Below are 57,472 nucleotides of genomic sequence, written 5' to 3'. Positions count from 1 at the left end.
CCTGGCCGTGCTCGGCAATATTCACGACGTCGTCGCCCGCGACGATGTTGAATGAAATCTGCGGTACGGTGGTGTCGACCAGCACCGAGGAGCCCGCGCTGGCCGGGTTGCCAGCCTTATCGGACACGGTCACCGTGACCGCCGCGCTGCCGTCGGCGATGCCTGCCATATCCGCCGCAGGCACGTCCAGCGTCCAGCTGCCGTCCGCCTGCACCTGAGCGGTGTACTGATTGCCGTTGAAGGTCACGGTGACCGTCTGGCCTGCTTCGGCAGTCGAGGTGCCGCTCAGGGTCAGATCCTGCGCCGCCTCAGCCGCATTAAGCATGTTATCGCCGCTGATGGTGTTAATGGTCACCGTCGGCGCGGTGGTATCGACGCTGAATTCCTGAGCCGAAGACGCCGCGTTGCCGTTCACGTTGGTGACGGTTACCTGCACGCTGGCGTCACCGTCTTTCAGGCTGCTCAAATCGGCTGCCGGAACGGTCCAGGTCCAGTCGCCGTTGGCATCCACCGTCGTGGTATAGGTTTTACCCGCGAAGGTGATGGTCACGGTCTGACCCGCTTCAACGTTGGACGTGGTGCCGGAAAGCACCAGATCCTGGCCTTTTTCCGCCGCGTTGAGCACGTTATCGTCGGTCACGCTGCTGATGGTGATGGCGACAGGCGCGAGATCGACGTCCACGACGGTGCCGATAGCCACCGGGTTGCCGGAAGCATCCTGCGCGCTTGCCTTGATATCCAGCGAACCGTCCGTCCACTGGGACACATCAGCCGCCGGTACTGCCGCCTGCCAGGTACCGTCCGCCAGCACCGTTGCAGAATAGGCTTTACCGTTAATGGTCACGGTTACGGCGCTGCCCGCCGCCAGATCGGTGCTGGTACCGGACACAATCAGGTTCTGGGCGTGTTCGATCGCGTTAATGACGTTATCGCCCGCGACAGTATCAATGCGCAGCCCCGGGAGCTGGGCGTCGATGGTGAAGTCGAGAGAAGAAGAGCCGGTATTGCCGTGGCCGTTGGTCACGCTGGCGGATACGGTGAGGTCGCCGTTGCCGAGCGCGGTGAACTGGCTCTCGCTTAACGGCAGGCTCCAGGTGAGATCGTCCTGCACGGTAGCCGTGTACGTCTGGCCGCCAAGGATTATGGTGACAGTGTCACCTGCCGCCGCGTTCGTCACTTTACCGGTCAGGGTTTGCCCTGCCGCCACTTCCGCTGCGTTGACGATATTGTCGCCCGCCAGGGTGTCGATCGTTACTACCGGCAGCGAGCTGTCCACCAGCACATCGTGTGAGGTTGAAGCGCTGTTACCTACGTTATCTGTGACGCTCGCCGTCACGGTGTAATGGGCTTCTCCCAGCGCGCTGACGGCCGAGGCCGGTACGGTCACGCTCCAGTTACCGCTGGCGTCAGCGGTGGCGGTGTACTGAATCCCGTTCAGGGTCACCGTAATGGTCGTGCCTTCCGGCTGGTTGCTGGTGCCGGAGAGCAGCAGATCTTCGCCCTTCTCGGTCGCGTTGATCACGTCGTCCGCCGCCAGCGTGTTGATACCGATGACAGGCGTCACGGTATTCACCACCACATCCAGCGAATTGCTTCCGGTGTTGCCGGAACGGTCGGTCACGGAGACGTCGATAGTCCAGGTGCCGTCGGTCAGCCCCTGTACGACGGACGCCGGCAGGCCAAGGCTCCAGTTGCCGGATGCATCCACCACGGTGGTGTAGTCGACGCTGTTAATGGTGATGGTCACCAGGTCGCCCGCCGCCGCACCGGTGACGGAGCCGCTCAGGATCTGCGCCTGTGAATGGGCGAGCTGGTTAACGGTGTTGGTGTCGGTGACAAAGTCGTTGATGGTCACCTGCGGTACGGTCGCGTCCACCAGACCCACGCGATCGGCGCTGCTGGCGTTGCCCGCCACGTCGCTGACGGTGGCCGTCACGGTCACAAAGCCGTCCGTCAGGGCACCGACATCAGCCGCCGGGACGCTCAGCTGCCAGGTACCGTCCGTCTGGACCGTGGTCTGATACGTTTTGCCGTTCAGCGTCACGGTGACCGTCTGGCCGGGTTCCGCACTGCTGCTGCCGCTTAACAGTAAATCCTGCTGCGCTTCAGCGGCATTGATGATGTTGTCGGCGGTCAGGTTATCGAGCGTAATCGCCGGCGGCTGCGTATCCACCGTGACCACGCGCGCGGCGTCCGCGCTGTTGCCGCTGACGTTAGTGACGCTGACGCTCACCTGCGCGCGCCCGTCGATCAGGGTTTCCATGGCGCTGGCAGGCACGCTCAGGCTCCAGGAGCCATCCTGCTGCACCTGCGCGGTGAAGGTCTGGTCGGCGAATTTCACCACCACGGTCTGCCCCGCCTCCACGCCCTGCGTCTGGCCGGAAAGGGTTAAATCACTGCCTTTTTCTGCCGCATTCAGCAGGTCATCGCCGGAGACGGTATCAATGGTGACCGCCACGGCGTTCAGATCGAGTTCAATCGGGTGTTCAGCCGCAACCGGATTGCCCCAGGCATCTACCGCGCTGACGCTAACCGTCATGCCGCCCGCCGTCCAGGCCTGCAGGTCCGCCGCCGGAACGCCGATCTGCCAGTTGCCGCTGGCGTTCACCGCGGTAACGTACTCCACGTTGTTGATGGTGACGATAATCTGCGTGCCTGCGGCCAGATGGGTGCTGGAGCCGGTGACGCTCAGATCCTGCTGCTGTTCGATGGCGTTGATCACGTCATCGCCGGAAATGGTGTTCACGCGCAGACCCGGCAGCTCGGCGTTGATGTTGATATCACGCTCGCCGGTGCCGGTATTGCCGTGCCCGTTGGTGACGGACGCGGTGAAGGTTAAATCCCCGTCGCCGAACGCCTGAAGATCCGCTGACGGGATTTTCACGCTCCAGGTCAGATCGCTCCCAACCGTTGCGGTGTAGCTCTTGCCGCCGGCTGTGATGGAGACGGTATCGCCCGCCGCCGCGCCGGTAACGCGACCGCTGAGGGTTTGATCGACGCCCGCTTCGGCGTTATTGACCAGGTTGTCGCCCGCAAACGTATTGATAATGACCTGCGGAAGAACGGTATCTACCAGCAGATTCGCCTCGGCAGAACCGCTGTTACCTACGCTGTCGGTCCCGCTGACGCTGACGGTATAAAGCGTGTTCGCCAGATTCAGGACGTCGGAAACCGGCACCTGGACTGCCCAGATACCGTTTTCTACGGTGGCCTGATAGCTGACGTTGTTGAGCGTCACGGTGATGGCGCTGCCGTCCGGCAGATTGCTGGTGCCGGTCAGGCTCAGCGGCTGCATCGCCTCCTGGGCATTCAGCACGTTGTCCTGGCTGATGGCGTCAATCGTAAATTCAGGCGGGTGTCCGCTCAGCGTAATGCCGTGCGTGGCGCTGCCGGTGTTGCCTGCCGCGTCAGTAACGGAAACCGAAAGCGTGTGGTTGCCTTCACCCAGCGCGCCCAGCACGGACGCCGGAACGCCCACGCTCCAGCTGCCGTCCGCCAGCACCACGCCGGTGAAGGTCTGGCCGCCAAGGGTCAGGGTGACCACATCGCCCGCCGCCGCGCCGCTCGCCTGCCCGGAGATAATCTGCGCCTGGCCCTGCTCGCTGATATTGAGGGTATCGTCGCCCGCCACGGTATGGATGGTGACGACCGGCGCGGCGGTATCCACCGTGAAATCTGCCGTTACGGACGAGCCGTTGCCCGCTTTGTCGCTAACGTTAACCGTCAGGGTGTGATTACCCTCACTCAGCGCCTGCACGTCGTTCACATCAAGCGTGACGGACCAGGTGCCGTCGCTGCCCACCGTGGCGTTATAGTTTTTACCGTTCAGCGTGACCGTGACGATCTGACCGGCTTCCGCGTTCGTTTTACCGGTCAGGGTCAGAGGCTGGTTGTGCTCAGCCGCATTAATGATGTTGTCCTGCGCGAGGGTATCGACAGAGAGGGTTGGCGCAGTGGTATCCACGCCAATCGTCTGGCTTCCGCTGATGGTGTTACCCGCCGCGTCTTTGCCGCTGACGTTGACCGTCCAGGTACCATCGCCCAGCGCCTGCGCGTCTGCCGCAGGCACGTCAACGCGCCACGCGCCGTCTGCTCCCACTTCAGCCGTGTAGGTTTTGCCGTTCAGCGTCACGGTGAGTTCGGTACCCTGCGCCAGGTTTTTGCTGGCACCCGAAAGCGTAAAGCCCGCGGATTGCTCGCTGGCGTTCAGCACGTTATCGCCCGCCGTGGTGGCCAGCGTAATGGCGGCGTCGGCGGTAGAGACCGTCACGGTGATACTGCCCGCAGAGGTGGTTTTACTGCCGTCGATCTGCACGACTGACCAGGTGTGCTCCCCGTCCGTCTGGGTCGGTAACATTACCGTCCAGGTGCCGTCTTTACCGACCATGGTGCTGGCAATGGTGCTGCCGCTGCTGTCTTTGATCTGGATGGTCGCACCCGGCTGACCGGTGCCGCTAAAGGTTGGGTTGCTGTCGTCCGTGATCTCGTTTGCACTCAGCACGCCCTGCTTGTCACCCGCTTTATCCGAGAGCAAGAAGGTCGGCGTAGCGCTTTCAACCTCTTTCGTATTATCAATAACTTTCGTTTTAGTTTCGCCGTCACCGCCGTTTGCCAGCAGCGCCCCGATGGCACCGCCACCTAATGCCGCTCCCGCAATCCAGCCCCACGGGGCGTCGCTTAAGACGCTTTCCTGCTCGAGGAAAGGCTGAATGCTGCTAATCGGTGTGGCCTGCGCGGTTAACTCGGTCACCGCAGCACCCGATGCTTCCCCGGTATCGGCAAAAGAAATATGCGTCAGTTCCTGACGATCGTTGAATACCAGCTCTGACTGATTATGCGTTTCAGGATCTTCAACAAAATAGTTATTGCAGCGAATAACGCTGCCATCTTTCATATAAATGAGGAGATCTTTACCCTGGCGGACATAGCGCACCACATCCTGAGCAGAACCCTGGATTTCAATCACGCTCGGGGATGAAATAGAGACCGACAGATTTCCTTCGCCGGTTAATTTCGTTTTCTCCGCCGTTTTGCGAATGATGACATCAACAACTTTTACGTTACTCATATTCTTCTCCTTGCAGGTGTACGGATTCCTGTGGATATGTCCACCAGACGGATGTAGCTATCCCTGGGAAAAAACACCCATTATTGTCAGACTTATTTCGCGCAGAAAGGCGCGTCTTTTTTTAACTCAAATCGGGTAATTTTGCGGCTGCGTTTTTCTCTATTCCGATAAGCGGCATCAAATTATCAACCGCGGAAGCATAATTAATTGCCGAACTCCAGCCGTCATACTCGGCGATTATTTTCGCTGAGGTGGCCTGCCAGACATCCTGCTCAACGCTGAGCAGATCGTTAATGCTGCGCTTGCTCAGGGTGTATTCATTTTTATAAACATCGCGGGCCCGCAGGGCATTTTCCAGCTGCTGCTTTCCGGCCTCCATTCTTCCCCGTGCGCCGGTCCAGTCCGCCTGCGCGACGGAGGCTTTTTGCAGGACATCAAAACGCGCCTGATCGACCTGAGAAGAGGCCATGGCCCGTGCGCCTTCAGCCTGCCGAACGCGAGCGGAAACCGCGCCCCCCTGATAAAGCGGCGCGTCGATATTGAGCTGGATCTGGTCGTCCCAGTACGAACGGTTGTCCGATTCATAACGGGTGCGCCCACCCTTCAGGCTTAACGTCGGCCAGTGCTGGGACTTAGCCGTTTCCACGCCATACTGAGCCGAACGTTCCATGTTCTGCGCGGCCATCACCGCCGGTATCAGGGAATAATCGATGCGGTTGAGCGAGTCAGGCTCCACGGCAAGATTCGCGGGCACCGGCGAATAGGCCTCTGCCTGCATTCCGGTTAATACCGCAAGCCTGGCGCGCGCGCTGTTTAAGGCGGCGTGATACTGCGCGACCGTCGCCTGCATGCCGGCAATGCGCGTGCGGGTCTGAAGCTCATCGGAGGTGGAACTCACGCCCGCGTCTGCGCGCAGCTTTGCCAGCTGCTCGACGTTTTTGAGCGCCTGAACGTTATCAATTGCCGCCTGCAGCAGATCGGAATAGCGTTTGACCTCTACATAGCTCAGCGCCGTTTTCTCCGCCACGTCCGAAAGCGTGCCCATCAGCTGATAGCGGTAGCTATCGCGCTGGGCGGAGGACTGGCTGATGCTATTATTGGTTTTGCCAAAATCGTACAGCAGCTGCGTCAGGCTCAGCCCCCAGGCGGCTGAATTCTTCAGCGATCCGCTGGAATCGGTGGTCTGGCTGTGCCCTGTACTCCCGTTCAGCGATATTTGCGGCATCCAGCCGCTGCGCGCTTCATCTATTTGTGCCTGGCCAATACCTAATTGCGCGGCCTGTTGACTAATTGACGGATCGCGATCGATCGCAAAAAGAATACTTTCTTTTAAGGTTGTCGTGGCAACCGGGGCAATGCCCACCTGACTGCTATTGGCGTACGCCGTATTTATGGCTAATGAAATGAATGCCAGTGCTGCTGTAAATCGTCGTAACATAGGCTTTCGTAATATCGTCATGTTATCTCCCTGACTCTGAGTGTTACTCAAGCAAATACCCAAGAAGAGGTATAGATAATTAGACAAATATCTTATTTAGCTACCTTGCTGAATTTAAGGTAATACTCCCCACACCCATTTCCATTGGAGATGAGATCTGCCTGCGTCTAATTCCAATTAAGAATTTACTTATTTCTTAAAGTGGTTAGCAGCATAACAAAATGCGGTATAGCCCACTACACCCACAATGTTAATGCGGTGTTACAAATAAGAAAAAACATGGGGTTTCTGGACAAAACCCTGAAAATAGACTTTCAAATGAAACATATAAACCCACTGTTATTTAAGGAAAATTCCTAATTCGTAATATGCACATTTTTGCGTTAATTTCAGCGCGGGTCAGACACAAAGATTTTCAAAGAAGTGTCAGTTTAAGTAACCCGGCGGATTTGATTGAAATTAAAAACCATTAAATAACTAATGTAAGCAATTAAATGCCAATAATTAGGAATAAATCAGCTTTTTATTCCACCCAGAAGCAATGTACTGGTTGCATAATCCAAACCGTTAAATAAAACATAACAATAACATAGTGATTAACATTCAAAACGGCTTACTTATACCTGCTTAATAATATTTTAATAATCACGCATCTGAATCATCATGCCTCTGCACATCGTCCTAAGGACATTCCTCTTCTCTCTGCGGCTAAATGCTGTATTATGCAAACTATTGCAACATTTTGCAGGAATGCCCCCCATGCACAAAACCGCTCGTCAACGCTACGTCCTGGATTTACTCAGCGAGCAAGGCCAGGCCACCATCACCGAGCTGGCAGAAAAGCTGCAGGTATCAGCGGACACCATCCGTCGGGATCTGACCGACCTGGAAAACCAGGGCCTTGCGCAGAAGAACCACGGCGGAGCCATCGCGCTCAACCTTTCCGCTATGAATCGTCATGGACGCAACACGCTGCTGCCGGAGACCAAACAGCGCCTGGGTAAGTTGGTTGCAAAGCAGGTTCCACCGGGCTCCACCCTGTTTCTGGATGCCGGAAGCACGGTGATGGCCGTCGCCACCTTTCTTCAGGGGCCGCTCACCGTCATTACCACGTCGCTGGATATCGCCCAGCATTTTAGCGACCGGGAAGATATTGAGCTGATCCTGCTCGGCGGAAAATGGGACCACAAGCAGCGACTGTTTGCCGGAAGCGCCACGCTGTCTTTGCTGTCCCGGTATCGGGCAGATATCGCCATTCTTGGGGCGTGCGCCATTCATGCCGAACTCGGGTTGAGCGCCGGTAAAGAAGCGGATGCCGAGGTTAAACGCGCGATGCTCGACGCAAGCCATGCGCACTGGATTGTCGCCGACCACCTGAAAATTAACCGCTGCGAGCCGTATCTGGTTTCCGGGTTATCCAGCATCCAACAACTCTTTTTAGATCGTCCCTGGCCTGAGCTTGGGGACCATAGCGCACTGCAGGTTACGGTGTGCGCGAATTAACGTGGAGAAGGTCATGAGTAAAGTTCAAACAATCAACATTGCGCTGATCGGGTATGGATTTGTCGGTAAAACCTTCCATGCCCCGCTGATCCAGTCTGTGGACGGGATTAAGCTGGCCGTGGTCTCTTCTCGTGATGAAGAGAAGGTTAAACGCGATCTGCCGGACGTACAGGTGGTGGCAACACCGGAAGAGGCTATTCAGCATCCTGATATCGATCTGGTGGTGATTGCCTCCCCCAACGCCACGCACGCCCCGCTGGCGACGCTTGCCCTGAACTCGGGTAAACACGTGGTCGTGGATAAACCTTTTACCCTCGACATGCAGGAAGCCCGCGACCTGATTGCGCTGGCGGATGAAAAGCAGCTGCTGCTCTCGGTCTTCCACAACCGCCGCTGGGACAGCGATTTCCTCGGCATTAAGCAGATTATCGAGCAAGGCACGCTCGGCAAGGTTAAACACCTGGAATCGCACATCGACCGTTTCCGCCCGGAAGTTCGCGTACGCTGGCGCGAGCAGAACGTACCCGGGAGCGGTCTGTGGTTTGATCTGGGTCCTCATCTGATTGACCAGACGCTACAGCTTTTTGGCCTGCCGCAGTCGGTTCAGGGGAATATCGCGACGCTGCGCGACGGCGCAGAAATTAACGACTGGGCGCACGTGGTCTTAAACTACCCGGAGCATAAGGTCATTCTGCACGCCAGCATGCTGGTTGCTGGCGGTACGGCACGCTTTACCGTCCACGGGGACAAGGGCAGCGTGGTAAAAGCCAGAATCGATCAGCAGGAAGCGCAGTTGCTCTCAGGGGTAACTCCCGGCAGTGAAACCTGGGGCGAAGACAGCGACAGCATGGTGTTCTTTGGGGCCGACGGCGCACCGCAGACGATCCCTACCCCGAAAGGCGATCAGCGCCAGTATTACGTCAACGTACGTGATGCGCTGCTTGGGAAAATCACCAACCCTGTCCACCCTGTTGAGGCACTGGCGGTCATGGCCGTGCTGGAAGCGGCGGTGAAGTCGTCGGAGACGGGGTCAACGCAGCCGCTGGCGTTAACTGATGAAGAGCGTGCGCTACTGAGTTAAAAAACAAGCCGGGTGGCGCTGCGCCTACCCGGCCTGTTTTTCGCCTTTATTGACGCTTATTCGGCATCATGCGCAGGAGGGTATTATCTTTCCAGAAATAGTGGTGCATCAGCGCCGCCGCCGCGTGCAGGCCAATCACAAAATAGCCCAGGTTCGCCAGCGTCTCGTGCCACTCTTTCAGCACATCAACCAGGTCAAAATTGGACTCCGCCGCATGCGGCATCGCCAGGCCGAAAGCAAACCATTCGCTTCCCCGGTTATACATCATCACAATGCCAATCAGCGGCAGCGCAATAAACAGCAGATACACCACCAGGTGCCCCAGATGGGACATCCCCGTCACCATCGCTTTTGGCTTCGGCTGAATCGGTGGCGCGCGGAATTTCAGGCGAACCAGCAGACGCGTCACCATCAGCACCAGGATACTGATACCGCACGAGACGTGGATCATATTGATCGCTGGACGCGCGGTGCGAGGGAAGAAACCTTTGAACTCCATGGCGCAGTAGGCGACGATGATTAACAGAAACACCAGCCAGTGGATGCCGATTTGCAGGCTTGTATATTTAGTGCGCATGTCATTTCCCGATTAAAAACAGTTATCGCGCCAACATAATCCCCTTTCCTTAAAAATTCATTAACTTTTCTGTATGGTTTTTCAAATACTTCCTCCCGCATGAAGCATCTTCAATTGCCGCCCTGCCCGTGATGGTCTAAGCCTGGATGAGTTCAAACTGTCGTATCGACACGTTTACAGGAGAACACCATGAGTAAAATTGGCATTAACGGCTTTGGACGCATTGGGCGCCTAGTACTGCGTCGCCTTCTTGAAACCCAGGACAGCAATACCGTCGTCGCCATCAACGACCTCACCTCACCGAAAGTGCTGGCCTACCTGCTCAGGCATGATTCCAACTACGGTGGCTTCCCGTGGAGCGTCGATTTCACCGAGGATACGCTGATTGTGGACGGTAAAACCATTGCGGTGTACGCCGAAAAAGAGGCGAAGCACATTCCGTGGAAAGCCGCAGGCGTGGATATCGTCGTGGAGTGCACCGGCTTTTATACTTCAGAAGAAAAATCACGGGCGCACCTGGACGCCGGCGCGAAGAAAGTGCTGATCTCTGCACCAGCGGGTGAGATGAAAACCATCGTCTACAGCGTGAATGACGACACCATTGACGCCAGTGACACCATTATTTCCGTCGCATCCTGCACCACCAACTGCCTCGCCCCGCTGGCGAAAGCCCTGAACGATGCGTTTGAAATAAAAGTGGGCACCATGACCACCATTCATGCCTATACCGGTACGCAGGCGCTGGTGGATGGCCCGCGCGGGAAAGACCTTCGCGCTTCACGGGCGGCAGCAGAGAATATCATTCCCCACACCACCGGTGCGGCAAAGGCCATCGGTCTGGTGATCCCTGCGCTCAGCGGCAAGCTGAAAGGCCACGCGCAGCGCGTGCCGGTAAAAACGGGTTCGGTCACCGAGCTGGTGGCGATTCTCGGCAAGAAAGTGACCGTTGAGGAGATCAACGCCGCGCTGAAAAAGGCGACGCAGGGCAATAAATCGTTCGGGTATACCGACGAAGAGATTGTGTCGTCCGATGTGATTGGCTCGCATTACGGTTCGGTGTTTGACGCCACGCAGACGGAGGTGTCAGAAGCGGGAGAGCTGCAGCTGGTGAAAGCCGTCGCATGGTATGACAACGAGTACGGTTTTGTGACGCAGCTGGTGCGGACGCTGGATAAGTTTGCGGCGCTGTGATTCTATGCCTTTATTAAGGGCTAATATGAGCAGTGAAGCATCCCCTCTCCCTGTGGGAGAGGGTTAGGGTGAGGGGAACATACGGGTGTAGTGGTCATTCCGTTCACTTTATGTTCCTTGCTACTCTTTAACGACATAACCGGTGAACGTGCCAGGGTGGCTCAATCGCCACCACCCTGGCAACCCGGGCTCCCGGCGGTAAATCGCCGCTTCGCGGTCCCCTCAGCTTATTCCTTCAGGCTATCGGGTCGGGCATGAGCCTGCATCCCTGCAGGCCACGCCCTCTCGGCGCATCCCTGCGCCTCGCCCCGGCCTTACGGAAACGCTTCGGCGATATACAGCCGGACCAGGACATTGCTGTAAGCCAAAGGTTATTCTGAAGCGGTTGTTATCGCTTCTGATTACACCCTTAAATCGAGCGTCTGGCCAACGCATCCGCGAGGACCGGATCCTGCTGCAGCTGTTTCCACGCGGCAATCACCGCCTCTGGGAATTCAACATGCGCGATAAAATCCCGCCCGGCCGGACCATAGCCGTTAACGTCATCATACAAACGCGGCAGCTCACCCAGAACCAGTGAAATGTAGCGGTCAACGGGCCACAGTCCGCTATTGCCCGCGCTAAATTCCACGCCCTCTTTGCCATTGTGCAGCGTTGGCGTAAACCCGGGATGGCTTATCCACTGCGGTGATACGGGCTCATCCCGGCAAACGCGGGCAAACGTCGCCATCGTACGGCGCTGCATCGTCGGGTCCTGCACCACCAGCACCCGCCCGGTCACTCGCTGATGCTGTTTCAGCATATTCCAGCTAAAGCGCGCGTTTTCACCGCAGTTGGTGGATTGATCCTCAACCCACAGCTGCGCCTCGGGGATCTGCCAGAACGCCCGCGCAATGTCGGCAAGAATGCTCGCTTCGGCCCGCCCCGTGACCGGTACGGTGTGATAACGCGGATGACTGCCGATGGCGGCGTATAAAAAGGTGGTTGAATGCCCGATGCCGCCGCTAATCAGAAGCGGGATGTCTTTCTGAGAGGCAATCCGGCAGGCCGCGTCAATGGTTGGGATCACCGCGTTTCCTGCCAGGATGACCGCATCGACGTCCGGTTGCTGGCGGCTGCCGCTCAGGTCATCCTGCGCCAGCCATTCACCGACAGTATTGATGGCCGCCAGCGTGGCGTCCGGCAGGATGGGAAAATGGGGCTGTTCCATGATGAACTCCTTCTCTCTATTCCTTCAGGGTAGCGACTTCAGGTTCTCAACACAACGGCGACATCGGGCCGCTCTTTTTCCTTAAACTTCCCTTCTACATTTGATTAACATGCGTAAATCATATTCACTTGAATTATCATTTGCGGCAGACGTAGAATCGCTAGCCCGCTAATTATTCAATCATTTCTAAGGTAAACGACGTTATGCGCCTGCCCGAACGCGCCCCTTATGCTCCTCGCGAGTGGCAGCCACATGAGAAACCCGCCCTGCTGGGTTCCCCTTCCACGCCCGAGCACATTACGCCAAAACGCATTGCCTACGGCGTCGTTGGCCTGCTGGTGTGCCTGACGGGCGCGCTGGGGAATGCGGTGGTGACCGCCAACCTGCAAAACCTGCAGGGGACCTTCGGGGCCTGGTCGACCGAAATCGCCTGGCTTCCCGCGGTCTACGTCATGACCAACATCTCTATCAACCTGCTGCTGGTCAAGTTCCGCCAGCAGTACGGCCTGCGCGCCTTCACGGAAGGTTTTCTGGTGCTGTACGTGCTGGTGACCTTTTTCCACCTGTTCGTTAACGATCTCAGTTCGGCGCTGATGGTGCGCGCCGCGCACGGGATGGTGGCCGCCGCGCTCAGCTCGCTGGGGATTTACTATCAGATCCAGGCCTGGCCTGCGAAGCACCGCCTGAAGGCGCTCACCATCGGGATTACCGGGTCGTCGCTCGCCATTCCTCTGGCCCGTCTGTTTTCCACCGAACTGCTGCAGTTGGACGAATGGCGCGGGCTCTATTTCTTCGAGCTGGGGCTGGCGCTGATCTCCCTGGCCTGCGTGATAGCCTTAAAACTGCCCCCGGGTGACAGGCGCAAGGTCTTTGAGAAGAAAGACTTTATCACCTTCTTTTTAATGGCCCCCGGAATGGCCCTGCTCTGCGCCGTGCTCTCACTGGGCCGCCTAGACTGGTGGTTCGAGGCGCCGTGGATCGGCTGGTCGCTGGCGCTATCGCTGGTGCTGATTGTGGCCGCCATCGTCTTTGAACATAACCGCGCCAACCCGCTGCTTAACACCCGCTGGCTGTCGAGCGGCAGCATCGTCCGTCTGGGACTCATCATGCTGCTGATCCGTATCGTGCTGGCGGAGCAAAACACCGGCGTCATCGGCTGGCTGCAGTACGTGGGGTTACAGAATGAGCAGATGACGCACCTGGCGTGGTCTATTTTCGCCGGGATCGTCTGCGGGATTGTCACCAGCTGTCTTACCATCAAACCCACGAAACTTGCGTGGCCGATTATCACCTCCCTGGCGCTGATGATTGTTGCCTCGCTGCTGGACAGCCAGTCCAATAACCTGACCCGGCCGGATCAGCTGATGCTCAGCCAGTTCCTGCTGGGCTTCGGCAGCGCCTTCTTCCTGGCGCCCGCCATGCTGGCGGCCATTGGCGGGGTGATCGCCGACCCGCGCAACCTGGTCAGCTTCTCGGTGATGTTCGGCATGAGTCAGAACCTCGGCGGCCTGCTGGGCTCCGCGATCCTCGGAACCTTCCAGACCTGGCGCGAGAAGTACCATTCCAGCCTGCTGGCGGACCAGCTCACCACGCTCAATCCGCTGGTCAACGAGCGTATCCAGCTTTACACCCAGATGTACCGGAGCCTGATTGGCGACAGTTCGCTGCTGGGAACGCAGGCGATCACGCAGTTGCAAACGGTGACGACGCTTGAGGCGAATATTCTGGCTTACAACGATACTTATCTGCTGACGGCAGGCATCGCTGCCGCCACGCTGGTCTGGATTTTATGGCGCCTGTTGCGCCTGCGCATCACTGCCCGTATGGCGCTGAAGAACGCCACCGGCAATAAATAATCAAAATATTTCTGGAGAGTTTATGAGTCAGCAGGATGCCGCTAAAGAGCAGGCCAACACCCGCAAAAATGTGCGCATTGTTTCCGTTTTCACCGCCGCTGCCATCGGTATCGTCGGCGTGCTGGTGATCCTTTACGCGTGGCAGTTGCCGCCGTTCACCCGCCACGCGCAGTTTACCGACAACGCCTACGTGCGCGGCCAGACGACGTTCATCAGCCCCCAGGTGAATGGTTATATCACCGAGGTGAAGGTTCAAGACTTTGTGCAGGTCAAAAAAGGCGACCTGCTGCTGCAGATCGATGACCGTATCTATCGTCAGCGCGTGCATCAGGCCGAGGCGCAGCTGGCGATGAAAATTGCCGCGCTCAATAACAACCTGCAGCAGCGTAAAAGCGCCGAAGCGACGATCGCCAAAAACGACGCGGCGCTGAAAAATGCCCGCGCCCAGAGCCTCAAAACGCAGGCGGATTTAAAGCGCGTTAAGGATCTGGCGGCTGACGGTTCGCTTTCCGTACGCGAACGCGATGCGGCGCTGGCCAGCGCGGCCCAGGGCAGCGCCGATATCGAGCAGGCCAAAGCCTCGCTTGAGATGTCGCGTCAGGATCTGCAGACGGTGATTGTGAACCGCGGCGCGCTGGAGGCGGATGTCGAAAATGCGAAAGCGGCGCTGGAGCTGGCGCAAATTGACCTGCAAAACACCCGAATTACCGCCCCGCGCGACGGCCAGCTCGGCCAGATTGCCGTGCGTCTCGGGGCGTACGTGACCGCCGGGACCCACCTCACCACCCTGGTTCCGCCGCAGCACTGGGTTATCGCCAACATTAAAGAGACCCAGCTTGCGGAGCTGCGCGTTGGTCAGCCTGTCAAATTCACCGTTGATGCCCTGAACAACAAAGCGTATCAGGGCCGCGTGGAGAGCATCTCCCCGGCGACCGGCGTGGAGTTCAGCGCCATCACGCCGGACAACGCCACCGGCAACTTTGTCAAAATCGCCCAGCGTATTCCGGTGCGCATCGAGGTGCTCGGCAAGCCAGAGGACTCCGCGCTGCTGCGTCCGGGTATGTCGGTACAGGTGACCATTGATACGCGGGAGGCGAAGTAATGATCCTTCGCCCGATAGCCGCGCTGGTGACGGCGGTCATGCTGGCCGGATGCCAGTCCGTTGACGTGAAACAGGCGCAGCCGACGCTGCACATCCCCACCCAGTGGCGCACCGGCTCCGGCCCTGCCAGCCCGACGGAGCAGCTCTGGTGGCGCAATTTTCATGACAACCACCTGAACCGCTATATGGATCAGGCGCTACAGCATAACAGCGACGTGCTGATCGCCCGCGAACGGATAAACGAGTATCAGGCGCGGGTCTTCGCGGCCGACGGCAGCCTGTTTCCGTCGCTTGACGCGGGCGTAACGGGGACCCGCGCCCGTTCGCAATCCGCCGCGACCGGGCTGCCGGTCTACGGCACGCTGTACAGAGGTAGCCTGACGGCGAGCTACGACGTGGATATCTGGGGCGTCAACCGCAGCACGGCCAATGCCGCCGAAGCCTCGCTGGCGGCGCAAAAAGCCGCCGCCGCCGCCGCGGATTTGACCGTCGCGTCTTCCGTTGCATCCGGGTATGTCACCCTGCTCTCGCTTGACGAGCAGCTGCGCGTGACCGAATCCACCCTGAAATCGCGCGAAGAGGCATTTAACCTCGCGAAACGTCAGTTTGAGACGGGCTACAGCTCGCGTCTGGAGCTGATGCAGTCGGATTCCGAACTCCGCTCAACGCGAGCGCAGGTTCCCGTGCTGCAGCATCAGATTGCACAGCAGGAAAACGCCCTCAGCCTGCTGCTGGGAAGCAATCCCGGGGCGGTAGCGCGCAGCGAAAGCTTTGAGACGCTAACGCCGCTGACGCTGCCGTCACAGCTGCCTTCTACGCTCCTGAACCGTCGGCCGGATATCGTTCAGGCCGAACGCCAGCTGGTTGCGGCCGACGCCTCGCTTGCCGCGTCGCGCGCGAGCCTGCTGCCGTCGATCAACCTGACCGCGACAGGATCGATACAGGATCGCACCCTGTCCGGCCTGCTGGACAATCCGCTTCAGCTCTGGAGCGTCGGGGGCAGCATTCTTGCGCCGCTGCTGAACCGCCAGGCGCTGAATGCGCAGGTGGATATTTCCCAGTCCCAGCGTAACCAGGCGCTGTACGCCTATGAAAAAACCGTGCGTAACGCGTTTGCCGAAGTGAACAACAGCCTTGATGCTATTGCGCGCTATCAGGAACAGCTGACCGAGCTGCTTGCCCAGCAGGATGTGGCGCAGGAGACGCTGCGCATTGCGCAGAACCGCAATCGCAACGGCTACTCCTCCTATCTGGACGTGCTGGACGCGCAGCGCACGCTGTACTCGGTGCAGACCAGCGTGGTGCAGGTGAAAAATAACCTGCTGCTGGCGCAGATCGATTTGTATAAAACACTGGGCGGCGGCTGGAAGAGTGCATGAACCCGGCTTGCGCGCTGATGCCCTCACCTCGCCCCTCTCCCACAGGGAGAGGGAGAAAAATCCAAGGAGTCAATCTATGCATCAACGATGGTCTGCAGTAGATAATTACATGATTTCTTCGCTGATCCCTGACGATGACGTGCTGAGTCAGGTACTGGAAAACAACAAGCGCGCCGGGCTGCCCGAACACGACGTGGCGGCCAATCAGGGACAGCTGCTGGCGCTGTTCGTGCGCATGACGCAGGCGAGGCGCGTTCTGGAGATTGGTACGCTGGGTGCTTACAGCTCGATCTGGATGGCGCGCGCCCTGCCGCCGGACGGGAAGCTGATTACGCTTGAGGCCGATCCCACACATGCCCGCGTTGCGCGCCAGAATATTCAGCTTGCTGGGTTAAACGAACGCATTGAATTAATTGAAGGCCCGGCGCTGAGCTCGCTGGAGAATTTCGGTGAGGTTCCGCCGTTCGACCTGATCTTTATTGATGCCGATAAGCCAAACAATCCCGGCTATCTGGAGTGGGCGCTGCACTACTCCCGTCCCGGCACGGTGATAATCGGCGATAACGTGGTGCGTGACGGAGAGGTCATTAACGGGCAAAGCGACGACGCGCGCGTACAGGGCGTGCGGCGTTTTATCGAAATGATTGGGGATAACCCGCGCTTAACCGCCACCGCGCTGCAAACGGTGGGGATTAAGGGATGGGATGGGTTTACGCTGGCGATGGTGAACGGGTGAAAATGATACCCTCTCCCACAGGGAGAGGGATAAAACCGGGTTTTAAGCGGAAATCTGCTCCATCGCCTGCAGGATACGCTTATCCGAAATCGGATACGGCGTACCGAGCTGCTGGGCAAAGAAGCTGACGCGCAGCTCCTCGATCATCCAGCGGATCGCCTGCACATCTTCATCGTCGCGCCGCGCCGGCGGCAGCTTGTTGAGCCACTGCTGCCACGCCTGCTGCAGGCTCTCCACTTTCAGCATCTGCGCACGATCGCGGTGCGGGTCGATAGCCATTTTTTCCAGACGTTTTTCAATCGCCTGTAGATAACGCAGCGTATCGCCGAGACGGTTGAAGCCGTTGCCGGTGACAAAACCGCGATAGACCAGCCCCGCCATCTGCGCCTTCACGTCCGAGAGCCCCAGCGCCATGGTCATATCCACGCGCCCCTTCAGGCGCTTGTTGATATTGAACACGGCGGTAAGGATCTGCTCCACCTGCTTCGCGATGTCCACTACGGTGTCGTTCAGCTCCGCGCGCACCTTGTCCTGAAGCTGGGCAAAGCCCTCTTCCGTCCAGACCGGCCCGCCCGCCTCGTGGATCAGCTTGTCCACGCCGCAGGAGATGCAGTCGTCAATCAGATCCAGCACCTTGCCGTACGGGTTAAAGTACAGCCCGAGCTTGGCTTTGTTAGGCAGCTTCTCGTGCAGATACTTGATCGGCGACGGGATGTTGAGCAGCAGCAGGCGACGCAGCCCGCGCCACATCATCTGCTGCTGTTCCTGCGGATTATCAAACAGTTTGATCGCCACGCTGTCGCGCTCGTCCACCAGCGCCGGCCAGGCTTTGACCTTATAGTTACCGCGCTTCTGTTCGTAGCTTTCCGGAAGCTGACCAAAGCTCCAGATATGCAGCCCGCTCTGCTCGATGCCGTCGTCCGCCACCGCAGACAGCGTTTCCTGAACTTTGCCTTTCAGCGCCTCCTTCAGCTCGCTCAGCGAACGCCCTTCCAGCAGCTTTTTGTTTTTATCGTCCACCACGCGGAAGCTGATTTTCAGGTGATCGGGCACCTGATCCCAGTTCCAGTCGTCGCGGTCGATGGTGGTGCCGGTCATGCGGCGGAATTCACGCTCGAGCGCGTCCAGCAGCGGCAGCTCCAGCGGGGTGACGCGGCCCAAAAACGCTTCCGCGTAGTTTGGCGCAGGCACAAAGTTGCGGCGCACCGGTTTCGGCAGGGATTTGATCAGCGCAATCACCAGCTCGCGGCGCAGGCCGGGAATTTGCCATTCAAACCCGCCTTCATCGACCTGGTTTAACAGCGGCAGCGGAATGTGGACGGTCACGCCGTCCGCGTCTGCCCCTGGCTCAAACTGATAGGTCAGACGCAGCTTGAGGTTGCCCTGATGCCAGAAGTTCGGGTAGTCGAGCTTGCTGACCGACTCCGCGCCCTCTTTAATCAGCATGCTCTTTTCGAAGTTGAGCAGGTCCGGCGTCTCTTTGCTGGCCTTCTTCCACCAGCTGTCGAAGTGGCGGGCGGAAATCACATCATGGCTGATGCGCTGGTCGTAAAACTCAAACAACGCCTCATCGTCCACCAGAATGTCGCGGCGGCGCGACTTATGCTCCAGCTCTTCCACTTCGGCGCGCAGCTTCAGGTTTTCACGGAAGAAGGCGTGGCGCGTCTGCCAGTCACCCTCCACCAGCGCGTGGCGGATAAACAGCTCGCGGCTGAGCGCCGGATCGATCTGGCTGTAGTTGACCTTACGCGCGGCGACCACCGGCAGGCCGTAAACGGTCACCTTCTCGGTCGCCATCACCGCACCCTGCGCGCGCTCCCAGTGCGGTTCGCTGTACGAGCGTTTCAGCAGGTGCTGCGCCACCGGCTCCACCCATTCCGGATCGATCCGCGCGGCAATGCGCCCCCACAGGCGGCTGGTTTCCACCAGTTCGGCGACCATGGTCCATTTCGGCGGCTTTTTGAACAAGCCGGAACCGGGGAAGATGGAGAAACGGGCGTTGCGCGCGCCGGTATACTCCTGCTTCTCGGCGTCCTTCATCCCAATGTGGGACAGCAGGCCGGTCAGCAGCGCGATATGGATTTCGCGATACTCCGCCGGCTCGCTGTTAACCGGAATGCCCAGCTCTTTCACCACCTGGCGCAGCTGGGTGTAGATATCCTGCCACTCGCGCACGCGCAGGTAGTTGAGGAAATCCACGCGGCACTGGCGTCGGAACTGGTTCGAGGAGAGCGCTTTCTGCTGCTCGCCGAGATAGTTCCACAGGTTCACGAAGGCGAGGAAGTCGGACTCTTTGTCGTGGAAGCGACGGTGCTTTTCGTCAGACGCCTGCTGCTTGTCCATCGGACGCTCGCGCGGGTCCTGAATGGAGAGCGCCGAGGTAATGATCATCGCTTCGCGCACGCAGCCGTGCTTCTGCGCTTCCAGCACCATACGGGCCAGACGCGGATCCACCGGCAGCTGGCTGAGCTGGCGGCCCAGCGGCGTCAGCTTGTAGACCGTCGCCTGCTCGTCGGTGGTAATGGCGCCGAGCTCTTCCAGCAGACGCACGCCGTCCTGAATGTTGCGTTTATCCGGCGCTTCGACGAACGGGAACGCCGCGATATCGCCCAGCCCCAGCGCGGTCATCTGCAGGATAACGGACGCCAGGTTGGTGCGCAGAATTTCCGGATCGGTGAATTCCGGGCGCGACAGGAAATCGTCTTCGGAATAGAGACGAATACAGATCCCTTCCGACACGCGGCCGCAGCGGCCTTTACGCTGGTTAGCGGACGCCTGGGAGACCGGCTCAATCGGCAGCCGCTGAACCTTGGTGCGGTAGCTGTAGCGGCTGATGCGCGCCGTGCCCGGGTCGATCACGTATTTAATCCCAGGTACGGTCAACGAGGTTTCCGCCACGTTAGTCGCCAGGACGATGCGGCGCCCGCCGTGCGGCTGGAAGACGCGGTTCTGCTCGCTGTTTGACAGGCGCGCGTAAAGCGGAAGGATCTCCGTGTGGCGCAGGTCGCGCTTGCTGAGCGCATCGGCGGTGTCGCGGATTTCGCGCTCGCCGCTCATGAAGATCAGGATGTCGCCCGCGCTTTCGTTGCCCAGCTCGTCAACGGCGTCGAAGATGGCCTGCAGCTGGTCGCGCTCGGTATCATCCGCCTCTTCAACGATCGGGCGATAGCGCACTTCAACCGGATACGTGCGTCCTGACACCTCGATAATCGGCGCATTGTTGAAATGCTTCGAGAAGCGCTCCGGGTCGATGGTCGCGGAGGTGATGATGATTTTCAGATCCGGGCGACGCGGCAGCAGCTCTTTCAGGTAGCCGAGCAGGAAGTCGATATTCAGGCTGCGCTCGTGCGCTTCGTCAATGATGATGGTGTCGTACTGCATCAGCAGGCGATCCTGCTGGATTTCCGCCAGCAGAATACCGTCGGTCATCAGCTTGACCATGGTGTTATCGCTGACGTGGTCGCTGAATCGCACCTTGTAGCCGATGCAGCCGCCCGGCTCCGTCTGCAGCTCTTCGGCAATACGGTTCGCCACGGTACGCGCCGCCAGACGACGCGGCTGGGTGTGGCCAATCAGCCCTTTCAGGCCGCGCCCCAGCTCCATACAGATCTTCGGCAACTGAGTGGTTTTCCCCGAACCGGTTTCACCCGCGACAATCACCACCTGGTGGTCGCGGACGGCCTCAAGGATGTCCTGTTTTTTCTGGCTGACGGGCAGGTTTTCCGGGTAGGTAATCGCCGGGCGCGCGGCTTCGCGCAGCAAGACTTTCCCTGCCGCCTGTTCAATCTCTTTCGCCATCTCCTGGTAAATGGCCTGTTGAGCATCAGGATTTTTAACCTTCTTAACGCCGTGCAGACGACGGGCGAAGCGCTGTTTGTCGCGCAGCATCAGAGAATCGAGCTGTTGCAGGAGCATCGGGAAGGTCAATTTTTGTTGTTCTGTCATAGCGTTAAAGGGCACTACACGCCCTGATAAATTCTCTTTTTAATGATTGCTATAGAGTACCACAATGACGCCTTTCGCGCCTTATTCAAAAAATTCGAACATAGGCTTCGATATATTGCGCTATCTCTATGGCAGGATTGTGAATAGAGTGTCAACAAGCAACGGGGCAACCCCCTTCAATCAAATGCAAAAACAGGAATCACCCATGAGCAAAGTATTAGTTTTGAAATCCAGTATTCTGGCAGGGTACTCTCAGTCTGGTCAGCTGTCTGATTACTTCGTTGAACAGTGGCGTGAACAGCATTCTGCTGACGAAATCACCGTGCGTGACCTGGCTGCAAACCCAATTCCTGTGCTGGATGGCGAGCTGGTTGGCGCGCTGCGCCCAAGCGATGCACCGCTGTCTCCACGTCAGCAGGAAGCCCTGGCCCTGTCCGACGAGCTGATTGCTGAGCTGCAGGCGCATGACGTTATCGTCATCAACGCTCCAATGTACAACTTCAACATCCCTACCCAGCTGAAGAACTACTTCGACCTGGTGGCGCGCGCTGGCGTAACCTTCCGTTACACCGAGAATGGCCCTGAAGGTCTGGTGAAAGGTAAACGTGCGATCGTCCTGACCAGCCGTGGCGGTATTCATAAAGATACCCCAACCGACCTGGTTGCGCCGTACCTGAGCCTGTTCCTGGGCTTCATCGGCATCACTGACGTGAACTTCGTGTTCGCGGAAGGTATCGCTTACGGTCCGGAAGTGGCGACCAAAGCGCAGACCGATGCGAAAGCCGCCATCGACAGCCTGGTAGCAGCCTAAGATTTTGCCCTCTCACCGCCTGGTGGGAGGGTTTTTCTTTTCCCCGCATTTCGTTATCATCCGCTCCCACTCTCCAACCGGGCGGCCTGATGTCTTCGATTATTGATTCTTTTATAGCCCCACCGTGTCACGACGACATTCAGATCCTCTGGCAGGATGAACATCTGCTGCTGATCGATAAGCCCTCCGGTCTGCTCAGCCTCTCGGGAAAAAATCCGCAAAACCTTGATTCCGTCCATTATCGTCTGGTCCAGACGTACCCCGGCTGCACGCTGGTACACCGCCTGGATTTCGGCACGTCCGGGCTGATGGTGGTTGCGCGCAATAAGGCCATCAACGCGGCGCTGTGCCAGCAGTTCAGCCAGCGCAGCGTGGAGAAAGTCTACAGCGCCCTGCTTTGCGGTCATGTGGAACATGACGAGGGAATAATAGACGCGCCGATTGCCAAAGACCCGGCGCTGTTCCCGCTGATGTCGATCTGCCCCATCAGCGGTAAACCCGCCCGCTCTCGCTATCGGGTGGTGGAGCGGTTTTATCAGGAGACGGGACTGCCGTTAACGCGGGTGGAACTTACTCCGGAGACCGGACGAACCCACCAGCTGCGCATTCACTGTCAGCAGCTGGGGCACCCAATTCTGGGCTGCGATCTGTATGGCGGTCTTGAAGCGCCGGGGGCTGAGGATACGCCCCGGCTGATGCTGCATGCCAGCGAGTTGAATTTTATTCATCCCGTGAGCGGAGAGCCGGTTAACGCCCGTCACGCCGCCCCGTTCTGAACGCAATTTACCACATCAAATCGTCAGGGATTTTGAAGTCCGCGTACGGATCGTCTTCGTCCTGCTCTTCCTGGCTGAGCGCGCTGTTTAACACAATGCTGTCGGCATCGCGCTGGGCAATTTTATCGGCCACCACCGCCGGAATAATCGCGTATTCACAGTCGCCGCTGGCGTTGATGACCAGACGGGCAATCGCCAGACGGCCGTTAATCAGCTGGGCCTGGGTTTGCTTGTCGACGTCGATTTTTTTGATCAGATTACCGTCGGTGAAGTTAAAGGTGATGTTCCCTTTCGCCACGGTGATGCGGTTCATCTCAATCAGCTGCTTCACCTGCGCCTTAAACTCTTTCGCCAGCACGGCCTGCTTCTGCTGTTCGCTCAGCAGCTTGTCGCGCTCGATCTGCGCCTTTTTGTTCTCTTCTACCGCTTCACGGGCCTCTCGCGCCTGAACGCGTGATTTCTTTGCCGTGCGCTGCACTTTTGCCGCTTTCTTGCTGCTGACGAGGCCCGCTTTCAGCATCTGCTCTTGTAAGGTGAGTTTTGTCATGATTGTTTCTAAACCGGTTGGAAATTTTGGGGATTATAGCGGGAATTACAGAGCGTGTGCCAGAGAAGTAGGCATGGCGCTTTGTTGCCTGAGCCTTGTTTATTCTTTATTCAGCGTTTACTACCGTTACGGCCGCAAGAGTGATTAAAAATTGTCAGGTCATTTTCTTAAAAAAAATGAGCATCTCATAAATATGATGTGAGTTGAATATCTGTACCCGCTTCAGGCGTAGGCTGCTTTTCTCTTATTAAAAGAGTAAGGAGAAAATATGGCCTTAAAAGGAACAATGCTGCTTAACGGTGCTGACTATGCGCCTTTTAACCTGCACGGCGTCGGCGTGTTTATGGCCCATTCCGGGCAGGGAATTTACAGAAACAATGGATTATGTGGTGCTATTAAAGGCTCAGGCCCAATTCCCCCAGGGAAATACTGGATTGTTGACAGAGGGACTGGAGGTTTCTTTTCAGGGTTAAAAGCGAAGGTTCAGGATCGGTGGAACAAGGTTAGATCCGGGGCAGAATTTGGCCGCGATGAGTGGTTTGCTTTATACAAGGATGACTGGGGTATCGATGATGGCACCTGGATTGATAACGTCTATCGGGGTTTGTTTCGACTGCATCCGGGTACGCTATCTGAGGGATGTATCACGATTGCCCATGATTCTGATTACGCATTGATCCGCAATGCACTGATGAGTACGGAACTTATTCAGGTTCCCTGTATGCGTTCACTGATGGCACGCGGCTGGGTTGAGGTGATTGAAAGTGGCTACAGCAACACTTGTCCGTAAATGGGGCATCAGGCTATTCAAAACGGTCTGGTTTATATGCATCAGCATTATAGTAGGCCGCATATTGGGACCCGCTGAACGCTATCTTGATCATGACGTGGCCTCATCTATATGTGATTTTATTTATGGCGACGTGAATGCAGAAACAATATATGAGACATATACCAATATCGATATTTTAATCGTACTGACCCTCGCAACGGTTATTTATCGCTTAACAACACTGCTACTCAATAAAATAAGGAAATAAAGAATGCCAATTCCTCCCTACATGTGGCTAAAAGACGATGGTGGAGCAGATATTAAAGGTTCCGTTGATGTTCAGGACCGTGAAGGTAGCATTGAGATCATAGGGCTGAGTCATGGCCTTAACCTACCGGTAGACAGCGCTAACGGCAAGATCACCGGCACGCGTCAACACTCATCCATGCGGATTGAAAAGGAAGTTGATAGCTCCACGCCCTATCTCTATAAAGCAGCATCTACCGGTCAGGCGCTTAAAAGCGCTGAAATCAAGTTCTATCATATTAATGATGCCGGACAGGAAGTCTGTTATTACACCGTCTTGATGGAGAACGTAAAGGTTACGGGTGTTAACTGCAGCGTGCCGAACGTGAAGATCGCTGCCAACAATAAAATGAACCATATTGAAAGCGTAAGTTTGCAGTACGAAAAAATCACCTGGCGCATTGTCGACGGCAACATCATGCACAGTGACGCCTGGAATGAACGTCCTACAGCATAACGCTAAGGGGCGCGATGCCCCTTACTCTTCCTATCCCAGCATGCGCGCAACACTGTTCATGAACTTCCCTCATGTTGCATTGAAATTAAGTCACTTCCCCTGCGCCGCGGGCTCAGGCATAAATTATGCATCGGTAACTTCTTAGCAACATGAACTTAGGATGCATAACCACAATGAGCAAAGCTTTCACATATACCCTTAAGCGCAGTTGCTTCGATGAGAATTACAACCCGTCAGAAAATACGCGTACGACCACCAACTTTGCCAACCTGGCGCGCGGGGAAAAGCGACAGGAAAACCTGCGCAATACGCTGGTGATGATCAACAACCGCTTTAACGCCCTGGCGCGCTGGGATAACCCAAACGCCGATCGCTACGCGGTTGAGCTGGAAATCATCTCTGTCGATTTGAACATTGGCGCGGAAAAACCGTTCCCGGCCATTGAGATATTGCAAACCACGATTGTCGACAAAAAAAATAACCAGCGTATCCCTGGCATCGTCGGAAATAACTTCTCTTCTTACGTGCGGGATTATGATTTCAGCGTACGCCTGCTGGAACACAACAAGAACCAGCAGCACTTCAGCATTCCGGAAAAGTTTGGCGAACTGCACGGCAATATTTTCCGCCACTTTGTGAGCTCGCCGGAATACAAAGAGAACTTCAGCAAGGGTCCGGTGATCTGCCTGAGCGTCTCCAGCAAAGACACCTACCGCCGCACCGGTAACCAGCATCCTGTGCTGGGCGTTGAGTATCAGCCGGATGGCGAGTCGCTGACGGAACAGTACTTCGCGAAGATGGGCCTGAAGGTTCGCTATTTCATGCCGGAAAACAGCGTGGCGCCTTTCGCGTTCTTCTTTACCGGGGATTTGCTGAGTGACTACACCGATCTGGAGCTGATTGCCACCATCAGCACGATGGAGACGTTCCAGAAAATCTATCGCCCGGAAATTTATAACGCAAACTCGGCGGCGGGACTGTGCTACCGACCGGATCTGAACCAGCAGGATCACTCCTTAACCAAAATTGTTTATGACCGGGAAGAGCGTAGCCGACTGGCGATTGAACAGGGTCGCTTTACCGAAGCGTACTTCATTAAGCCTTACCAACACATTCTTGAGCAGTGGTCTGATAACTACACGCTTTAATTCATCAAAATAGGTCTTTTATTATGAAAACATTGCTCCCGACTTCTACGGCTGGCAGCCTGCCTAAGCCGACCTGGCTTGCACAACCTGAAACCCTGTGGTCACCCTGGAAATTACAGGATCAGGAACTCCTGGCGGGTAAACAGGACGCGCTGCGCCTGTCCCTGGATGAGCAGATCCGCGCGGGTATCGATATCGTCAGCGACGGAGAACAGACCCGCCAGCACTTCGTCACCACCTTTATTGAACACCTGAGCGGCGTGGATTTTGAAAATCGCCAGACGGTGCGCATTCGTAACCGCTACGACGCCAGCGTACCGACCGTGGTTTCAGCCGTTGCGCGTCAGAAGCCGGTATTCGTGGACGATGCGAAATACCTGCGTCAGCTCACGGACAAGCCGATCAAATGGGCCCTGCCCGGGCCGATGACCATGATCGACACCCTTTACGACGCCCACTATAAAAGCCGCGAAAAGCTGGCCTGGGAATTCGCCAAAATCCTCAATCAGGAAGCGCGTGAGTTAGAGGCCGCAGGCGTGGATATTATCCAGTTTGATGAACCAGCATTTAACGTCTTTTTTGACGAGGTGAACGACTGGGGTATCGCCGCGCTGGAGCGCGCCATTGAAGGGCTGAAGTGCGAAACTGCGGTACACATCTGCTACGGCTACGGCATCAAGGCCAATACCGACTGGAAAAAGACGCTCGGCTCAGAGTGGCGCCAGTATGAAGAGGCCTTCCCTAAGCTGCAGACCTCTAATATCGATATTATCTCCCTGGAGTGCCACAACTCCCGCGTACCGATGGATCTGCTGGAGCTGATCCGCGGTAAAAAGGTGATGGTCGGCGCGATTGATGTGGCAACCAACGCCGTTGAAACGCCGGAGGAAGTCGCCGATACGCTGCGTAAAGCGCTGCAGTTCGTCGATGCCGACAAGCTTTACCCGTCAACCAACTGCGGCATGGCTCCGCTTTCACGTCAGGTGGCTAACGGCAAGCTGAAAGCACTCAGCGCTGGCGCAGAAATTATCCGCAAGGAGCTCGGCGCGTAATCCCTTACGTTTGCCAGTAGAGCGGCGTGCCGAAAAACGCCACGTAATAATCTATCACCGCCCTGACGTTCAGGGGCGGATGACGTGCGTTAGGATAGATCGCCGCAATATTAAGTTGCTCCGTGTTGATGGCGCACGCCATTTCCGGCATAAGGGCAACCAGCTCACCCCGCTTCAGCCTGTCGCCAATCAGCCAGTCCGGAAACAGGACGATCCCCATCCCGCCCAGCGCGGCAATGAGCAGCGACTCCGCATTATTGGACGTCATCAGCGGCGCGACGGGATAATGCACCCAATTCTCCCCTTTGCGACGCACGAGCCAGCGGTTAGGCCCGGACGAACCGCGATAGACCAGACATTTGTGCTGGCTCAGTTCCGTCGGGTCGGCCGGAATGCCGTGTTGACGCAGATACGCGGGCGACGCGGCGAGGTGGTAGCGCTGCTGCCCAAAAACACGGGCGTGGAACGTCGAATCCGTCAGCGTGCCGATGCGGAAAATGAGATCGGCGGCGTCCCGGTGCGGGTCGATAAAGTCATCGGTCAGCGTCAGCTCAATGGTTAACCGTGGATAACGCTCGGCCAGGCCTGCCAGGCCGGGCGCAACGTGTCTCTGTCCAAAAAATACCGGCCCATTTATGCGGACCGTGCCGGAGGGTACGGTCGAACGTTCGTCCAGCTCACGACGCGCCTCTTCGAAGTTATCGACCATCGCCCGGGCATAGCGGATAAACAGATGCCCGCTTTCCGTGGGGATCACCGCCCGGGTATTGCGATAGAACAGCTGCTGGCCGAGCGCGTCCTCAAGCTGATGAACAATGCGCGACACCTGCGAGGCAGATATTCCCTCTCGTCGCGCAACGACGGAAAAGTTCTGCGTTTCATAGACGGCAATAAACAGCAGCAGTGAGCGAAGGTTCATGCTTCCGGCATCTGACATTAATGCATTTCCTGCAAAGGTGTTTCCTGCATTATGGCATTTTTCTCACGGGTCTACCGACGTAATCTTCTTCGCCTGAAAACGGAGGAAGAAGAATGCAGTTTGTTTTGATTTTACTGGTGATTGCCGGCGGGATGGGCCTCTCCGTCGAGGCGGGGCTGCTGGGGCCATTAGGGGGAGAAGTGGGCGACTTATGGGCGACGTTCAGCATTTTTGGCGTCGGCGCCGCGCTGACGTTTCTGCTGATGCTGTTTTTCAGCCCGCGTAACAGTCCGTCGTTTTTCGCTCAGCCCGGCTGGCAGCTGCTCGGCGGCGTGCTCGGCCCTGTTTATGTGGTTATTCTGACTATTGCCACGCCGACCATCGGCATCGCTCTGACGATGATTGGCATTCTGGCTGGTCAGATTTTTAAAAGCCTGATCATTGACCACTTTGGCCTGCTGGGTACGCCGCACAGGAAGATAAACGCGAAACGTATCGTGGCGCTGGTTTTTATTATTGCGGCACTGGTTCTGGTCGCACAGGGGTAACGTATGACACTGATTATGATTCTTCTGGCCGTCTGCGGCGGCGCAACGCTGAGCATTCAGGCCGCGATTAACGGACAGCTCGGCAGCAATGTCGGGGTATTTAAAAGCGCGTTTCTGACGTTTTCCGTCGGCGCGCTGGTGACCGCCCTGCTGATTTTTTTCTTTGAGCCGAAGCAGGCGGTCACGCTGCTGGACGTGCCGAAATGGCAGCTCCTCGGGGCAATGTTCGGCGTGCCTTACATTGTGATCATGGTCGTGGCGGTGCAGCGCATCGGCACCGCCGTCGCTACGGTGGCGGTGATCTTCGGCCAGCTCGCCATGAGTATGTTGATTGATAACTTTGGCTGGTTGAACAATCCCGCTATTCCGTTTTCGCCGAGCCGTCTGGGCGCGGTGGTTTGCCTGGGGATTGCCCTGTACTTCATTTACTCCAGCAGCAAAACCGGCAATGTTCGCGACTAAGCTTACGCCTTCCGGGTGAAAAACAGCGTCACCGTGGCGACGGTGACGCCAAATTTCTTCATCTCGGTTTTATTAAACAGATGGGTCTCATCCTGCAGGTACATCCAGTCGTCAAACTTCAGCAGCCAGGTTCGCCCGTTGGCTTTTACATTCATGCTGTAATGCCAGTTAAAGGCGTTGCCTGCGGCCTGCCCCGTGGCAACCCCTTCAATGTCCCCTGCCGTTCCCTCGTAGCGATCGTTCCCGACGCGCCGGATGTGCCAGACCCGCTGCTGCTTCTCGCCATCGTCGTAGACGAAGTGCTCGTTGAGCGTCAGCGTATCGCCGATAACGTCTCCGGCACGCCAGCAGCATCGTGAATGCCAGCGCCATCATCAGGATACGTTTCATTGTTGGCCTCCGATTAACTGCTGACGCAGCTCAGGATATTGCGTGCGGGGATCGAGCCAGATGGCCAGAAAACGGGTGCTGAACGCTTCAGACTGGCGCGGTCCGAGTGGAATAAAGGATGTTTGCGCCGCTGATGCGCGATACCAGAACTGCCCCTGCTTATCGTTGAGAACAAACGCCAGCTGTGAGCCCGGTCGGACATCCGGCCACAGCGACTGGAGCATCCGCAGCCAGGCATCGCTTTGCGGTTCCTGCGTCAGAATCCCCTGCGCCTGCCACTGATCGCGGGTCGCCTCGACCAGTTCATCGCGATCGATGTCGCGCGCATAGGTAATAATCAGCGCCTGATCCTGGTCCTCCCGACCGTAACGCCCGTCGGGGGTGCGGAGCTGAGAGGTATAGACCGTGAACGGCCCCCAGGTAAGCGTGGCGTCTCCCACCTTCCGCCACGCCAGCCAGTCGGCGGCCTGGGCAACGGGAACAACCAGCGTCAGACAAAGCAGCAAAAATGCAGCTCTCATTTTTGTCTCCCCATCAGCAGGTGGAAAAACAGCATCAATACCAGCCACCCCGGCGCCATCCAGCTGACGACGATAAAGGTTGGCTCCAGAAACGTGATGGCACCCAGCCGCTCGCCAAACAGATAAGCCACCGGCCCCCCCACGGCGGCCAGCAGGGTCAGCAACCAGCCGGGCAACGTGGTGGTGCGCGTCAGCTGCGTCCAGACGGAGGCAAACATCAGCCATAATGCCACCATCCATAGCGGCATCAGGGACTCGCCCGTGAAGGCAATCAGTCCCGTCAGCGCCCAGAGCGTATCCAGCAGACTCCCCGCCGCGGCCAGCCCAATGGCGTAAAACCTGTATACAGGCGGCAAGAGCAGACACGCCAGGATCGCCAGCGCAATCCAGAAAATCAGGCCCTGTTCGCGAAAGATCACCACCAGCGCCCAGTAAAGGTCGAACGCGACGGCCAGCAGGAAGACCTGAAGATATCGTCTCATACGCGCTCGGCGGTCAGCTGCACCACGCTTATGGTGCGAGCGTTAAACCCGGCTTCACAGTAGCCAAAGTAGTACAGCCACATGCGGCGGAACCGTTCATCGAAGCCGAGCTTTTCAATCTCCTGCCAGGCATGGACAAACCGCTGCCGCCAGTGGGCCAGCGTGCGGGCGTAGTCGGGGCCCATGTCGAAAAGATTGCGCACTACGAAATCGGTATGGCGGGTCATCAGCTCGTTCATCGCGGTGATGCTCGGCAGGAAGCCGCCCGGAAAAATGTAGCGCTGGATAAAATCGACGCTTTTGCTGTAGTCGCGATAGCGCTGGTCCTGAATGGTAATGGCCTGAATCGCCATCCGTCCTCCCGGGCGCAGCCGCGCCTGGCAGGTGCGGAAGAACGTGGGCAGATAGCGTTGCCCGACGGCCTCAATCATCTCTATCGAGACCAGCTTGTCGTACTGTCCGGTGAGGTCGCGATAGTCGCAGAGCAGCACCTCAACCCGATCCTGCAGCCCGGCGCGGGCGATTCGCTCTGCCGCCCAGATGAATTGCTCCTGCGACAGCGTGGTGGTGGTCACCCGACAACCGTAATGACGAGCGGCGTATTCCGCCATCGCGCCCCAGCCGGTGCCAATTTCCAGCAGGTGATCGGCCGGGCTCAGCGCCAGCTGGTCACACAGGCGCGCCATTTTGGCCTGCTGGGCCGCCGTGAGATCCTGCTCATCCTCAGTAAACAGCGCGCTGGAATAGAGCAGCTCTTTATCCAGAAAATGGGCATAAAAGGTATTGCCCAGATCGTAATGGGCGGCAATATTTTCACGCGCCTGCGCGCGGGAGTTACGCCGCGTCCAGTGGCGTATCCGCTCCAGCGGCCTGCCGAGCAGACGGAACCCGTTTTCCAGACGGCCAAGCACCTCGCCGTTGAGCGCGAGCAGCTCCAGAAGCGGCGTAAGTTGCGTGGTTTCCCATTCGCCGTCCATCCAGGCTTCTGCCGCAGCAAGGCTCCCGCCCGTTAAGACGCGCCAGTAGACGCCGGGCGTGAGGATCTGCACGTCGGCGTGCAGCGCGGAGGATGTCTCACCAAAATGAAAGGTCTGCGCCCCTTCACGCAGCGTGAGCGAGCCGCCGCGAATACCGCTTAGCAGCCTGAAAAGCAGCCAGCGCGCGATGCGTACGTTGCGCGGGATATCGGGTTCTAACGCAAAGACGGGATCGGTCATGAGCGTTCACTCCTGCTGACGGGATGGTTATACAGCGGCACGCGCTTGAGCCACAGGCGCAGCGCCTGCCAGTAAATGGCAAAGACGGTTTTCAGAGTCATGAGCGGAATGCGCAGCAACAGCGAGCGCAGCGCGGGGCGCGTCAAAGGCTCCCGGCGCAGCGCCAGCGTGGCGTCAAAAACCTTCGCTTCCTGATGATTTTCAATGTGCATATGCAGCGTGTTATCCGGGTCGTTAAAGCGCCAGTGGTAGATCATGTCCATCGGGTTGAAGGGGGAAACGTGAAACGCTTTTTCCGTCGGCTGCGCATCCTGTCCGTTGACGGCATAGTAATGGCGTTCATTCCACGGCGTGTTGCGGACCTCCGCCAGCACCCAGCGCAGCGTCCCCTTCCCGTCGTAGCAGTAGTAAAAGTTGACCGGATTGAAATGAAAGCCGAAATAGCGCAGCTGCGTCAGGAGCATCACCCGCCCGTCCGGACGTTCCCCGGTCAGGCTCTCCAGCATGCTCAGCACGTTCTCTTTGAGCGGCGCGCCGAGCGGATAGTCCGCGTCGTGGAACGAGGCCGCGGCAAAGCGATTGCGCCGCACGCCGACGGACGGCAGCAGCGGCAGTTCATCGAGATCCAGCCAGGCCATAAATACGCTGTAGCTGAATTCATGGGTTTTCGGCTGAAGGCGGCGGTGGCGTAATACGCCGTGGTAGAGGCAGCTGTTCATCTCAGTTCCCCTCTCCGACCGCTATCGCGTTGACCACGTCCAGCGCGCTGCGCACGCCGTCTTCATGAAAACCGTTGTACCAGTAGGCCCCGCAGTACCAGCTCCGGTTATGACCGTTGATCTCGCCGCGCCGCGCCTGCGCCCGCCAGCTTTGCGGGTTAAACAGCGGATGTTCATAGACAAAGCGTTGCAGAACGAAGCGTTCATCTACCGGCGCGTCCGGGTTGAGGGTGACGCAGAACAGCGGACTGCCTTCAGGCAGCCCCTGCAGGATGTTCATGTTGTAGGTCACGCAGGCGCTGGCCTGCTCCTGCGCGCTCAGGCGGTAGTTCCAGCTGGCCCACGCGCGCGGCCGCACCGGCAGCCAGCGCGGGTCGCTGTGTAAAACGACCTCGTTGCGCTGCCAGCCAATATCGCCCAGCACCTCGCGCTCTGCGGGCGTCGGGTCATCAAGCATCGCCAGAGCGCTGGCGGAGTGGCAGGCAAAAATCACCCGATCGAAGGTATGGCTGCCGTTTTCAAGCTGAAGCGTAACCCCGTGCTCGTGGCGGCTCACCCGCTGCACCGGAGAATTGAGATGCAGATTCAGACGGTCGCCCAGCTTGTCGAGCATGGCGCGGATATACTCCCGCGAGCCGCCCGGCACGACGTACCACTGTGGGCGCTGGGTGATATCCAGCAGCCCGTGGTTCTGGAAGAAACGTAAGAAAAGCGGCAGCGGGAAACGCTTCATCTCCTGCAGCGACGAGGACCAGATGGCGGCCCCCATCGGCAGAATGTAGTGGCGCGCAAAAAACGGCGTGAAGCCGTGCTGTTCCAGAAACGTTTGCAGCGTGGCGTTCGGGTCCACCTCCCCGTCCAGCGCCTGCTTTGCCAGACGATTGAAGCGGACGATCTCCCCGAGCAGCCGCCAGAAAGCAGGATTCACCAGGTTTCGGCGCTGGGCAAACAGCGACGTCAGGGTGTGGCCGTTGTACTCCAGCCCCGTTTCGGGATTGTGCACCGAAAAGCTCATCTGCGTTTTTTGCCCGCTGATGCCCAGCTCGCTGAGGAGGCCCATAAAGCGCGGATAGGTCCGATCGTTGTAGACGATAAACCCGGTATCGATCGCGTAGGTGCCCTGTGGCGTCGAGACGTCAACCGTTGCGGTATGGCCGCCGGGCGTGGTGCCCGCTTCAAACAGGGTCACCTGATGGTGCCCGGCCAGGCGCCAGGCGCAGGTCAGCCCGGCGATGCCGCTGCCGATAATTGCAATATTCATGAACGCACCATCCTTCGCAGCAGCGCGCGCTGAAGAAATGCCGGTAACCCGGAGAGCGCACGCAAAATAAAGCCGAACCCGGTGGGGAACGCAATATGCATTTTCCCTGCCGCCAGCCCGGTACGGATCGCCTTGACCGCCTCGTCAACGCTCACCCTGCCAGGCATGGCAAAGTCGTTTTTGCGCGTCAGCGGCGTATCAACAAAGCCCGGCGAGACCACCGTGACTGCAATTCCTTTTGGCTCCCAGTCCAGGCGCAAACTCTCGGCAAACCAGCTCAGGGCCGCTTTGGACGCGCCGTAGGCCTCTGCCCGTGGGAATGGCAGCCAGTGGGCCATAGAACTTACCAGCACCACGCGGTTGCCAGCCGTCAGCTGCGGCTGCAGCGCGTCAAGACAGTTCACCGGGCCAAGGAAATTTGTCGCCATAACCCGCTCCACCAGCGCCGCATCCACCACGCCTCCATCGAGATATTCGCAGGTACCGGCGCAGAGAATTATCAGATCGGCGTAGCTGCCGGTCAGCGCCTGGCGGCAGGCGTCCCTGTCGGTCATATCGAACAGGCGAACGGTGAGATTGGGGCAGGTCTGATGCAGCGCGTCGAGGCGCGCCGGATCGCGTCCGCAGGCAATCACGTGGTAGCCGTCTGCGGCAAAGGATTTCGCCAGCCCGGCGCCAATACCCGAGCTTGCGCCGGTGATCAGCACCGTTTTCATGATTTGACCCTCCGCTTCACGCCGCGTACCGCCCAGCCAAGCAGAGGAAGATGTTCGTAGATCATCTCTCCCGCATCGTAGTAGTCGCGCTGGTGGGTGATGAGATCGTTTTCCGTCTCCACCACCGAACATCCCGGCAGTTCGAGCGGCTCGCCTCCGGCAATGCGCGGATGCGACCAGTGCATGACCCAGGTCACAGCAAACCGGTTCTCGCTGCAAAGCGGCGTATCGATGGTAAAACGGCAATGCTCGACGTTGGCCAGCAGATGGGTGAAATAGCGCTGAAGCGCGAAAATCCCGTCATGTTCGCCAAACGGATCGATAAGCGTGGCATTCGAATGGTAAAGCCCGACCAGCGCCGACGGCGGCTGGCTATCCAGTGCGGCGTAGTACTCAACAAACCGACTCACGACAGAGGGCAACGTACTCATGGGTCACATCCTGGCTGTAAACAACGTGGCGTAATCGCATAATTAAAACTTACACAATTACTGTTATTTGTCCAAGTTTGTGTCGATCTATTTTTTATTTTGAATACATATCAATCATTTAAAGGAAGGCAAAAGAGTGGATTTTTAGGCCGGGTAATGCGTGGCCGCCACCCGGCTTTAACTTTCAGGATTTCCTTAAGGCAAATTCGCCGGTCTTCTTCCAGGCTTATCCTTTTTAATTCATACGGATGCCTGACATGAAACGTTTCTTTCTCTCCCTTTTCTCCAGCCCGGAATCCTTACTGCAGGTGATGAGCCAGCAGGAAATCATTGAAGCCGTCGAAGATGGCGATCGCATCATTATCGACCAGGACGGGAACGCCTCCGTGAACTACAAAAGCAACGAGGTGCGGCAGGATTTTCTGCGTCACGTCAACATGCTGAAGAGGGCCTGATATGGGAACGGCGATATTTATGGTGCTGATGGTATGCGGGTACTGGTACACCAGCCGCGACCTGTCGACCCGCTTTAAAATCAAGCGCTCCTTTGGCTGGGACGTCTATTTTCTTGTGGCGCTGTACGGCTGTATTTTCGTTCTGCAGGGGGTGATTGCCACGGGGCTGCTCTGGCTGCTGTTGCTCGCCCTTTCCGCCGCCAATAACGCTTTTCACTTTGCCTCACCGAAATATACCGACTGGCAAATCGACTTTATGAACTGGAGTTTTTTAGGCATTCAGGCGCCGGTGGTTGTTATGCTGGCGTTTGCCATCCTGTTTTGCCTCTACCGCTCTAACTGGGCAGGCAGCGCCAGGCTGGACGGCGAAAGCCGGAAAAAGCTCTACAAACGTCTGGCGCAGTCGAGCGGTATTGAACAGCTGCTGTATCAGTGTATGGAGCAAGGGGAACTGGCGCAGGTCACGCTCCGGTCGAGACGGATTTACGTCGGCATGATCCACACCGCGACGCTGGAATATGAAAAAACGGCCAATATCGTGCTGATTCCGATGTTGAGCGGGTACAGAGACGCGAAAACGATGAACTTTCGCATCGAGAATAACTACAGCAGGTGGTATGCGGAGCATGACATCACGCTCGACTCCGAACCCCGCAGCGCCATGTCATTCCGCAAGGTGATTTTACTCAATCAGATTGAGAGCCTCTCGCTGTTCGATCCCGCCAGCGCCAGCGCGCTATCGCTGGCGCAGCGGGACGAGAGCTCTCATTCTAAAGAGACATCCCCATAATCCTGAGTATGCTCTGCTACAAGGGGTCATGGACGCTCTCCGTGCTAAAAACCCGCGTTAACGAAAGGCGAATGACAACAATTTAAGGTGTCATTCCCCGTTGGGAATGTGGAGAGCACTTCCATCGGTTGTCTGGCTCGCGTAATCCTCACGTTTTTCTGCCCATTTCAGCATGGCATCAAGCGCCGGACATAATGCCTGACCCCAATCGGTGAGGCGATACTCCACTTTCGGTGGCACTTGCGGGTAGACCATCCGCGAAACGATACCATCGGATTCAAGTTGCCTGAGCTGCTGCGCCAGCATCTTCTGGGAAATACCGGGGATCAGTTTTTCGAAATCAGAGTAGCGCTGCACTTTTCCGTCGAAAAGATGAAAAAGAATAATTAATTTCCAGCGGCCTTCCAGCAGCCGTAACACTTGCTCCACGCCGCTCGCGGCAGATTCCGGACTATATAACTTACTCATAATTCAGTAGCTCACTTTTTCGTGCGTACTTGTCAATTTCTCAGTCTATGTTGAATATACCTGTACTGTAAATAACGGGAGTGCAAGGTTATGTCATTAGATATTGATTTTAAAGGCAAACGCGTGCTTGTTACCGCTGGCACGAAAGGGCTCGGAAAAGCGGTCGTCGGGCTTTTAAAACAGCTCGGTGCAACGGTATTCACCACTGCGCGCCACGAGCCGGACGTAGATGTCGCAGATACTTTTGTAGCCGCTGACCTTACGACGGTCGCTGGATGTGCCGCTGTCGCATCTGCGGTTCAGGAACAGATGGGAGGCATCGACGTGATTATCCATGTTGCGGGCGGTTCAACCTCACCCGGTGGCGGTTTTGCTGCGCTTGGCGAGGAAGAGTGGCAGCAGGAGCTCAATCTTAATTTGTTGCCTGCAGTACGCTTAGATCGCGCCCTGCTTCCTGGAATGCTCGCGCAGGGAAATGGAGTGATTATTCACGTGACGTCTATTCAGCGCGAACTGCCGTTACCGGAATCAACAACGGGTTATGCGGCGGCTAAAGCAGCCCTCTCAACCTACAGTAAAAGCCTTTCAAAGGAAGTCTCACCAAAGGGCGTTCGGGTGGTGCGCGTTGCGCCCGGCTGGATCGAAACTGAAGCGGCGGTTGCACTGGCGGAGAGGCTGGCAAAGCAGGCAGGAACAGACTACGAAGGCGGCAAGCAGATTATTATGAAGGCGTTAGGTGGAATACCGCTCGGACGCCCTGCCAGACCGATTGAGGTGGCCAACCTCATCGTCTTCCTCGCTTCATCGCATGCTGCGAGTATCACAGGTACTGAATTTGTGATTGATGGCGGCACCATTCCGACAGTGTAACGCGGGTGCTTAATCGGCTCGGTGCGAGAGTTGATTAAGCACCGGGGAATATCACTGTTCGGACAGTTTTTCCAGGCCCTTTTTTAACGCATGTCTTACCGTTTCTGAATCCATGCCCATTTGTGCATGAATAATTGCGCCGTCAATGAGCAGCATGATTTCATTGACGACGCGCTCATCAGCATTCTTCGTCAGCAAGGCAATAATTTTCTTTGTTTCTGACTTATGACTGCGGCATATCGCTTTTATTTCGCTTTCAATATCTTCCGATTTAGCCTCTGCGCTGGCGTTAATAAACGCGCAGCCGTGGAACTCGGGCGAAATAAACCAATCATAAAGCGTTGCAGATATCGCATCAGCAGGCGTTTCGCCTTGATCGAGATGTCGACGCAGCGTGGTCTCAAACCAGTTAATCCATATTTCATGCCGATAGTGCAAATAGGCAAGAATAAGCAATCTCTTACTCGGAAAATGGCGATAGAAAGTTACCTTGGTCACTTTAGACGCTTTAATCAGCGTATCCACCCCCGTCGCCCTGAAGCCCGCGGAATAAAACAGATCGTGCGCCGTGAGTAATATTTTATCTCTGACGCTGATTTTTTTGTCGTTGCCTGCGGGTTCTGTTTTCACTTTTGGCTAGCCTCAAAAAGAATGTTGACAGCGTTATTTTACAGGCATAGATTACCGCAAGTAGACAGATCTGTCTACATAATATAACGCTGAGGTAATCGCAATGAACACACGTCCTCCTTTACCGCCCTTCACTCGTGAAAGCGCCATCGAAAAAGTCAGGCTGGCAGAAGACGGCTGGAACAGCCGCGACCCGGCGAAAGTCGCGCTTGCCTATACGCTGGATACCCAATGGCGTAACCGCGCAGAGTTCGCCACCAACCGTGAAGAAGCCCAGGCGTTTCTGGCGCGGAAATGGAAAAAGGAGCTGGACTATCGTCTGATTAAAGAGCTCTGGGCATTTACGGAGAATCGGATCGCGGTGCGCTATGCCTATGAATGGCATGATGATTCCGGCAACTGGTTCCGCTCTTACGGCAATGAAAACTGGGAGTTTGAGCCGGACGGACTGATGAAGCGCCGCTTTGCCTGCGTAAACGATATGCCAATAAAAGAATCCGAGCGCCTGTTCCACTGGCCGCTGGGCAGACGTCCGGACGATCACCCTTCGCTGAGCGATCTTGGCTTATAGGATTTTTGCATCACTCCGGGCCGCCCCGGAGTGATGAATTTACAGCGCGCCCAGCTGTTTCATCAGCGTCAGGTTGTCCTCAATATGCCAGTTAGCCACGATCTTACCGTCACCAATCTCATAAATATCCGTGGCGATAAAATCTATTTTCTGCCCATTTCCTTTCAGCTTGCCAAATGTTCCGGTAAATGTGCCGTAAAAATGTAAATGCGAAACCACGCGATCGCCTGAAATAATCATTTGCTCAACGTCACAACGCAAATCTGGTACGGCTGCGCGAAACGCACGGGAAGCTAAAATAGCGCCTTCCGGCCCCTGCTCACGCCCTTCCGGAGGTGTTTTATCAATAAAACCTGCCGCAAGGGCATCACGCGCAAGTGTTTCATTACCGGTATTCCAGAACGAGGCATATTCTCTGGCGACGGCTTCATTCGCCTTTAATTGCGCCTGTGGCAGGCTGGTGTCTGCAATAAGCTGTTTTGGCTTCACCCATTCTGCCTGGGCCGAATACGCAGCGCCCGACAGCCCAATAAAAAAAAGCGCCGCAAGAACGGGACGTAAATATGTTGACCCCATGCCGGAGATACCGCCGATAATAAAGGTTTTATGGTTCATCATGTTTCCTCCTGCAGAGTGTACGTTGGGTAATCGGTATATCCCGTGGCGGTGCCGCCAAACAGCGTGGCGGGGTCGCGCACCTGGGCGAGAGGCAGCTGGTGCGCAAGCCGGTGGGGTAAATCCGGGTTGGCAATAAACGGCCGTCCGAAGGCAATCAAATCGGCATAGCCGACAGCAAGGATCTTTTCCGCTTTTTCAAGGTTATAGTTACCCGCGACGATAAGGGTTCCGCTAAACGTCGCGCGTAGCGATTGTCGGAACTGCTCTGGCACCTGCGGCGCATCGTCCCAGTCGGCTTCCGCCAGGTGGATGAACGCAATCCCTTCTTGTTCACACCAGGCCGCGAGAGCGAGTATGGCTTTCGTCACCTGCGGATCGTTCATCCCGCGCTGGGTAATAAATGGGGAAAGGCGGATGCCCGTGCGCTCGCGGCCAATGGCCTCGGCAATGGCGCTTAACACCTCCTGGGCAAAACGGATCCGGTTCGCCAGCGTGCCGCCGTACTCATCCGTGCGTTTGTTTGAGGTTTGCCGCATAAACTGGTCGATCAGATTAGCCGTTTCCGCCGTGAACCTCCACGCCGTCAAACCCGGCCTGAACGGCATTGAGTGCCGCCTGACGATAGTCCGCGATGATGCTGTGAATATCCTTGCGCGAAAGGGTTCTCGGCTGCGGGCAGTCAACCATCTGGCCTTCGCCCTGTTCATTCACCACCCACACCTGCGCGTCCGGCGCCAGTGCTGACGGGGCGACGGGCAGACCATCCTGATGAAAGCTGGCGTGCGACATTCGCCCGACGTGCCAGAGCTGCGAAAAAATCACCCCGCCCGCCAGATGCACGGCGCCCGTCGTGAGCTGCCATCCTGAAACCTGCTCAGGCGAATGGATGCCGGGCGTCCATGAGTATCCCTGACCCTGAGGCGAAATCTGGGTGGCTTCCGTGATGATTAATCCGGCGCTGGCCCGCTGCCGGTAATACTCCGCCATCAGCGCTGAGGGAATATTTCCCGGCTGAATTGAGCGCGCGCGGGTCATCGGCGCCATGACGATACGGCTTTTCAGGTCTTGCTGACCCAGCCTGTAGCGTTCAAAAAGTGAGGTACGTTGCATGTTTTCATCCCTTATGGTTTGGATGAAATCACTTTACAGTCGGCATCTGATTTTGATAATTGCGCTAAAATCAGATGCACTTTTCGGAAAATATGAATAATGGGTAAACTTGAAGACATGGCGTTACTGGTGGAAGTTGCCGAGGCCGGTGGTCTTTCTGCCGCCGGGCGACGCCTGTCGCTTTCCCCCGCTACCATGACGGCCAGGCTGAAGGTGATTGAGGAGCGTTACCAGACGCGCCTGTTTCACCGCTCAACGCGATCCATCACGCTGACCCGCGCCGGGGAAGAGTTTTATCATGCCGCACTGCGCGTCCTGGAAGAGGTGCATCACGCCGAGTCGTTACTGACGCAAAAGGAAGGCGTGCTCAGCGGCAACATTCGCCTTTCTGCACCCTCGGACTTTGGCAGACAGTATCTTAGCCCCGCCGTCGTAGAATTCTCCCGACGCCATCCCGACGTTAAATTTTTCATCTCGTTAAGAGAACACGTTGAGGACCTGGTCGCTAACCGGCTGGATATGAGCGTGCGTTTTGGCAACCTGCCGGACAGCAGCCTTGTCGTCAGAAACATCCGCCCGAACCATCGGGTGCTGGTCGCCTCCGGGGCGTATCTTAACGAATGCGGCATCCCCGCCACGTTTGCCGATTTAGCCCAGCACCGGTGCCTGGCGCTTGAGTCTCAGGGCGTGGTGATGAACGAATGGCGCTTTGAAAAAGATGGCGAGGAAAGCGTCGTTCGCGTAGAGCCAGCCATGGTGTGCGACGACGGGGCATTGCTTCGTCAGTGGGCTCTCAGCGGGGCTGGCATTGCGGGGAAATCGTGGTGGGACGTCAAAGACGATGTTGAAACCGGACGGCTCACGGTACTGTTTGCCGACAGCTTCACCGGCTTTAGCCGATACGATCGCAAAGATGTCGGACTGCAGTTTGTTTACCCCCAGCGAAAGCTGCAGCCGCTTCAGGTTACGGCTTTTAGCCAGTTTTTTCTCGACTGGCTAAAAGAACATTAATTTGTCGCCAAAATAAGAGATAGCGCGCATTTCGCTGACACCCTCAGGACTACTCTGTGTGCGGTTTTCAGGAGGAACAAAACATGAAAAAGCTTCTGATATGTTGTTTGTTTGGTAATACCGCAAACTCTCTCGCCAAAAAGATGCAGTCTCTGGCAGAACGCGAAGGCTATCCGCTGATGATTAGCGCTGTTGGGCTGGATAACTTCGCCAGCGTCGCACCCGCTTTCGATGGTTTCCTCGTCGCGCCGCACATTCAGTACAAACTCGATGAGATAAAAGAAACGGTGGGTAATACGCGCTCAATCGCCATTATTGAGAGCCTGCCCTATGCCTCTCTCGACGCGAGGAAAGTATTGGATTTCGTGAAGGAACAGATGCCTGAACTGGCTGCCTGACAGATAAGGCCGCATCGGTTTTGCGGCCTCCTCAAACGGTTATGTTCAGTGCAAGGGAACTGCGCTGAAACCCTCGCTTTTATCAGACAGATAGATGCCGTAGTGCAAGAAAAATGGTGATACACTTACCGCACATGGTTGATCGTCCCGTCTGAACGGCGCATGGTAATATCGGTAACCAAATTACAAAATGGTCACTCGTTGTTAATCGTAGCCTGTCACGCTAAGCTTAAATAATGACTAAAAATATGAACCCCCCATCATCACGCGGCCCCCTTGACCACGCTGTCAGAGAGCAAATCGTCGAAGCGGCTTTTGAGCACTTCGGCCACTACGGCTATGAAAAAACCACCGTCGCAGAACTGGCGAAATCCATCGGTTTTTCAAAGTCCTACATTTATAAGTTTTTCGATTCTAAACAGGCTATCGGCGAGGTGATCTGCGCTAATCGCCTGGAGCTGATCATGGCGGCGGTGCTTTCCGCCATTGAGGATGCGCCGTCAGCAAGCGAAAAACTCCGCCGCCTTTTCAAAGCGCTCACCGAGGCGGGAAGCGAGCTGTTTTTCCACGACCGTAAGCTTTACGACATCGCCGCCGTCGCCGCGCGCGAGCAGTGGCCGTCGACAGAACGGTATGCAGAAAGCCTGATGAAGCTGATTGAGAGCATCATTATCGAAGGCAGGCAGGCCGGCGAGTTTGAAAGAAAAACGCCGCTGGATGAGGTCACTCAGGCTATCCACATGGTGATGTGTCCTTTTATCAATCCCGNCCGCCTTTTCAAAGCGCTCACCGAGGCGGGAAGCGAGCTGTTTTTCCACGACCGTAAGCTTTACGACATCGCCGCCGTCGCCGCGCGCGAGCAGTGGCCGTCGACAGAACGGTATGCAGAAAGCCTGATGAAGCTGATTGAGAGCATCATTATCGAAGGCAGGCAGGCCGGCGAGTTTGAAAGAAAAACGCCGCTGGATGAGGTCACTCAGGCTATCCACATGGTGATGTGTCCTTTTATCAATCCCGTACAGCTACAGTACAACCTCGAAATGGCTCCCACCGCGGCGGTGCTTCTCTCTTCACTCATTTTAAGAAGCCTTGCCCCCTGATTTGTGACCATTGACTTTTTTGGTCACTGGTCAGAAAATGCGGAAACCGTCCTGTTACGTCGAAAAGGTTTCCCATGCTCAGGCTTACTTCAGCCCGCGTTGCCGTTTGTCTCCTGCCGTTTGCCCTGGTGGCGTGCGGCGATATTTCCGCAAGTGACGATCCGCGCACCAAGCCACCGCTTGTCCGATCCGCATCCGTCGAGCTTGCGAACAACAGCGCCCGCGCCTTCACGGGCGTGGTGGTCGCAAGAACGCAAAGCGATTTAGGTTTCAGAGTCCAGGGAAAAATCCTTGAGCGGCTGGTCGATACGGGGCAGACCGTCAAACGGGGCCAGCCCTTGCTGCGCCTGNCCGTTTGTCTCCTGCCGTTTGCCCTGGTGGCGTGCGGCGATATTTCCGCAAGTGACGATCCGCGCACCAAGCCACCGCTTGTCCGATCCGCATCCGTCGAGCTTGCGAACAACAGCGCCCGCGCCTTCACGGGCGTGGTGGTCGCAAGAACGCAAAGCGATTTAGGTTTCAGAGTCCAGGGAAAAATCCTTGAGCGGCTGGTCGATACGGGGCAGACCGTCAAACGGGGCCAGCCCTTGCTGCGCCTGGATCCGGTTGACCTGAAGTTACAGGCTCAGGCGCAGCAGCGCGCGGTGGATGCGGCTCAGGCGCGCGCGAGAAAAGCCTCCAGCGATGAGGCGCGCTATCGTGGACTTGTGGCATCCGGCGCGGTGTCTGCCTCGGAGTATGACCAGATCAAAGCGGCGGCCGATACGGCCAGGGCCGATCTCAGCGCCGCCCGGGCGCAGTCCAGCGTGGCGCAAAACGCCACGGGCTATGCCGTGCTGCTGGCGGATTCGGACGGCGTGGTTATGGAGACGCTCGCCGAGCCGGGTCAGGTCGTCAGCGCCGGACAGGTGGCGATCAGGCTCGCCAGAGCGGGGCAGCGTGAAGCGCTCGTCCAGCTTCCGGAAACGCTGCGTCCTGCCGTCGGCAGCGAAGCGCAGGCCACGCTGTATGGCAATGAAAAACATCCGGTCACCGCAACGCTGCGCCTGCTGTCTGACTCGGCCGATGCCGCGACCCGCACGTATGAAGCCCGCTACGTGCTGGATGGCCTGCTGGCGAACGCGCCGCTGGGGGCGACCGTCACGCTGAACATTCAGGACCATAAAGCGGAAGGTCAGGTCATGCAGGTCCCGCTGGCTTCGCTCTATGATGCAGGAAAAGGTCCCGGCGTATGGCGCATTTCCTCCCGGCCGGCAAAGGTCGCATGGACGCCCGTCAGGGTGCTGAGCGTGGGTGAAGATGCGGCGCAGGTCACGGGCGGCGTGAAGCCCGGTGAGAAGATCGTTGCGTTAGGCGCCCATCTTCTGCACGAAGGTGAGGTCGTCAGGCTTGCTGAGCAACGCAATGCCGCCCTGGCGGAGAACACACCATGAGCGGAAGCCGCTTTAACCTTTCGGCGCTGGCCGTCCGCGAACGTTCCGTCACGCTGTTTCTGATCGTTCTGGTCACGATTGCCGGAATTTACGCCTTCTTTGGGCTCGGACGCGCGGAAGATCCGCCCTTCACGGTTAAGCAAATGACGGTGATAACCGTCTGGCCGGGCGCCACCGCGCAGGAAATTCAGGATCAGGTCGCCGAGCCGCTGGAAAAGCGCCTGCAGGAACTCAAATGGTATGACCGTACCGAAACCTATACCCGTCCCGGCATGGCGTTTATCACGTTGTCATTGCAGGACAAGACCCCGCCAGCCGAAGTGCAGGAGGAGTTCTATCAGGCGCGAAAGAAGCTTGGAGATGAATCTCAGCGTCTTCCGGCGGGCGTCATCGGCCCGATGATCAATGACGAATTCTCTGATGTCACCTTTGCCCTCTTTGCCCTGAAAGCGAAAGGCGAACCGCAGCGACAGCTGGTGCGCGATGCCGAAGGCCTGCGCCAGCAGCTTCTGCACGTTCCCGGCGTGAAGAAAGTGAACATTATCGGCGAACAGGCCGAGCGGATTTACATCTCCTTCTCCCACGACCGTCTGGCGACGATAGGGCTCTCACCCCAGGACATTTTCAACGCCCTCAACGGCCAGAACGCGCTAGCCGCGGCGGGTTCCATTGAGACCCGAGGCGCGCAGATTTTTATCCGCCTGGACGGCGCGTTTGATGAACTGCAGAAAATCCGCGATACCCCTTTTGTAGCTCAGGGCAAAACGCTCAAGCTGTCCGATGTGGCAACGGTTGAGCGAGGCTACGAAGATCCCCCGACGATGCTGATACGCAATCAGCATGAACCCGCCCTTCTGCTGGGCATCGTGATGCGTGAAGGCTGGAACGGTCTGGCGCTGGGTAAAGCGCTGGATGCGGAAACGGCGAAAATAAATGATAGCCTGCCGCTGGGCATGTCCCTGACCAAAGTTACCGATCAGTCCGTGAATATTCGCTCGTCGGTCGATGAGTTCATGATTAAATTCTTCGTCGCCCTGCTTGTGGTCATGGTGGTCTGTTTTGTCAGCATGGGCTGGCGCGTGGGTGTTGTCGTTGCGGCGGCGGTCCCGCTGACGCTGGCGGTCGTCTTCGTGGTGATGGAAGCCGCGGGAATTAACTTCGACCGCGTGACGCTGGGCTCCCTGATCCTCGCCCTCGGCCTGCTGGTTGATGATGCCATTATCGCCATCGAAATGATGGTGGTGAAAATGGAGGAAGGTTACGACAGAATCAAAGCCTCGGCCTTTGCCTGGAGCCATACCGCCGCGCCCATGCTGGCCGGTACCCTGGTGACGGCCATTGGCTTTATGCCGAATGGTTTCGCCCAGTCGACCGCAGGGGAATACACCAGCAATATGTTCTGGATAGTCGGCCTCGCCCTGATTGCCTCGTGGTTTGTCGCGGTGGTGTTCACGCCGTATCTTGGGGTGAAGATCCTGCCGGCGATCCCTAAAGTAGAAGGGGGTCATGCCGCCATCTATAACACGCCTCGCTATAACCGTTTTCGCCAGCTGCTTGCCCGCGTTATCGCCAGAAAATGGCGGGTGGCCGGGTCGGTGGTCGCCATTTTCATCCTGGCCGTGCTCGGCATGGGGCTGGTTAAAAAACAATTCTTCCCGACCTCCGATCGCCCGGAAGTACTGGTTGAGGTACAGATGCCCTACGGTACCTCGATTGCGCAAACCAGCGCCGCCACCGCAAAAATAGAAGCGTGGCTGGGCCAGCAGCCCGAAGCCAAAATTGTCACGGCCTATATTGGTCAGGGTTCGCCCCGTTTTTATCTGGCGATGGCGCCTGAACTGCCCGATCCGTCTTTTGCGAAAATCGTGATCCTGACGGACAGCGAGACGTCGCGCGAGGCGCTCAAGCTCCGGCTGAGGGAAGCTGTCGCCAACGGCCTTGCCCCCGAAGCGCGCGTGCGGGTGACGCAGCTGGTGTTTGGCCCGTACTCGCCCTTCCCGGTTGCCTGGCGCGTGTCGGGGCCGGATGTCGTACAGGTGCATGACATCGCTGACAGGGTGAAAGCCGTGCTCCAGGCGAGCCCAATGATGAGAACCGTCAACACTGACTGGGGGTCGCGCGTTCCCGTGTTGCATTTCACCCTCGATCAAAACCGCCTGCAGGCGACCGGCTTGACCTCCAGTGCCGTTGCCAATCAGCTTCAGTTTCTGCTCTCAGGCGTACCCGTCACCTCCGTGCGGGAAGATATTCGCTCGGTGGAGGTCATTGGCCGCGCGGCGGGAGATATCCGTCTTGATCCGGCCAAAATAGAGGGTTTCACCCTTGTCGGCAATGCGGGACAGCGCGTTCCGCTGTCTCAAATCGGCAAGATTGAGATCGGTATGGAAGATCCGATCCTGCGCCGTCGCGATCGTACCCCGACGATTACCGTGCGGGGCGATATAGCCGACAATCTTCAGCCACCGGATGTGTCGGTCGCCATCATGAAGCAGCTTCAGCCGATTGTTGATGCGCTGCCGGCCGGGTACCGTATCGACATGGCGGGTTCGATTGAGGAATCGGGCAAAGCCACGCAGGCAATGATCCCGCTGTTCCCGATCATGATTGCCCTGACGCTGCTGATCATCATTTTGCAGGTGCGCTCATTCTCAGCGATGGTGATGGTGTTCTTAACCGCGCCGCTGGGGCTGATTGGCGTAGTGCCGACCCTGCTGATATTTAATCAGCCGTTTGGCATCAACGCGCTGGTCGGTCTGATCGCCCTTTCCGGCATTCTGATGCGCAATACGCTAATCCTGATCGGTCAAATCGATCATAACCAGAGGGACGGTCTCGAGCCATTCCAGGCGGTGGTTGAAGCGACGGTCCAGCGCGCGCGCCCGGTCCTTCTGACCGCCATGGCGGCCGTGCTGGCTTTTATTCCCCTGACGCATTCGGTATTCTGGGGCACGCTGGCTTACACGTTAATCGGCGGAACGCTGGGCGGGACGATCGTCACGCTCGTCTTCCTGCCCGCGATGTATGCGATCTGGTTCCGGATCCGCCCGGCGGAACAACGCGTGCAGCACCCTGCAGAAAACGTGTAAACTACCATGAGTAGATAATACTTCTGAGGAAAGCATGGTTGTTAAGCGCTTAAGAAAAGAGGACCGCCGCGTGCAGCTGCTGGAGGTTGCGCGCGGAATCGTTCGTCAGCAAGGCACGGAGGCGTTGACGCTTGGCTATCTGGCCGAGCGGGCCAACGTGACCAAGCCTATCCCCTACGACCACTTTGGCGATCGTGAAGGGCTGCTGATGGCGCTGTACCAGGATTATAGCGACCGGCAGCTGGCGAAATTCCGCGAGACGCTGGCGGTCGACAGCAAAACGCTGGAGAAGACGATCCGCTTTTTCAGCGCCGCCTATATCGACTGCGCCATTAGTGCCGGGCCAGAGACCGGCCCAATCGCCGCGGCGCTGTCCGGATCCCACGCGCTGCAGACGTTTCGTGAGGCATGCGTGGCCGATTGCGCCGACTGCCTGCGTACCGCGCTTTCCCCGTTCGTCGCGCTCAAAGGCGTTCAGGGAGAAGCGGTACTGACGGCCATCATCGGCGCGGCGGACGCGCTCAGCACCGCTGCAGGTAACGGCGTGCTCGCCCGGAACGTGGCGGAAGATACGCTCAGCGGCGCCATGACCGGCGTGCTGGAGACCTACGTAAATAGCACAAAATGATCGCTGGGGGCGGATTGACACATAAGTTACCAATAGTAATATAGGGGCAGTTCTCACTCATTCGAGGTCGCTATGTCTGCTACAAATGCCATTAATAACGCACTGATCGTGACGGCTCATCCTGTCGACAATTCGTTATCCAATTCGCTGGCAGCCCGTATTGCCGGGAAATTACGCGAGCAAGGTACGCAGGTTGAAATTGCCGATCTGCATGCTGAAGGGTTTAATCCGGCGATGACCCGCGCCGATCTCGATTTGTATCACGGCGATCCGACCGCCCTTCCCGACGATATTCTGCGCGAGCAGCAGCGCGTCGAGCGAGCGGATATGCTGGTGTTTGTCTTCCCCGTGTACTGGTGGTCGGTTCCCGCGCTGTTGAAAGGCTGGTTCGATCGCGTATTAACCCTTAACTGGGCGTATAAGGTAGCTGACGACGGCAGGATTGTGGGCAGCTTACGGGATGTTCCCGTCCGCCTGATCGCCACCGGCGGCAGCGATCTCACCGGATTCGACAAACACGGCTATTCGACGGCGATTCAGACGCAGATAATCGAAGGCGTGTTTGGCTTCTGCGGGTTGAAGAACGTTAAGCTCGATATCCTTTACCAGGCAGACACGGCGACGCCTGAGCAGGTTGAGGATTTTCTGCAGGGGCTCGAGAACCTTGAATAATCAAAGTCTTCTATCCTAAAAAATGTGCAACGCTTACGGCGCACCTACTTAAGTTGGTGTGTTGAAGCGCATATTTCACCTGCGCTAGAACTGAACGTACTTTTTCGCCAATCGCGAAATAAAAACAAAGGTCACTACATGGTTAAGTCAGTTCAGCCAACAACCACCCTCACCACCACCGGAACCTTCGGCGGTGCGAGAGTATCTGTAGCAAACGACTGACAAACAGAACCTCACTCCCCGCCGGCCAGGACGGGGAAATCTCTCTCCGTTCACCACCCTATGAATGGAGAAAGAAAATGGTTTCATCTGACAATGCTCTCTTGATTATCGACATGCAGCAGGGCCTCTTTCGGGGCCCGGTTTCCCCTCGCTCCGCCGATGCCGTTCTGGCCAATATCCGCTTGTTAATCGCCAACGCCCGAGACGCGCAGGTACCCGTCTTTTTTGCCCGCCATATTGGACTGGACGACTCCCCCTTCTCGGAGAAGGGGCCGTTAACACAGCTGATACCCGAGTTGGACGTCCAGGAGCAGGATGGGGTTTTCACCAAGCGCTATCCCAGCTGTTTTCGGGATACCGAACTGCTGCGAGAACTTAATCAGAGAGGCATCAAACAGCTGGTCATTGCCGGGATGAAAACAGAATTTTGTGTCGACACCACCTGCCGGGCCGCACCGGAGTTGGGTTTCAGGACGGTATTGATTTCAGATGCGCATACCACAATGGATAATGCCCATTTATCCGCCAGCGATATTATCGCCCATCACAACAGCACGCTGGCAGGCCCGTTTGTGACGCTGTCGACTGCCGGCGACTGGCATTTTAATACGGTCAGTTGAGTTGGCGGGATCGTCTCTCTCTATCCCGTCGCGCCTTTCTGCGCGTCGGGAAAAGTAGAGAAAATTACAGGGTAAAACCTCCGTCCCCCACCTGCACCTGAGCGTACCATTTCATCAGCTCCGCGGTACCGGGCGCGTTCTCAGCCGGTGACCAGGAGGCGGTATCGTGCTCCGGAACAGGCTGATAGCCGCCGTGTTTTACCTCGAAAATGACGCCGCCTTTATCCAGCGACAGCACGGCATGCCAGGTACCGGCATCCATCTCCAGCACTTTGCAGTCTTCACCTAACACCACGCGACGGATCACGTTACCGCTGTCATCAAAATTTAGCACTAGAAAGCGACCGCTCAGCGCCGTCAGCAATTCAAAGGTGTGCGGATGGCGATGGGGACGAACATAGGTGCCGGGTTCCATTGCAATGGCCAGGCGCTGCACCGGGTCGCTCAGCTCGGGATGTAAATTACGATGCGCACGTAAGCGAGGGGAATTAGCCGCCTGCTCGCTTTGCTGCTGCAGGTCACTGAAAGTAATTTGTTTCATATACACCTTTGTTAATGGGGTCAGCGGGCGACAACCCGGTTGCCGCAGGACGTTATACCATCCTGAAAAGCCGATGAGCTATGGCGTTTGTGAAACAAAACGCTGCAGCGTGAGGATGCGTGTGATCGCCCCCCAAAGCGCAACGTTGAGTCAAACTCACATTGATTCCCACTATTTATCGTTTTTCAAAAGCGACGGCCCTGAAATAACATCCATTCATCCCTGGGATAGATAAAAATAAATATTACCAAGCCTGTATGGAGCACCTATGACACTCGATGTTTTATTCCATTTAATGAGTATTATCTCACCTCATAAATATAGCCCCGATGCAAATGTGCATGAGCTGATAACGTTACTGTCAGCAGAAAAGGAAAGCTCAGAAGCGTTATCGCCTTTCATCCATCGACTGCACCTTCTCTCTTTCGCCCAAAGCAATCCGGGTAACGCCGAAGAGCTGCTCTCAGCGCATTTACCCAAAGACGACGGGATCCTTCCGGTTCTGGACTTCGCGGACTGGCCCCGGGTGCGTTACGCCGCTTCAGGCGAAGTTCAAACGCCGGAATCTGAGGAGTACTTCCGTGAAATGACGTCGGCTGCCAATATGTTACGCACTGCGCTGATCGACGCTGAACGCGCAAAAGGGACGCCTGCGCTTTATATTCTGGATAAATTACTTAATCTGAACAGCGCCCTGCCGGAAAGATATAAAAATATGGCAAATATTCCCTACGCATAAATACGTTCCATCTGCGGAATATCCTTCAATAAATATTCCGCTATTTACTAAACCCGCTTTTCGTTGTAATCAAGACAGACGATATCCAACGAAGGCAGCACCGGCGCATTAAGGTTAAACCACGCCAGCAACCGTTCAATACTCTGTCTTCTGAGCGAATTTTTCGGCCAGACGAGGTAGTAGCCATCGCCGGTTGCGATAGCTTCCCTGAAGGGCAGCGCGAGCAGGCCGCTTTTCAGCGCGTCGAGCGTGAGGCGGAGGTCGGCCATCGCCACACCGTGACCGTGCATGGCGGCCAGGCTTCCCTGCTCCAGGGTGTCGAACACGATTCCACGACTCACGTCGAGCCCGGGGAATAACCCGGTTCTTTTCAGCCAGCGCTTCCAGTCCCGCCTGTCCGGAGAGGGATGGATAAGCTCGCACTGCGCAAGCTGATGCCGGGCAGATTCAAGCAGCGACGGGGTACAAACCGGAATGAGCCATTCACTGAAGAGCAGCCTGCTTTCCGTTGACTCGCCGAAATAGCCATTACCGAGGAGGATCGCACAATCATAGGGCTCACGGCTGAAGTCAACGGTGTCGAAGTCCATCCAGACGCTGGCAATTTCAATTTTTGGCTTCGCGTGGTTCTCACGAAAGGATTTAAGCACATTCAGAAGCCATCGCATCGTCAGGGTGCTGGGAGCTTTGAGGCGCAGAAGGTGGTTTTCGCTTCTGAATGCGCGACAGGCCCACTCAATATTCGAGAAACTTTCGCTGAGCTGTCCGGCCAGAATACGTCCGGCATCACTGACCTCCACTCGCGGCCCCTGGCGTTTAAAGAGCTCACAGTCGAACCACATTTCAAGCGTCCGGACATGCCTGCTGACCGCGCCCGGCGTGATATTCAGTGCTTCGGCCGCTTTGCTGAAGGAGTTCAGCCGCGCGGCGACTTCAAAAGCGCGAAGCGCATACAGTGGCGGTAAAGACATACATTCCCTTACTGTGAGGTTTAGCTATGCAGTGTTTGTATTATCGGCACTCGGTGACCTGTCGCTCAGGTCCTCAGATGAGAACGTCAGCAGCAGCTCCCTGAGCAGGGACTCAAGCTGCGCGCGCTGCGGCTCAGACAAGCTGCTCAGCAGCGCATTTTGGGTTTGTGTATGCACGATCAGCGCCTGTTCGATACGCTCCTGCCCGTGCGGCGTCAGGCTTACGAGGGTGCTGCGCTTGTCATCCGGATCGGCAATTCGCCTGATAAGCCCTTGCTGTTCGAGATGGCTGAGCCGGTTCGTCATCGCCCCTGAGGTGATCAGCAGCGATTTATACAGCTGCGTGGGGGAAAGACAGTACGGCTCACCGGCTCGGCGCAGCGTGGCGAGCACGTCAAACTCGCCCTCGCGAAAACCAAACTGCGCCATCGCCTCCGCCCATTCTTTTCCCAGATGCTTCATCAGCCTGAGCATTCGGCCAAAAATTTTCATCGACGAGGCGTCCAGCTCCGGCATGGCGCGGCTCCACTGGCCGACAACGAAGTCTACGTGGTCTTGCATTTTCACCCCTGATGGCGTGGGTATTTATCCTGTTGTGCGGTACATCTTACGCAAAAACATATTTTATCTTAACGTTAAGATAAATGCTCGTGCCGATTTGCCCGGGCCATTCACAACCGAAAAGGATTCCACGTTGAAACGCACGTCGCCTTTACTCTTCGCCGTTATCGCATTTATCGTCGGGCTGAACCTGCGCCCCATTCTGGCTTCTGTCGGACCGTTGTTTTCCGTGCTGCAGCGCGAAGCGGGACTGACCGCCACGCAATTCAGCCTGCTGACTACCCTGCCGGTCGCGATGATGGGGCTGGCCGCCCTGTGTGGGCCCTGGCTTTTAGCCAGAGTCGGCGCCGCACGAGGCATTATGCTCGGGCTCTTCATCCTGCTTGTGGCCTGCTTATTACGCGGTTTTAGCGCCTCACCGGAGAGTCTTATGGGCACCGCGTTACTGGGCGGGGCCAGCATCGGCACGATCCAGGCGTTAATGCCTGCCCTGATAAAAAAGGAATATACGCAAACGGCCAGTACGGTGATGTCGCTCTTCAGCACGGGCATCATGGCCGGTGCGGCAGTCGCCGCCGCCAGCGCCGAGCCGTTGTTCTCATGGCTCGCGCTCAAGCCCGCGCTGGCCATGGCCGGGCTGTTAGCGCTGCTTGCGCTGATACTGTGGTTAACCCTGGTTAAGCATCCTCAAGGGGAAAAAACAGCACACGAAAACGTGACGCTCTCGTCCTCCCGGACAGTACTATTGGTGATCTTTTTCGGCGTGGGAACGGGAGCCTACACGCTGGTACTGGCCTGGTTGCCCCCGCTCTATATTCAGGCGGGATGGTCCGCACGCAGCGGCGGCTACATGCTGGCCTGGCTGACGTTAACCGAGGTTTTCGCCGGGTTTGCCGTCTCCGCGCTGATCGGTAAATTCCCCGACCGTCGCGTGCCGCTGATCGCCGTATTGCTGTTGCTGCTGGCAGGATTACTGTGTCTGGTCTTTGCGCCGGGTACGACGCCTGTATTATCCACGTTGCTGCTTGGCACCGGGATCGGCGCCCTCTTCCCGCTGTCGCTCATCGTCACGTTCGATCATGCGCGAACGCCCGCGCAGGCCGGGAAGTTGCTGTCTAAAGTTCAGGGAGGCGGATACACGATCGCCGCGCTTATGCCGTTAATTGCAGGGATCGTTCGCGATAGTTCGGTCTCGCTGACCAGCGCATGGCTGATCATGAGTGCGGGAGTCGTGCTGCTGATCGTCATCGCGCTGAATTTTAAACCCGTCGTGGACGTGCAGGCACGGTGAACGCGATACCAGATTTGAGAGTCGTATTTCCGCCGATCGTAAGATAAATTCAGGGTAAATTTCACCTCATTCAGGAGTGGATATGTCGCAGACGTTACCGGAAATTGATGTCTTGTTCGTCGCCGGGTTCGGGCCCATTTCGCGGGATACGGAGTCCAGCGCCGCGTTTTATGTCCAGACACTCGGCCTTCCGCTGAAGCCGATGGAGGGGAATACCGATTATCTGCTCACTGAAGAGGGCCAGCTGGAAGGCGTGAAGCATTTCGCCGTCTGGCCGCTCGCACAGGCGGCTGCGTCCTGTTTTGGAGATGAACAGTGGCCCACGGAGCACCCGATACCACAGGGATGGATTGAGTACGAGGTAAAGGATCTGGACTCGGCTACCCGCGTTCTGAGTGAAAAAGGCTATCGGTTGCTGGTGGCTAACCGTATGGAGCCGTGGGGGCAAACCGTCACTCGCCTGCTCAGCCCGGAAGGTTTGCTTACCGGTCTGACGATTACGCCGTGGCTGCGGGAGTAATGGGGGTTTGCTTTGGGCGAATTTATTTAGGGGAATCTCTGCTTTGAGCAAGGAGCAGACATTATTAACTGCGTTAGGTGTGAATTAGCATGAGCAACTCAGCAGACGAATCATGGCGATCAGAATGACAAGGTCAGGTTTTCATTTTTCGCGATAATTTTTTTGTTGTTGATAATCAGCAGAGAAGATGTTCCTACACCAGTAAATAGTGCGTCCCCTTTAAAGAAGGTCTGATCTTGTTTGCCGGTTAAATGTCTTGCCATTTCCAGATCGCTTCCTTTCAGAAGGATTGTCACATTGATTTTGCGCACGCCGATATACTTCATGCCTGCATCGCTAAGCACAGGCGCCATATCTGAAAGCATAAAGAATATAACAAAAATTAAAACTAAAATTGATATAACGGTACTTCTTTTATCTTCTTTTTTTACCATTTTATCAATGCAAGTATAGATGATCAGTGTAATAAAAAATGCAGTGAATAGTAACGATAATAAAACGAACACCCCATCAAACATTCCATTAGCGCTACCAAAAAAAAGAATAACGCCACCCACAAAAGCAATAATTAAATGGGCATACAAAGCAACATAAACCCTCATTATTCTCCCTGCTTTAAGGGTTGCTTTCAGTTTTCCACGCCATTCTTTACGCTTTATTTTTTTATTGGGCGCAAGGAGTAAAATAAACATCGAGCAGTAATAAGAGGTTACAACCGACATTGAATACCATATTGCAAGAGAGAATGTAAGAAAAATTGAAAAAGAGATAATGACAAGAAGAAAAAATATGACATCAGAAAGTGATAATCCTGTAGGTAAGAAGCCAATTCTCATAGAGTAAATCATAAACACCACCACACCGCCCCCTATCAGGGAAAGGTAGATGTTTTTTGCTATGTTGATATTTAGAATGTTCTTTATAGAAATCACTTCCTGACTCCATTTATATGCCAAAGGTGTATAAAAATAAAAACTGTCGACCATCAGCAGATTCATGAACACATTTGCTATGGATGAATACTTACAACTTACGCTCCTGTCACCATGCTGCTGCAGAAATGGCTCGTGAGTCAGCTTCAAGCGAAAAGTGGACATCAGAACTGAATGGCTGATCTAATGGTGATAGCCTACATTCAAGCTAAATAAAAAAATTATACAATGTTTGATTACCACCACTAATCCTTATCTGGAATATCTCTCGCATCGTAATAATCAATCCCAAGTCTAAAGCTTAACTCAAGGCCCTCGGGACCTCCGTTTATATCGCCTACACCAAATGTATTAGGCGCATTTTTGCTTCTGAACACTTCAACATCTTTTTTATTTGGAGAAGGCTCATCGTTATTATAAAAATCAGGGAGCGACTGCAACTCAACGTAATCAACGCCAGCAGGATTATAAGCGAGATAAAAGTTCCTATAGTTACCAGGATTTCCTAAGTAGTGCCCTTCTTCATATTGATAGAATTTCGCAGAATGGTCAAAATGCAAATAGTTAATATTATTTCCAAAGTCTTTAAACTTATGGCCAAGGGTTTTAGCCAGATAAGGCACTTCAGGATGAAAGTCCTTATCCTTGCTGGTTACAGAATAGAGTATCACAGTATTCTTATTATCATAAACCACTTGTAGATAGAACTTCCTGAACGAGTAAATATACTCATTAACCTTGCCATCCTCAGAATGTTCTTCTTTCACAGGTGCGCCAAAAATTGATTCGATGTACTTTATCGATGCCCCGGTATAAATTACGTGTAGATTATCTTCCGCTTGTTTTTGGAAAAATCTATCTGCGATATTCTGATACAAGTCAAACACTGTATTTAGCGCTCCAAAGTATCCAGAAATGGCAAGAACACCACTCAAAACAACAGCAATAAATGATTTTTTAAGTATTTTTCCCGGGGTCATCAGTTTTAGTCGCTCATTCCATTTTTTTAGTATTGTACGTATTACTGACTATAAAGTAAAACAATGCCGCGTAAAAAAGTCATTATCAATGATGATTGAATCGAAACTTATCTTAAGCATGATTTTAACTTTTAATATTAGAGCACCTTCCGTTGCTGGCACTGGCCTGCTTTTAGCAGTCATGCACCTCAAAGGATATTTCTGCCTTGCAATGAAGGTCCTTTTTCTGCTTTGCGTAGACAGATTCGCAAAGCTATGCACCCAGGCTTTACGATATTCAACGAGGTCGTAACGTTAACCCGCTTTTAGCATTCGCCGAAGTTCATGGTCCATATATTCATCTACAGCACTGGCGTCAATTCCACCCGCTTTGTACCAGACATGGAGTTCTTTAATCGCCAGAGTGCCAAACCTTGCCCAGCCGATGAGGTTCGTTCTCAGGAGGAACTGAATCATGTCTCCTCCTGAGCGAAGTGCCGCGTCGCCAGCATCCATCAAACACAAGGTTCCATGCGCAACCAGCAACATTCGTCTGAGTTCTGGGTTATTCGCAGAAGGAATACATTCCCCCCATGCCTTCTTATGGTAGCAACGTTGTTTAACCGTCCAGGTGATCCGCACAAGCAATTCGGTAATCAGGACAGGGATAGCCATCGCTAATCCATGCCGTAGGTCGTATCCTTTCTCAAAAACCTGGACGGCAATGGTCGCGAAAGACTGACGATGCTGACCAAATTCACCCACGTTAATAAACTGAAGTAAGGAAAAGAATGGAATTGGGATACCAGAGCCTCTCCCTTCAGCACCAGAAGAGCCCGCCATATCAGAGAAAAGATGGCCCAGCCAGTTTACGAAGCCACTGAATACCTTAGAAACAAAAGTTATTCCCTTTAAGCTCAAAAGTTTCGGTATCTACGGAAACCAGTTTTCCGTCTGCCACAAAATGTGCCGTGCTGGTAAATTGATCAAGGATAGAGAAAAATAAACCGACCAGGTCCGGGGAGTGGGCAAGACTTTTAATATGGTGATTCTTCGTATTCATCCTGAAGAGACCGTCAACATCGCCGCCATGCCGATGGTCATAATTGACCTTAAATTTTCTCTCCAGAAAGCCGATAGCGCTTTTTGTAGGATCGCTCCCTTCTGAACCGCCTTTCCATCCAAATGCTGAGGCGAATTTCTCGACTGCTCCGTCCACCGCATTATCTGCAAGCCTGGTCAGTTTTCCTTCACCAGGTGCGCCTACCAGAAAAATATCGATAAGCCCGCCAATAACGCCACAGGTGCCGGCGATCATGTAATCATATTTATCGCAGCGGGCGGTCTTTAAAGTAAAGTCTTCCTGAATGCGTTTCTCCAGAGCAATTCTCTGAGTTGGGGACATCAGGGCGCTAAACGGATCGACCTTTAAATCGATATTGTGCTTATGAGCATAGTCCGATACGGACTGGGAATAAGTTTCCCAGTCCGTATCGCTCGTGAACGCTATTGTTTCAATCATCGACAGTTTACTGATACTGGACGATGGCGGGATCAAACCGGATTCAAGGTAATCGCTGAATTCACTGGAAACCGTTGTATGGATGTTCTCATCAAAGGTGATACCTGCGTGTTCCAGGACGCCCTCCATAGCG

The 57,472-nt window shown here is 56.1% G+C and carries 54 protein-coding genes and 2 pseudogenes (1 of these 56 cut by a window edge); 30 read left to right on the top strand and 26 right to left on the bottom strand.

The features are described 5' to 3' along the window. A protein-coding gene (locus LA04_RS08805; RefSeq protein WP_047651237.1) for an Ig-like domain-containing protein crosses the window boundary here: on the bottom strand, positions 1-5,068 show its beginning. 12,938 nt of this gene lie to the left of the window's left edge; 5,068 of the gene's 18,006 nt are visible here — the first part of the coding sequence; the start codon lies at positions 5,066-5,068; its stop codon lies off the left edge, out of view. 121 nt (positions 5,069-5,189) lie between these two features. Continuing rightward, a complete protein-coding gene (locus tag LA04_RS08800; protein ID WP_047651236.1) occupies positions 5,190-6,527 on the bottom strand; it encodes a TolC family outer membrane protein in 1,338 nt (445 codons plus the stop codon). A 738-nt stretch (positions 6,528-7,265) separates the two neighbouring features. Here LA04_RS08800 and LA04_RS08795 point away from each other — a divergent pair. Both LA04_RS08795 and LA04_RS08790 read left to right on the top strand, forming a co-directional pair. Then, the gene (locus LA04_RS08795) at positions 7,266-8,009 is read left to right on the top strand and encodes a DeoR/GlpR family DNA-binding transcription regulator (protein ID WP_047651235.1); all 744 of its coding nucleotides are present in this window, start codon (positions 7,266-7,268) and stop codon (positions 8,007-8,009) included. Positions 8,010-8,022: 13 nt separating this feature from the next. Further along, positions 8,023-9,090 (top strand): oxidoreductase, encoded by a 1,068-nt coding sequence (locus LA04_RS08790; RefSeq protein WP_047651234.1) that lies wholly within the window; start codon positions 8,023-8,025, stop codon positions 9,088-9,090. A 46-nt stretch (positions 9,091-9,136) separates the two neighbouring features. Here the strand turns inward: LA04_RS08790 and cybB are convergent, their stop codons facing one another. Further along, positions 9,137-9,667 (bottom strand): cytochrome b561, encoded by a 531-nt coding sequence (cybB, locus tag LA04_RS08785; RefSeq protein ID WP_047651233.1) that lies wholly within the window; start codon positions 9,665-9,667, stop codon positions 9,137-9,139. A 189-nt stretch (positions 9,668-9,856) separates the two neighbouring features. Between cybB and gap the strand changes: the two genes are divergently transcribed. Beyond that, positions 9,857-10,858 (top strand): type I glyceraldehyde-3-phosphate dehydrogenase, encoded by a 1,002-nt coding sequence (gene gap, locus LA04_RS08780; RefSeq protein WP_047651232.1) that lies wholly within the window; start codon positions 9,857-9,859, stop codon positions 10,856-10,858. Between the two features lie 409 nt (positions 10,859-11,267). Here the strand turns inward: gap and LA04_RS08775 are convergent, their stop codons facing one another. Further along, on the bottom strand, positions 11,268-12,068 hold the full coding sequence (locus LA04_RS08775; RefSeq protein WP_047651231.1) for a YdcF family protein: 801 nt from the start codon (positions 12,066-12,068) through the stop codon (positions 11,268-11,270). 203 nt (positions 12,069-12,271) lie between these two features. On the opposite strand from LA04_RS08775, the gene LA04_RS08770 reads away from it, so the two are divergent. The 4 genes from LA04_RS08770 (at position 12,272) to LA04_RS08755 (ending at position 17,141) form a co-directional block, all read left to right on the top strand. Beyond that, on the top strand, positions 12,272-13,924 hold the full coding sequence (locus LA04_RS08770; protein WP_047651230.1) for an MFS transporter: 1,653 nt from the start codon (positions 12,272-12,274) through the stop codon (positions 13,922-13,924). Positions 13,925-13,946: 22 nt separating this feature from the next. Beyond that, positions 13,947-15,026 (top strand): HlyD family secretion protein, encoded by a 1,080-nt coding sequence (locus tag LA04_RS08765; protein WP_047651229.1) that lies wholly within the window; start codon positions 13,947-13,949, stop codon positions 15,024-15,026. Then, positions 15,026-16,405 carry an efflux transporter outer membrane subunit gene (locus LA04_RS08760; RefSeq protein WP_047651228.1) on the top strand — a complete coding sequence of 460 codons (1,380 nt, stop codon included), beginning with the start codon at positions 15,026-15,028 and terminating at the stop codon, positions 16,403-16,405. Before LA04_RS08765 ends, LA04_RS08760 begins: the two co-directional genes overlap by 1 nt. Positions 16,406-16,481: 76 nt before the next feature. Further along, entirely contained in the window at positions 16,482-17,141 is a 660-nt protein-coding gene (locus LA04_RS08755) for an O-methyltransferase (RefSeq protein ID WP_047651227.1), read from the top strand. A gap of 42 nt (positions 17,142-17,183) precedes the next feature. On the opposite strand, the gene hrpA is transcribed toward LA04_RS08755, so the two are convergent. Further along, positions 17,184-21,086 (bottom strand): ATP-dependent RNA helicase HrpA, encoded by a 3,903-nt coding sequence (gene hrpA, locus LA04_RS08750; RefSeq protein ID WP_047651226.1) that lies wholly within the window; start codon positions 21,084-21,086, stop codon positions 17,184-17,186. A gap of 205 nt (positions 21,087-21,291) precedes the next feature. Here hrpA and azoR point away from each other — a divergent pair, with 205 nt between their 5' ends. Then, positions 21,292-21,897 carry an FMN-dependent NADH-azoreductase gene (gene azoR, locus LA04_RS08745; RefSeq protein ID WP_008502313.1) on the top strand — a complete coding sequence of 202 codons (606 nt, stop codon included), beginning with the start codon at positions 21,292-21,294 and terminating at the stop codon, positions 21,895-21,897. An 89-nt stretch (positions 21,898-21,986) separates the two neighbouring features. Beyond that, complete coding sequence (locus tag LA04_RS08740) at positions 21,987-22,673, top strand: RluA family pseudouridine synthase (RefSeq protein ID WP_047651225.1); 687 nt, start codon at positions 21,987-21,989, stop codon at positions 22,671-22,673. 7 nt (positions 22,674-22,680) lie between these two features. Here the strand turns inward: LA04_RS08740 and LA04_RS08735 are convergent, their stop codons facing one another. Then, positions 22,681-23,220, bottom strand: coding sequence for a DUF2058 domain-containing protein (locus tag LA04_RS08735; RefSeq protein WP_023311631.1), 540 nt, complete (start codon positions 23,218-23,220; stop codon positions 22,681-22,683). Between the two features lie 268 nt (positions 23,221-23,488). Here LA04_RS08735 and LA04_RS08730 point away from each other — a divergent pair, with 268 nt between their 5' ends. From LA04_RS08730 to LA04_RS08715, 4 genes are all read left to right on the top strand, one after another. Next, positions 23,489-24,010: a DUF2778 domain-containing protein gene (locus LA04_RS08730; protein ID WP_047651224.1), complete on the top strand. Its 522-nt coding sequence runs from the start codon at positions 23,489-23,491 to the stop codon at positions 24,008-24,010. Between the two features lie 253 nt (positions 24,011-24,263). After that, entirely contained in the window at positions 24,264-24,755 is a 492-nt protein-coding gene (locus LA04_RS08725; protein ID WP_047651223.1) for an Hcp family type VI secretion system effector, read from the top strand. A gap of 173 nt (positions 24,756-24,928) precedes the next feature. Beyond that, the gene (locus LA04_RS08720; protein ID WP_047651222.1) at positions 24,929-25,903 is read left to right on the top strand and encodes a DUF1852 domain-containing protein; all 975 of its coding nucleotides are present in this window, start codon (positions 24,929-24,931) and stop codon (positions 25,901-25,903) included. 23 nt (positions 25,904-25,926) lie between these two features. Then, positions 25,927-26,955 (top strand): methionine synthase, encoded by a 1,029-nt coding sequence (locus LA04_RS08715; protein ID WP_023311627.1) that lies wholly within the window; start codon positions 25,927-25,929, stop codon positions 26,953-26,955. Between the two features lie 4 nt (positions 26,956-26,959). Here the strand turns inward: LA04_RS08715 and LA04_RS08710 are convergent, their stop codons facing one another. Next, a complete protein-coding gene (locus tag LA04_RS08710; protein WP_047651221.1) occupies positions 26,960-27,892 on the bottom strand; it encodes a LysR family transcriptional regulator in 933 nt (310 codons plus the stop codon). 95 nt (positions 27,893-27,987) lie between these two features. Here LA04_RS08710 and LA04_RS08705 point away from each other — a divergent pair, with 95 nt between their 5' ends. Beyond that, on the top strand, positions 27,988-28,422 hold the full coding sequence (locus LA04_RS08705) for a DMT family transporter (RefSeq protein WP_047651220.1): 435 nt from the start codon (positions 27,988-27,990) through the stop codon (positions 28,420-28,422). A gap of 3 nt (positions 28,423-28,425) precedes the next feature. Further along, the gene (locus LA04_RS08700; protein WP_047651219.1) at positions 28,426-28,884 is read left to right on the top strand and encodes a DMT family transporter; all 459 of its coding nucleotides are present in this window, start codon (positions 28,426-28,428) and stop codon (positions 28,882-28,884) included. A 2-nt stretch (positions 28,885-28,886) separates the two neighbouring features. Here LA04_RS08700 and LA04_RS08695 read toward each other — a convergent pair. The 8 genes and pseudogenes from LA04_RS08695 to LA04_RS08660 form a co-directional block, all read right to left on the bottom strand. Further along, positions 28,887-29,225, bottom strand: a pseudogene (locus LA04_RS08695) (DUF3833 family protein); the annotation flags it as partial. A 45-nt stretch (positions 29,226-29,270) separates the two neighbouring features. Continuing rightward, positions 29,271-29,795, bottom strand: coding sequence for a hypothetical protein (locus LA04_RS08690; RefSeq protein WP_047651218.1), 525 nt, complete (start codon positions 29,793-29,795; stop codon positions 29,271-29,273). Further along, entirely contained in the window at positions 29,792-30,277 is a 486-nt protein-coding gene (locus tag LA04_RS08685) for a DUF2878 domain-containing protein (RefSeq protein ID WP_047651217.1), read from the bottom strand. The genes LA04_RS08690 and LA04_RS08685 overlap by 4 nt, the downstream gene beginning before the upstream one ends. Further along, positions 30,274-31,494 (bottom strand): SAM-dependent methyltransferase, encoded by a 1,221-nt coding sequence (locus tag LA04_RS08680; RefSeq protein ID WP_047651216.1) that lies wholly within the window; start codon positions 31,492-31,494, stop codon positions 30,274-30,276. Before LA04_RS08680 ends, LA04_RS08685 begins: the two co-directional genes overlap by 4 nt. Further along, positions 31,491-32,213, bottom strand: a complete 723-nt coding sequence (locus LA04_RS08675) for a DUF1365 domain-containing protein (protein ID WP_047651215.1) — start codon at positions 32,211-32,213, stop codon at positions 31,491-31,493. Before LA04_RS08675 ends, LA04_RS08680 begins: the two co-directional genes overlap by 4 nt. A 1-nt stretch (position 32,214) precedes the next feature. After that, entirely contained in the window at positions 32,215-33,474 is a 1,260-nt protein-coding gene (locus LA04_RS08670; protein ID WP_047651214.1) for an NAD(P)/FAD-dependent oxidoreductase, read from the bottom strand. After that, a complete protein-coding gene (locus LA04_RS08665) occupies positions 33,471-34,190 on the bottom strand; it encodes an SDR family NAD(P)-dependent oxidoreductase (protein WP_047651213.1) in 720 nt (239 codons plus the stop codon). Before LA04_RS08665 ends, LA04_RS08670 begins: the two co-directional genes overlap by 4 nt. Beyond that, on the bottom strand, positions 34,187-34,621 hold the full coding sequence (locus LA04_RS08660) for a nuclear transport factor 2 family protein (RefSeq protein WP_047651212.1): 435 nt from the start codon (positions 34,619-34,621) through the stop codon (positions 34,187-34,189). Before LA04_RS08660 ends, LA04_RS08665 begins: the two co-directional genes overlap by 4 nt. A gap of 257 nt (positions 34,622-34,878) precedes the next feature. Here LA04_RS08660 and LA04_RS08655 point away from each other — a divergent pair, with 257 nt between their 5' ends. Together LA04_RS08655 and LA04_RS08650 are read left to right on the top strand one after the other, a co-directional pair. Continuing rightward, entirely contained in the window at positions 34,879-35,076 is a 198-nt protein-coding gene (locus LA04_RS08655; RefSeq protein ID WP_023311615.1) for a hypothetical protein, read from the top strand. 1 nt (position 35,077) lies between these two features. Next, complete coding sequence (locus LA04_RS08650) at positions 35,078-35,866, top strand: hypothetical protein (RefSeq protein WP_047651211.1); 789 nt, start codon at positions 35,078-35,080, stop codon at positions 35,864-35,866. Between the two features lie 90 nt (positions 35,867-35,956). On the opposite strand, the gene LA04_RS08645 is transcribed toward LA04_RS08650, so the two are convergent. After that, positions 35,957-36,334 (bottom strand): winged helix-turn-helix transcriptional regulator, encoded by a 378-nt coding sequence (locus tag LA04_RS08645; protein WP_052119539.1) that lies wholly within the window; start codon positions 36,332-36,334, stop codon positions 35,957-35,959. Positions 36,335-36,424: 90 nt separating this feature from the next. On the opposite strand from LA04_RS08645, the gene LA04_RS08640 reads away from it, so the two are divergent. Beyond that, positions 36,425-37,204 (top strand): SDR family oxidoreductase, encoded by a 780-nt coding sequence (locus LA04_RS08640; RefSeq protein WP_047651210.1) that lies wholly within the window; start codon positions 36,425-36,427, stop codon positions 37,202-37,204. A 51-nt stretch (positions 37,205-37,255) separates the two neighbouring features. Here the strand turns inward: LA04_RS08640 and LA04_RS08635 are convergent, their stop codons facing one another. Beyond that, positions 37,256-37,834 carry a TetR/AcrR family transcriptional regulator gene (locus tag LA04_RS08635; protein ID WP_047651209.1) on the bottom strand — a complete coding sequence of 193 codons (579 nt, stop codon included), beginning with the start codon at positions 37,832-37,834 and terminating at the stop codon, positions 37,256-37,258. Between the two features lie 103 nt (positions 37,835-37,937). On the opposite strand from LA04_RS08635, the gene LA04_RS08630 reads away from it, so the two are divergent. Continuing rightward, positions 37,938-38,405 (top strand): nuclear transport factor 2 family protein, encoded by a 468-nt coding sequence (locus LA04_RS08630; protein ID WP_047651208.1) that lies wholly within the window; start codon positions 37,938-37,940, stop codon positions 38,403-38,405. Positions 38,406-38,444: 39 nt separating this feature from the next. Here the strand turns inward: LA04_RS08630 and LA04_RS08625 are convergent, their stop codons facing one another. Together LA04_RS08625 and LA04_RS08620 are read right to left on the bottom strand one after the other, a co-directional pair. After that, positions 38,445-38,981: an ester cyclase gene (locus LA04_RS08625; protein ID WP_047651288.1), complete on the bottom strand. Its 537-nt coding sequence runs from the start codon at positions 38,979-38,981 to the stop codon at positions 38,445-38,447. Positions 38,982-39,019: 38 nt separating this feature from the next. Next, positions 39,020-40,133, bottom strand: a pseudogene (locus LA04_RS08620) (alkene reductase). A 99-nt stretch (positions 40,134-40,232) separates the two neighbouring features. Here LA04_RS08620 and LA04_RS08615 point away from each other — a divergent pair. The 8 genes from LA04_RS08615 to LA04_RS08580 all read left to right on the top strand — a co-directional run bounded on the left by LA04_RS08615 (position 40,233) and on the right by LA04_RS08580 (position 49,303). After that, complete coding sequence (locus tag LA04_RS08615; protein ID WP_047651207.1) at positions 40,233-41,144, top strand: LysR family transcriptional regulator; 912 nt, start codon at positions 40,233-40,235, stop codon at positions 41,142-41,144. 83 nt (positions 41,145-41,227) lie between these two features. Then, positions 41,228-41,542, top strand: a complete 315-nt coding sequence (locus LA04_RS08610) for a PTS sugar transporter subunit IIB (RefSeq protein ID WP_047651206.1) — start codon at positions 41,228-41,230, stop codon at positions 41,540-41,542. Between the two features lie 236 nt (positions 41,543-41,778). Further along, positions 41,779-42,642 (top strand): TetR/AcrR family transcriptional regulator, encoded by an 864-nt coding sequence (locus LA04_RS25225; RefSeq protein ID WP_081957672.1) that lies wholly within the window; start codon positions 41,779-41,781, stop codon positions 42,640-42,642. A 74-nt stretch (positions 42,643-42,716) separates the two neighbouring features. Beyond that, positions 42,717-44,075: an efflux RND transporter periplasmic adaptor subunit gene (locus LA04_RS08600; protein WP_235211326.1), complete on the top strand. Its 1,359-nt coding sequence runs from the start codon at positions 42,717-42,719 to the stop codon at positions 44,073-44,075. Next, positions 44,072-47,161, top strand: a complete 3,090-nt coding sequence (locus LA04_RS08595; RefSeq protein WP_047651205.1) for an efflux RND transporter permease subunit — start codon at positions 44,072-44,074, stop codon at positions 47,159-47,161. Before LA04_RS08600 ends, LA04_RS08595 begins: the two co-directional genes overlap by 4 nt. A 34-nt stretch (positions 47,162-47,195) precedes the next feature. Beyond that, a complete protein-coding gene (locus tag LA04_RS08590) occupies positions 47,196-47,789 on the top strand; it encodes a TetR/AcrR family transcriptional regulator (protein WP_047651204.1) in 594 nt (197 codons plus the stop codon). A 72-nt stretch (positions 47,790-47,861) separates the two neighbouring features. Next, on the top strand, positions 47,862-48,461 hold the full coding sequence (locus tag LA04_RS08585) for an NAD(P)H-dependent oxidoreductase (RefSeq protein WP_047651203.1): 600 nt from the start codon (positions 47,862-47,864) through the stop codon (positions 48,459-48,461). 299 nt (positions 48,462-48,760) lie between these two features. Further along, positions 48,761-49,303, top strand: coding sequence for a cysteine hydrolase family protein (locus tag LA04_RS08580; RefSeq protein ID WP_047651202.1), 543 nt, complete (start codon positions 48,761-48,763; stop codon positions 49,301-49,303). 64 nt (positions 49,304-49,367) lie between these two features. On the opposite strand, the gene LA04_RS08575 is transcribed toward LA04_RS08580, so the two are convergent. Beyond that, entirely contained in the window at positions 49,368-49,844 is a 477-nt protein-coding gene (locus LA04_RS08575) for a WbuC family cupin fold metalloprotein (RefSeq protein ID WP_047651201.1), read from the bottom strand. A 268-nt stretch (positions 49,845-50,112) separates the two neighbouring features. On the opposite strand from LA04_RS08575, the gene LA04_RS08570 reads away from it, so the two are divergent. Then, complete coding sequence (locus tag LA04_RS08570; protein WP_047651200.1) at positions 50,113-50,583, top strand: hypothetical protein; 471 nt, start codon at positions 50,113-50,115, stop codon at positions 50,581-50,583. Between the two features lie 47 nt (positions 50,584-50,630). Here LA04_RS08570 and LA04_RS08565 read toward each other — a convergent pair whose 3' ends face one another. Together LA04_RS08565 and LA04_RS08560 are read right to left on the bottom strand one after the other, a co-directional pair. Continuing rightward, complete coding sequence (locus LA04_RS08565) at positions 50,631-51,554, bottom strand: LysR substrate-binding domain-containing protein (RefSeq protein WP_047651199.1); 924 nt, start codon at positions 51,552-51,554, stop codon at positions 50,631-50,633. 24 nt (positions 51,555-51,578) lie between these two features. Continuing rightward, the gene (locus tag LA04_RS08560) at positions 51,579-52,115 is read right to left on the bottom strand and encodes a MarR family winged helix-turn-helix transcriptional regulator (protein ID WP_047651198.1); all 537 of its coding nucleotides are present in this window, start codon (positions 52,113-52,115) and stop codon (positions 51,579-51,581) included. Between the two features lie 133 nt (positions 52,116-52,248). Between LA04_RS08560 and LA04_RS08555 the strand changes: the two genes are divergently transcribed. After that, entirely contained in the window at positions 52,249-53,406 is a 1,158-nt protein-coding gene (locus tag LA04_RS08555) for an MFS transporter (protein WP_047651197.1), read from the top strand. A gap of 82 nt (positions 53,407-53,488) precedes the next feature. Beyond that, positions 53,489-53,926 (top strand): VOC family protein, encoded by a 438-nt coding sequence (locus LA04_RS08550; protein ID WP_047651196.1) that lies wholly within the window; start codon positions 53,489-53,491, stop codon positions 53,924-53,926. 119 nt (positions 53,927-54,045) lie between these two features. Here LA04_RS08550 and LA04_RS08545 read toward each other — a convergent pair whose 3' ends face one another. From LA04_RS08545 to LA04_RS24735, 4 genes are all read right to left on the bottom strand, one after another. Next, positions 54,046-54,912, bottom strand: a complete 867-nt coding sequence (locus LA04_RS08545; protein WP_152594362.1) for a hypothetical protein — start codon at positions 54,910-54,912, stop codon at positions 54,046-54,048. Positions 54,913-55,103: 191 nt separating this feature from the next. Further along, positions 55,104-55,838, bottom strand: a complete 735-nt coding sequence (locus tag LA04_RS08540) for an ETEC_3214 domain-containing protein (protein WP_235211325.1) — start codon at positions 55,836-55,838, stop codon at positions 55,104-55,106. Between the two features lie 294 nt (positions 55,839-56,132). Beyond that, a complete protein-coding gene (locus LA04_RS24740) occupies positions 56,133-56,738 on the bottom strand; it encodes a hypothetical protein (protein ID WP_200882523.1) in 606 nt (201 codons plus the stop codon). Continuing rightward, the coding region (locus LA04_RS24735; protein ID WP_200882522.1) for a hypothetical protein at positions 56,707-57,472 on the bottom strand (766 nt) is incomplete at its 5' end. The genes LA04_RS24735 and LA04_RS24740, both read right to left, overlap by 32 nt.

Origin of the sequence: Enterobacter sp. UCD-UG_FMILLET (assembly GCF_000762975.1) — a bacterium.
In the GTDB taxonomy this organism is placed as follows: domain Bacteria; phylum Pseudomonadota; class Gammaproteobacteria; order Enterobacterales; family Enterobacteriaceae; genus Enterobacter; species Enterobacter dykesii.
Note: the sequence above shows the minus strand (reverse complement) of the source record. Positions and strands in the feature narration are given on the sequence as shown.

Bases quoted from the DNA above. Each gene is read 5' to 3' on its own strand.
- LA04_RS08800 (WP_047651236.1), bottom strand. From the start codon at position 6,527: ATGACGATATTACGAAAGCCTATGTTACGACGATTTACAGCAGCACTG.
- LA04_RS08795 (WP_047651235.1), top strand. From the start codon at position 7,266: ATGCACAAAACCGCTCGTCAACGCTACGTCCTGGATTTACTCAGCGAG.
- LA04_RS08790 (WP_047651234.1), top strand. From the start codon at position 8,023: ATGAGTAAAGTTCAAACAATCAACATTGCGCTGATCGGGTATGGATTT.
- cybB (WP_047651233.1), bottom strand. From the start codon at position 9,667: ATGCGCACTAAATATACAAGCCTGCAAATCGGCATCCACTGGCTGGTG.
- gap (WP_047651232.1), top strand. From the start codon at position 9,857: ATGAGTAAAATTGGCATTAACGGCTTTGGACGCATTGGGCGCCTAGTA.
- LA04_RS08775 (WP_047651231.1), bottom strand. From the start codon at position 12,068: ATGGAACAGCCCCATTTTCCCATCCTGCCGGACGCCACGCTGGCGGCC.
- LA04_RS08770 (WP_047651230.1), top strand. From the start codon at position 12,272: ATGCGCCTGCCCGAACGCGCCCCTTATGCTCCTCGCGAGTGGCAGCCA.
- LA04_RS08765 (WP_047651229.1), top strand. From the start codon at position 13,947: ATGAGTCAGCAGGATGCCGCTAAAGAGCAGGCCAACACCCGCAAAAAT.
- LA04_RS08760 (WP_047651228.1), top strand. From the start codon at position 15,026: ATGATCCTTCGCCCGATAGCCGCGCTGGTGACGGCGGTCATGCTGGCC.
- LA04_RS08755 (WP_047651227.1), top strand. From the start codon at position 16,482: ATGCATCAACGATGGTCTGCAGTAGATAATTACATGATTTCTTCGCTG.
- hrpA (WP_047651226.1), bottom strand. From the start codon at position 21,086: ATGACAGAACAACAAAAATTGACCTTCCCGATGCTCCTGCAACAGCTC.
- azoR (WP_008502313.1), top strand. From the start codon at position 21,292: ATGAGCAAAGTATTAGTTTTGAAATCCAGTATTCTGGCAGGGTACTCT.
- LA04_RS08740 (WP_047651225.1), top strand. From the start codon at position 21,987: ATGTCTTCGATTATTGATTCTTTTATAGCCCCACCGTGTCACGACGAC.
- LA04_RS08735 (WP_023311631.1), bottom strand. From the start codon at position 23,220: ATGACAAAACTCACCTTACAAGAGCAGATGCTGAAAGCGGGCCTCGTC.
- LA04_RS08730 (WP_047651224.1), top strand. From the start codon at position 23,489: ATGGCCTTAAAAGGAACAATGCTGCTTAACGGTGCTGACTATGCGCCT.
- LA04_RS08725 (WP_047651223.1), top strand. From the start codon at position 24,264: ATGCCAATTCCTCCCTACATGTGGCTAAAAGACGATGGTGGAGCAGAT.
- LA04_RS08720 (WP_047651222.1), top strand. From the start codon at position 24,929: ATGAGCAAAGCTTTCACATATACCCTTAAGCGCAGTTGCTTCGATGAG.
- LA04_RS08715 (WP_023311627.1), top strand. From the start codon at position 25,927: ATGAAAACATTGCTCCCGACTTCTACGGCTGGCAGCCTGCCTAAGCCG.
- LA04_RS08710 (WP_047651221.1), bottom strand. From the start codon at position 27,892: ATGTCAGATGCCGGAAGCATGAACCTTCGCTCACTGCTGCTGTTTATT.
- LA04_RS08705 (WP_047651220.1), top strand. From the start codon at position 27,988: ATGCAGTTTGTTTTGATTTTACTGGTGATTGCCGGCGGGATGGGCCTC.
- LA04_RS08700 (WP_047651219.1), top strand. From the start codon at position 28,426: ATGACACTGATTATGATTCTTCTGGCCGTCTGCGGCGGCGCAACGCTG.
- LA04_RS08690 (WP_047651218.1), bottom strand. From the start codon at position 29,795: ATGAGAGCTGCATTTTTGCTGCTTTGTCTGACGCTGGTTGTTCCCGTT.
- LA04_RS08685 (WP_047651217.1), bottom strand. From the start codon at position 30,277: ATGAGACGATATCTTCAGGTCTTCCTGCTGGCCGTCGCGTTCGACCTT.
- LA04_RS08680 (WP_047651216.1), bottom strand. From the start codon at position 31,494: ATGACCGATCCCGTCTTTGCGTTAGAACCCGATATCCCGCGCAACGTA.
- LA04_RS08675 (WP_047651215.1), bottom strand. From the start codon at position 32,213: ATGAACAGCTGCCTCTACCACGGCGTATTACGCCACCGCCGCCTTCAG.
- LA04_RS08670 (WP_047651214.1), bottom strand. From the start codon at position 33,474: ATGAATATTGCAATTATCGGCAGCGGCATCGCCGGGCTGACCTGCGCC.
- LA04_RS08665 (WP_047651213.1), bottom strand. From the start codon at position 34,190: ATGAAAACGGTGCTGATCACCGGCGCAAGCTCGGGTATTGGCGCCGGG.
- LA04_RS08660 (WP_047651212.1), bottom strand. From the start codon at position 34,621: ATGAGTACGTTGCCCTCTGTCGTGAGTCGGTTTGTTGAGTACTACGCC.
- LA04_RS08655 (WP_023311615.1), top strand. From the start codon at position 34,879: ATGAAACGTTTCTTTCTCTCCCTTTTCTCCAGCCCGGAATCCTTACTG.
- LA04_RS08650 (WP_047651211.1), top strand. From the start codon at position 35,078: ATGGGAACGGCGATATTTATGGTGCTGATGGTATGCGGGTACTGGTAC.
- LA04_RS08645 (WP_052119539.1), bottom strand. From the start codon at position 36,334: ATGAGTAAGTTATATAGTCCGGAATCTGCCGCGAGCGGCGTGGAGCAA.
- LA04_RS08640 (WP_047651210.1), top strand. From the start codon at position 36,425: ATGTCATTAGATATTGATTTTAAAGGCAAACGCGTGCTTGTTACCGCT.
- LA04_RS08630 (WP_047651208.1), top strand. From the start codon at position 37,938: ATGAACACACGTCCTCCTTTACCGCCCTTCACTCGTGAAAGCGCCATC.
- LA04_RS08625 (WP_047651288.1), bottom strand. From the start codon at position 38,981: ATGGGGTCAACATATTTACGTCCCGTTCTTGCGGCGCTTTTTTTTATT.
- LA04_RS08615 (WP_047651207.1), top strand. From the start codon at position 40,233: ATGGGTAAACTTGAAGACATGGCGTTACTGGTGGAAGTTGCCGAGGCC.
- LA04_RS08610 (WP_047651206.1), top strand. From the start codon at position 41,228: ATGAAAAAGCTTCTGATATGTTGTTTGTTTGGTAATACCGCAAACTCT.
- LA04_RS08595 (WP_047651205.1), top strand. From the start codon at position 44,072: ATGAGCGGAAGCCGCTTTAACCTTTCGGCGCTGGCCGTCCGCGAACGT.
- LA04_RS08590 (WP_047651204.1), top strand. From the start codon at position 47,196: ATGGTTGTTAAGCGCTTAAGAAAAGAGGACCGCCGCGTGCAGCTGCTG.
- LA04_RS08585 (WP_047651203.1), top strand. From the start codon at position 47,862: ATGTCTGCTACAAATGCCATTAATAACGCACTGATCGTGACGGCTCAT.
- LA04_RS08580 (WP_047651202.1), top strand. From the start codon at position 48,761: ATGGTTTCATCTGACAATGCTCTCTTGATTATCGACATGCAGCAGGGC.
- LA04_RS08575 (WP_047651201.1), bottom strand. From the start codon at position 49,844: ATGAAACAAATTACTTTCAGTGACCTGCAGCAGCAAAGCGAGCAGGCG.
- LA04_RS08570 (WP_047651200.1), top strand. From the start codon at position 50,113: ATGACACTCGATGTTTTATTCCATTTAATGAGTATTATCTCACCTCAT.
- LA04_RS08565 (WP_047651199.1), bottom strand. From the start codon at position 51,554: ATGTCTTTACCGCCACTGTATGCGCTTCGCGCTTTTGAAGTCGCCGCG.
- LA04_RS08560 (WP_047651198.1), bottom strand. From the start codon at position 52,115: ATGCAAGACCACGTAGACTTCGTTGTCGGCCAGTGGAGCCGCGCCATG.
- LA04_RS08550 (WP_047651196.1), top strand. From the start codon at position 53,489: ATGTCGCAGACGTTACCGGAAATTGATGTCTTGTTCGTCGCCGGGTTC.
- LA04_RS08545 (WP_152594362.1), bottom strand. From the start codon at position 54,912: ATGGTCGACAGTTTTTATTTTTATACACCTTTGGCATATAAATGGAGT.
- LA04_RS08540 (WP_235211325.1), bottom strand. From the start codon at position 55,838: ATGACCCCGGGAAAAATACTTAAAAAATCATTTATTGCTGTTGTTTTG.